The sequence below is a fragment of the Paenibacillus sp. FSL K6-1558 genome (assembly GCF_038002565.1).
GTDB classification, from domain to species: domain Bacteria; phylum Bacillota; class Bacilli; order Paenibacillales; family Paenibacillaceae; genus Paenibacillus; species Paenibacillus polysaccharolyticus.
The window spans coordinates 3,229,603-3,287,273 of record NZ_JBBOCV010000001.1 but is presented as its reverse complement, the minus strand read 5'-3'; the positions used below and the strand labels follow the sequence as shown (position 1 = coordinate 3,287,273).

44 protein-coding genes (2 of these 44 only partly in view) are annotated in these 57,671 nt (G+C 47.6%); 26 read left to right on the top strand and 18 right to left on the bottom strand.

Annotation, left to right across the window (positions count from 1 at the left end):
* On the top strand, nucleotides 1-2,042 hold the 3' portion of the coding sequence (locus MHI38_RS14120) for an FTR1 family iron permease (RefSeq protein WP_261769309.1). The gene continues 73 nt to the left of window position 1, outside the view; 2,042 of the gene's 2,115 nt are visible here — the last part of the coding sequence; its start codon lies beyond the left edge, outside the window; the stop codon is at nucleotides 2,040-2,042.
* Nucleotides 2,043-2,286: 244 nt separating this feature from the next.
* Here the strand turns inward: MHI38_RS14120 and MHI38_RS14115 are convergent, their stop codons facing one another.
* Nucleotides 2,287-3,348 (bottom strand): LacI family DNA-binding transcriptional regulator, encoded by a 1,062-nt coding sequence (locus MHI38_RS14115; RefSeq protein ID WP_154890222.1) that lies wholly within the window; start codon nucleotides 3,346-3,348, stop codon nucleotides 2,287-2,289.
* A 505-nt stretch (nucleotides 3,349-3,853) separates the two neighbouring features.
* Here MHI38_RS14115 and MHI38_RS14110 point away from each other — a divergent pair.
* From MHI38_RS14110 to MHI38_RS14070, 9 genes are all read left to right on the top strand, one after another.
* Nucleotides 3,854-4,747, top strand: a complete 894-nt coding sequence (locus MHI38_RS14110) for an ABC transporter permease (RefSeq protein WP_260510993.1) — start codon at nucleotides 3,854-3,856, stop codon at nucleotides 4,745-4,747.
* 17 nt (nucleotides 4,748-4,764) lie between these two features.
* Nucleotides 4,765-5,646: a carbohydrate ABC transporter permease gene (locus MHI38_RS14105; protein WP_154890226.1), complete on the top strand. Its 882-nt coding sequence runs from the start codon at nucleotides 4,765-4,767 to the stop codon at nucleotides 5,644-5,646.
* A gap of 50 nt (nucleotides 5,647-5,696) precedes the next feature.
* The gene (locus tag MHI38_RS14100; protein ID WP_154890228.1) at nucleotides 5,697-7,304 is read left to right on the top strand and encodes an ABC transporter substrate-binding protein; all 1,608 of its coding nucleotides are present in this window, start codon (nucleotides 5,697-5,699) and stop codon (nucleotides 7,302-7,304) included.
* A gap of 95 nt (nucleotides 7,305-7,399) precedes the next feature.
* Entirely contained in the window at nucleotides 7,400-8,881 is a 1,482-nt protein-coding gene (locus MHI38_RS14095; RefSeq protein WP_154890230.1) for a glycoside hydrolase family 32 protein, read from the top strand.
* Nucleotides 8,882-8,901: 20 nt separating this feature from the next.
* Nucleotides 8,902-9,786, top strand: coding sequence for an ROK family protein (locus MHI38_RS14090; protein WP_154890232.1), 885 nt, complete (start codon nucleotides 8,902-8,904; stop codon nucleotides 9,784-9,786).
* 182 nt (nucleotides 9,787-9,968) lie between these two features.
* The gene (locus MHI38_RS14085) at nucleotides 9,969-13,811 is read left to right on the top strand and encodes a GH32 C-terminal domain-containing protein (RefSeq protein ID WP_154890235.1); all 3,843 of its coding nucleotides are present in this window, start codon (nucleotides 9,969-9,971) and stop codon (nucleotides 13,809-13,811) included.
* A gap of 892 nt (nucleotides 13,812-14,703) precedes the next feature.
* Nucleotides 14,704-15,444 (top strand): HAD family hydrolase, encoded by a 741-nt coding sequence (locus MHI38_RS14080; protein WP_336121704.1) that lies wholly within the window; start codon nucleotides 14,704-14,706, stop codon nucleotides 15,442-15,444.
* A 405-nt stretch (nucleotides 15,445-15,849) separates the two neighbouring features.
* Nucleotides 15,850-16,329 (top strand): ferritin-like domain-containing protein, encoded by a 480-nt coding sequence (locus MHI38_RS14075; protein WP_154890237.1) that lies wholly within the window; start codon nucleotides 15,850-15,852, stop codon nucleotides 16,327-16,329.
* Between the two features lie 127 nt (nucleotides 16,330-16,456).
* The gene (locus tag MHI38_RS14070; protein WP_336121705.1) at nucleotides 16,457-17,710 is read left to right on the top strand and encodes a nitric oxide synthase oxygenase; all 1,254 of its coding nucleotides are present in this window, start codon (nucleotides 16,457-16,459) and stop codon (nucleotides 17,708-17,710) included.
* A gap of 38 nt (nucleotides 17,711-17,748) precedes the next feature.
* Here the strand turns inward: MHI38_RS14070 and MHI38_RS14065 are convergent, their stop codons facing one another.
* The 3 genes from MHI38_RS14065 to MHI38_RS14055 form a co-directional block, all read right to left on the bottom strand.
* Complete coding sequence (locus MHI38_RS14065; protein ID WP_341181330.1) at nucleotides 17,749-18,990, bottom strand: MFS transporter; 1,242 nt, start codon at nucleotides 18,988-18,990, stop codon at nucleotides 17,749-17,751.
* A 200-nt stretch (nucleotides 18,991-19,190) separates the two neighbouring features.
* The gene (locus MHI38_RS14060) at nucleotides 19,191-19,385 is read right to left on the bottom strand and encodes a hypothetical protein (RefSeq protein ID WP_090924107.1); all 195 of its coding nucleotides are present in this window, start codon (nucleotides 19,383-19,385) and stop codon (nucleotides 19,191-19,193) included.
* An 85-nt stretch (nucleotides 19,386-19,470) separates the two neighbouring features.
* Nucleotides 19,471-19,722, bottom strand: a complete 252-nt coding sequence (locus MHI38_RS14055; RefSeq protein ID WP_090924108.1) for a hypothetical protein — start codon at nucleotides 19,720-19,722, stop codon at nucleotides 19,471-19,473.
* Nucleotides 19,723-19,973: 251 nt separating this feature from the next.
* Here MHI38_RS14055 and MHI38_RS14050 point away from each other — a divergent pair, with 251 nt between their 5' ends.
* The 5 genes from MHI38_RS14050 to MHI38_RS14030 all read left to right on the top strand — a co-directional run bounded on the left by MHI38_RS14050 (nucleotide 19,974) and on the right by MHI38_RS14030 (nucleotide 24,872).
* The gene (locus MHI38_RS14050; protein ID WP_090924109.1) at nucleotides 19,974-21,083 is read left to right on the top strand and encodes an ABC transporter ATP-binding protein; all 1,110 of its coding nucleotides are present in this window, start codon (nucleotides 19,974-19,976) and stop codon (nucleotides 21,081-21,083) included.
* Nucleotides 21,073-21,906, top strand: coding sequence for an ABC transporter permease (locus tag MHI38_RS14045; protein ID WP_341181329.1), 834 nt, complete (start codon nucleotides 21,073-21,075; stop codon nucleotides 21,904-21,906). The genes MHI38_RS14050 and MHI38_RS14045 overlap by 11 nt, the downstream gene beginning before the upstream one ends.
* Nucleotides 21,881-22,690: an ABC transporter permease gene (locus MHI38_RS14040; RefSeq protein ID WP_090924111.1), complete on the top strand. Its 810-nt coding sequence runs from the start codon at nucleotides 21,881-21,883 to the stop codon at nucleotides 22,688-22,690. Before MHI38_RS14045 ends, MHI38_RS14040 begins: the two co-directional genes overlap by 26 nt.
* A complete protein-coding gene (locus tag MHI38_RS14035; protein WP_341181328.1) occupies nucleotides 22,687-23,760 on the top strand; it encodes an ABC transporter substrate-binding protein in 1,074 nt (357 codons plus the stop codon). Before MHI38_RS14040 ends, MHI38_RS14035 begins: the two co-directional genes overlap by 4 nt.
* A gap of 392 nt (nucleotides 23,761-24,152) precedes the next feature.
* Nucleotides 24,153-24,872, top strand: a complete 720-nt coding sequence (locus tag MHI38_RS14030; protein ID WP_253499457.1) for a CPBP family intramembrane glutamic endopeptidase — start codon at nucleotides 24,153-24,155, stop codon at nucleotides 24,870-24,872.
* Between the two features lie 295 nt (nucleotides 24,873-25,167).
* Here the strand turns inward: MHI38_RS14030 and MHI38_RS14025 are convergent, their stop codons facing one another.
* Both MHI38_RS14025 and MHI38_RS14020 read right to left on the bottom strand, forming a co-directional pair.
* Nucleotides 25,168-25,668, bottom strand: a complete 501-nt coding sequence (locus MHI38_RS14025; protein WP_154959449.1) for a hypothetical protein — start codon at nucleotides 25,666-25,668, stop codon at nucleotides 25,168-25,170.
* 152 nt (nucleotides 25,669-25,820) lie between these two features.
* Nucleotides 25,821-26,855, bottom strand: coding sequence for an AraC family transcriptional regulator (locus tag MHI38_RS14020; protein WP_341181327.1), 1,035 nt, complete (start codon nucleotides 26,853-26,855; stop codon nucleotides 25,821-25,823).
* Nucleotides 26,856-26,990: 135 nt separating this feature from the next.
* Between MHI38_RS14020 and MHI38_RS14015 the strand changes: the two genes are divergently transcribed.
* Nucleotides 26,991-27,578 carry an NAD(P)H-dependent oxidoreductase gene (locus MHI38_RS14015; protein WP_090924117.1) on the top strand — a complete coding sequence of 196 codons (588 nt, stop codon included), beginning with the start codon at nucleotides 26,991-26,993 and terminating at the stop codon, nucleotides 27,576-27,578.
* A 173-nt stretch (nucleotides 27,579-27,751) separates the two neighbouring features.
* On the opposite strand, the gene MHI38_RS14010 is transcribed toward MHI38_RS14015, so the two are convergent.
* The 4 genes from MHI38_RS14010 to MHI38_RS13995 all read right to left on the bottom strand — a co-directional run bounded on the left by MHI38_RS14010 (nucleotide 27,752) and on the right by MHI38_RS13995 (nucleotide 31,291).
* A complete protein-coding gene (locus MHI38_RS14010; protein WP_090924118.1) occupies nucleotides 27,752-28,756 on the bottom strand; it encodes a cation diffusion facilitator family transporter in 1,005 nt (334 codons plus the stop codon).
* Between the two features lie 182 nt (nucleotides 28,757-28,938).
* Complete coding sequence (locus tag MHI38_RS14005; RefSeq protein ID WP_341181326.1) at nucleotides 28,939-29,550, bottom strand: SMI1/KNR4 family protein; 612 nt, start codon at nucleotides 29,548-29,550, stop codon at nucleotides 28,939-28,941.
* Nucleotides 29,551-29,843: 293 nt separating this feature from the next.
* Complete coding sequence (locus tag MHI38_RS14000) at nucleotides 29,844-30,617, bottom strand: DODA-type extradiol aromatic ring-opening family dioxygenase (protein ID WP_341181325.1); 774 nt, start codon at nucleotides 30,615-30,617, stop codon at nucleotides 29,844-29,846.
* Nucleotides 30,614-31,291, bottom strand: coding sequence for an alpha/beta hydrolase (locus tag MHI38_RS13995; RefSeq protein WP_154890257.1), 678 nt, complete (start codon nucleotides 31,289-31,291; stop codon nucleotides 30,614-30,616). The genes MHI38_RS14000 and MHI38_RS13995 overlap by 4 nt, the downstream gene beginning before the upstream one ends.
* 312 nt (nucleotides 31,292-31,603) lie before the next feature.
* Between MHI38_RS13995 and MHI38_RS13990 the strand changes: the two genes are divergently transcribed.
* Together MHI38_RS13990 and MHI38_RS13985 are read left to right on the top strand one after the other, a co-directional pair.
* A complete protein-coding gene (locus MHI38_RS13990) occupies nucleotides 31,604-31,969 on the top strand; it encodes a glyoxalase superfamily protein (RefSeq protein ID WP_222592180.1) in 366 nt (121 codons plus the stop codon).
* A gap of 41 nt (nucleotides 31,970-32,010) precedes the next feature.
* Nucleotides 32,011-32,559, top strand: coding sequence for a helix-turn-helix domain-containing protein (locus MHI38_RS13985; protein ID WP_145333555.1), 549 nt, complete (start codon nucleotides 32,011-32,013; stop codon nucleotides 32,557-32,559).
* A 205-nt stretch (nucleotides 32,560-32,764) separates the two neighbouring features.
* On the opposite strand, the gene MHI38_RS13980 is transcribed toward MHI38_RS13985, so the two are convergent.
* From MHI38_RS13980 to MHI38_RS13960, 5 genes are all read right to left on the bottom strand, one after another.
* Complete coding sequence (locus MHI38_RS13980) at nucleotides 32,765-38,449, bottom strand: S-layer homology domain-containing protein (RefSeq protein WP_341181324.1); 5,685 nt, start codon at nucleotides 38,447-38,449, stop codon at nucleotides 32,765-32,767.
* Nucleotides 38,450-38,914: 465 nt separating this feature from the next.
* On the bottom strand, nucleotides 38,915-39,634 hold the full coding sequence (locus MHI38_RS13975; RefSeq protein ID WP_154890263.1) for a 3-ketoacyl-ACP reductase: 720 nt from the start codon (nucleotides 39,632-39,634) through the stop codon (nucleotides 38,915-38,917).
* Nucleotides 39,635-39,717: 83 nt separating this feature from the next.
* Nucleotides 39,718-40,641, bottom strand: coding sequence for a DUF4097 family beta strand repeat-containing protein (locus tag MHI38_RS13970; RefSeq protein ID WP_341181323.1), 924 nt, complete (start codon nucleotides 40,639-40,641; stop codon nucleotides 39,718-39,720).
* Nucleotides 40,638-41,243: an HAAS domain-containing protein gene (locus MHI38_RS13965; RefSeq protein WP_341181322.1), complete on the bottom strand. Its 606-nt coding sequence runs from the start codon at nucleotides 41,241-41,243 to the stop codon at nucleotides 40,638-40,640. Before MHI38_RS13965 ends, MHI38_RS13970 begins: the two co-directional genes overlap by 4 nt.
* Before the next feature lie 289 nt (nucleotides 41,244-41,532).
* Nucleotides 41,533-43,077: an FAD-dependent oxidoreductase gene (locus MHI38_RS13960; RefSeq protein WP_154890269.1), complete on the bottom strand. Its 1,545-nt coding sequence runs from the start codon at nucleotides 43,075-43,077 to the stop codon at nucleotides 41,533-41,535.
* A 371-nt stretch (nucleotides 43,078-43,448) separates the two neighbouring features.
* Here MHI38_RS13960 and MHI38_RS13955 point away from each other — a divergent pair, with 371 nt between their 5' ends.
* The gene (locus MHI38_RS13955) at nucleotides 43,449-46,280 is read left to right on the top strand and encodes a glycoside hydrolase family 3 C-terminal domain-containing protein (RefSeq protein WP_341181321.1); all 2,832 of its coding nucleotides are present in this window, start codon (nucleotides 43,449-43,451) and stop codon (nucleotides 46,278-46,280) included.
* Between the two features lie 276 nt (nucleotides 46,281-46,556).
* Entirely contained in the window at nucleotides 46,557-48,305 is a 1,749-nt protein-coding gene (locus MHI38_RS13950) for a methyl-accepting chemotaxis protein (protein ID WP_154890273.1), read from the top strand.
* A 17-nt stretch (nucleotides 48,306-48,322) separates the two neighbouring features.
* Here the strand turns inward: MHI38_RS13950 and nrdG are convergent, their stop codons facing one another.
* The gene (gene nrdG, locus MHI38_RS13945) at nucleotides 48,323-48,832 is read right to left on the bottom strand and encodes an anaerobic ribonucleoside-triphosphate reductase activating protein (RefSeq protein ID WP_090924131.1); all 510 of its coding nucleotides are present in this window, start codon (nucleotides 48,830-48,832) and stop codon (nucleotides 48,323-48,325) included.
* Nucleotides 48,829-50,790, bottom strand: a complete 1,962-nt coding sequence (locus MHI38_RS13940; RefSeq protein ID WP_154890275.1) for an anaerobic ribonucleoside triphosphate reductase — start codon at nucleotides 50,788-50,790, stop codon at nucleotides 48,829-48,831. The genes nrdG and MHI38_RS13940 overlap by 4 nt, the downstream gene beginning before the upstream one ends.
* Before the next feature lie 454 nt (nucleotides 50,791-51,244).
* Here MHI38_RS13940 and MHI38_RS13935 point away from each other — a divergent pair, with 454 nt between their 5' ends.
* Nucleotides 51,245-52,882, top strand: coding sequence for a hybrid sensor histidine kinase/response regulator (locus tag MHI38_RS13935; protein WP_154890277.1), 1,638 nt, complete (start codon nucleotides 51,245-51,247; stop codon nucleotides 52,880-52,882).
* Nucleotides 52,883-53,058: 176 nt separating this feature from the next.
* Nucleotides 53,059-53,997, top strand: coding sequence for an aldo/keto reductase family protein (locus tag MHI38_RS13930; protein ID WP_154890279.1), 939 nt, complete (start codon nucleotides 53,059-53,061; stop codon nucleotides 53,995-53,997).
* A gap of 129 nt (nucleotides 53,998-54,126) precedes the next feature.
* Here the strand turns inward: MHI38_RS13930 and MHI38_RS13925 are convergent, their stop codons facing one another.
* Nucleotides 54,127-55,251: a GGDEF domain-containing protein gene (locus MHI38_RS13925; RefSeq protein ID WP_154890281.1), complete on the bottom strand. Its 1,125-nt coding sequence runs from the start codon at nucleotides 55,249-55,251 to the stop codon at nucleotides 54,127-54,129.
* 268 nt (nucleotides 55,252-55,519) lie between these two features.
* On the opposite strand from MHI38_RS13925, the gene MHI38_RS13920 reads away from it, so the two are divergent.
* The 4 genes from MHI38_RS13920 to MHI38_RS13905 form a co-directional block, all read left to right on the top strand.
* Nucleotides 55,520-55,915 (top strand): Fur family transcriptional regulator, encoded by a 396-nt coding sequence (locus MHI38_RS13920; protein ID WP_090924136.1) that lies wholly within the window; start codon nucleotides 55,520-55,522, stop codon nucleotides 55,913-55,915.
* Nucleotides 55,891-56,703 carry a winged helix-turn-helix transcriptional regulator gene (locus tag MHI38_RS13915; RefSeq protein ID WP_154890284.1) on the top strand — a complete coding sequence of 271 codons (813 nt, stop codon included), beginning with the start codon at nucleotides 55,891-55,893 and terminating at the stop codon, nucleotides 56,701-56,703. The genes MHI38_RS13920 and MHI38_RS13915 overlap by 25 nt, the downstream gene beginning before the upstream one ends.
* A gap of 5 nt (nucleotides 56,704-56,708) precedes the next feature.
* Nucleotides 56,709-57,065 (top strand): hypothetical protein, encoded by a 357-nt coding sequence (locus MHI38_RS13910; RefSeq protein ID WP_154890286.1) that lies wholly within the window; start codon nucleotides 56,709-56,711, stop codon nucleotides 57,063-57,065.
* A 348-nt stretch (nucleotides 57,066-57,413) separates the two neighbouring features.
* Nucleotides 57,414-57,671, top strand: partial view of a catalase gene (locus MHI38_RS13905; RefSeq protein WP_154890288.1) — the beginning only. 1,194 nt of this gene lie beyond the right edge of the window; 258 of the gene's 1,452 nt are visible here — the first part of the coding sequence; the start codon lies at nucleotides 57,414-57,416; its stop codon lies off the right edge, out of view.

The window sequence follows — 57,671 nt, the reverse complement described above, 5'->3', positions numbered from 1 at the left end:
GAGAGGAGCATGGCCAACATTCAGGCAGCGAGCAGAGGGGGAGCGAACCACGGATGAAGACCAACGGCACATCTACCACAGCCACATTTTCATCCGTTAGGGAGCACAGCAGAAGATGTCTGCTGCGTGTTTCATTATCTATACTCGTATGCCTCGTCCTTCCTTTTGCATGGGCGGGAGGAGGTTTTTTTGCAGCAGCTGGAGATGCTTCTGACAGCAGTACCTATACCTTAGGAGCGATTACTTCTGCTATTTTCGGTGATGTTGCTCATGCGTCCGGTGCTCAAGCTTCTACTGTACAAAAGGAAAGGGCTAAGCTGGATCAGCTTAATGCCCTGCTTCCTCCTGTAGGCAGTGCACTGGTAGAGGCGGGTCAGGGCAAGCTGGACGAAGCCAATCGGGATGTAACGGAGTTTCAGACGTTATGGCAACAGGCGGCACAATTGGAGCCGGAGCAAAATGCAGAGAAGGTGACTGCATTAGCGGCGTCCGTAAATGATGCACTTGTCAAGGTTCAAGGAGCGCTGCAAGACAAAGACACGGATACAGCCAAGAGCGCACTGGCTGACCTTGCAAGGGCAGTTAATGCCTACGTAGAAGCATTCCAAAGTGCGCAAGGCAGTAGTGACGCAGGCCGAAAGGCGGCAGCACATTTACTTCCGGATTCCCGCAGTAGTCTTGTCGCAATGCAAAAAGGAGACTGGCCACTGGCAGAGCGTACGTATAAACGAATCGTTACTTCCTGGAAAGGCACGGAAGCTCCGATTCGTAAGGATCACTTTGGTGTATACAGCCAGCTTGAGAAACAGATGAGCCTGATTCGGATTGCAATGCAAGCTGAACCGCGCAAGGAAACACAGGCCATCCAGCAAATGAACGAAATGGTGACGCTTCTGACGGATTACAGTATGGGTACACTCAAGGATGGAGAACTGGATAAAGAAGCAGTCAACGCTGGTTCTGCATCGCTAGCTGATCTGTTGCAATTGCTGGAACAGGTGCAGCAACAGATTCAGGCCGGGGACAGCTCAGGAGCGGCTACAGGCATGGAAGAGTTTATTATTGCTTGGCCGTCCGTGGAAGGACAGGTGCAGATATCATCCCCTGCTTCGTATACCGCAACCGAGAATGATATGACGGAAGCATCGGGATATCTGGTATCTAATCCGCCGAATACCGCCAAAGCCCCCGACGTTGTAATGCGTATGATCGAACGGCTGCGGCCACTTACGGCTTCCACCTCTTACACAGCATGGGATGCGGCGCTGATTCTTTTGCGAGAAGGACTGGAGGCGATTCTGGTCTTGGCCGCTTTGCTAGCTTATGCCAAGAAGAGCGGCCAGCCTGCTGCACATCGCTGGATCTGGGCTGGTGCGGGCAGTGGCTTGCTGCTTAGTGCAATTATGGCTATAGTGTTAACACTGGTGCTGGCTGCGGCGTCTTCAGGCAGTACACGCGAAATGATTGAAGGTTACACCGGACTTGCGGCGGTTGTGCTGATGTTGACCGTTGGACAGTGGATGCATAGCAAGTCTAACGCACGCTCATGGAACAGCTATGTAGAACGTCAGGTTGGAGGGGCGCTTGCCCGAGGAAGCCTATGGTCGCTTTTTGCGGTAGCCGGGCTTGCCATATTAAGAGAGGGTGCGGAAACGACCAGCTTCTACATCGGAATGGCTCCTGCTATTCAGCTATCCCAGCTGCTTATCGGAATCGGTATAGCCCTGGTCATTCTTATTGTTCTCGCAGTAGCTATCATTCAGTTCAGTGTGCGTCTGCCCGTGCGTTGGTTTTTCCTTACAGCAACGCTGCTAATCTATTATCTGGTGTTTCGTTTTCTGGGTGAGAGCATACATGCCCTGCAGGTGTCGGCAACACTCCCTGCACATGTGGCCCCTGATCTGCCTGCTCTCAGTTGGCTTGGGTTGTATCCAACGTGGGAAACCTTTGTTCCGCAGATGGCGGTATTGCTCTATATAATTTTTAGTCTGATTCGCACCGAGAAACGTTCGATCAAGGGAGCTTCGAAAGCTTCTGTGTAAAACAGAGCTGCAAGAGCTGCAAATCAATGGAGAGATAAAATGGGTGAATTTCCCTGCCGCAACGGACAAGGACATGGGGAATAGTCACTGTTTAGCGGACATGATCAGTCATACAGAAAGCCGTATCCTTCACGATTCATTAGATGTGAGAGATACGGCTTTTTGTTTTTAGGAGAACAGATTCTTAGAAGGAAAGCAAGGTTAAGGTTGAAATGAATCCTCTGGATAGCCCTATATAGACAGATTAGACAGTCTGTGGATCGGCTTTCATTAATGCAGGAGTGGACTCTCTGATAATTGGTTTGGTCACAATATGTGAAATTTGATATGGCTGGGAAGGATTATGGATGCGGGATAACAGCATCTCCGCAGCCTTGATGCCCATTTCGTTGCTATAGATATGAACTGTTGTTAATTGTGGCTCAATAATTCGTGATTCAGGTGCGTTATCGAATCCACATACAACGATATCCTCCGGAACGGTAATTTTCCTCGCTCGCAGTGCCCGAATCATATCGACTGCAATAAAGTCGTTGGCACAGATATAAGCCTCAGGTAGTGACTTCAGTTCGGCCACTCGCTTGTTCAACCAGCCGGGCTTGGAGAAGCACAGACGGTCATTATCCACAATGCAATGGGATAGATCGACTTGTAGCCCTGCTTCCAGCATGGCTCGGTGATAACCGACCCATCGTTCGTTAAAGCTTTTGCAATGATTATAATCCCCGGCAAAACCAATCGTGTTGCATCCGCCCTCAATGAGTTGTTTCGTCATCTGATATATGCTGTGCTCGTTCTCCATCAGTAGCAAATCTGCCTTAAACTCCGGGTAACATATGTTGGAAGCGCAATCGATAAAGATCGTGGGGATGCCCAGATCGGTAATCAGTTGTGTATATTTCAAGTCAAACAATTCGATGCATATGATACCGTCCACATTGGCAATATCGAAATTATTAGGTAGTGCAAGTGCATCCTGATCCATCTCACGAACGATATGAATCGAAAGATTGTACCCTTCAGCGCTGATTCTTTTTTCCAGACCACTAATCAACAACGAGCCAAAATGAGATGTGTTAGGCAGATTTTCCGTTAACAAGGCAATGTTGCGTGGTACTTTGGTTACAATATGCTCGCTTTCCATATAGGCGAATTGTTTATATTTAAGTTCGATTGCTTTCTTAATCACACGATTACGTGTCTCTTCCGGGATATTCCCGCTGTCATTCAGGGCTTTGGAAGCTGTATTTCTGGAGAGGCCCAGAGCATCCGCGATGTCCTGAATCGTAACTTTTTCTTTTGCCATCTCGTCCTTCACCTCGAATTAATCAAATGATCGTCCATAGTATGATCTAAGTCAAATGTATAATAGATCGGATTAAATAGCAATCTTAATTTTACATATGCACAATTTAGTTTACATTTTAGGTTCGTATAGTTCGCTTGTTTTTTCCTTTATAGTCCACTCTTGTTTACACTGCTAAGTTCTTTTTTCTTGTTTTCACAGGGAAAAGAAGCGTTTTTAAATATGTGAACTAGCGTTATTTATGCGTTTCTAAAACGTATAGTTTAGAAAAGAACACAAAAATGTGTTCGCATGCACAATTTATTTTTACATAATGTATTGACTAATGCCTATATTTACTGCTAAATTGTAAATCAATAAATAAACAATTGTAAATTTGAAAGCCCTTACTACAAACAATTGTAAACTTCAGGATGGAATGGAGGTCAAAGTGTTGGATAACACGATGGATACCCGAAAGGGTACAGGGAGGGCATTGAAAGATAGGACATCAGTCAGCCACAGGATGCAGCAATTCAAGAAGCATTATTTTTTGTATATGTTGCTTGCACCAGCTCTGATCCTGACCCTTATCTTCAAATACATCCCGATGTACGGAGCCGTTATTGCATTTAAAGATTTTAGTCCGATCAAAGGTATCATGGGCAGTGAGTGGGTAGGGTTAAAGCATTTCGAGAAGTTTTTGGCTTCGCCCAATTTTGATGTCATTTTTATGAATACGCTTAAACTCAGCTTTTTTGGGTTGATATTCAGCTTTCCGGTTCCCATTATACTTGCGCTCATGCTGAATCAGGTACGGAAAGCCGGCGTGAAGAAAAATATTCAATTGTTTCTGTATGCACCCAACTTCATATCGGTGGTTGTCGTTGTTGGTATGCTGTTTATTTTTCTGTCACCGACAGGGCCGATCAATCAAATTGCTACATGGATTACGGGTCAGCCGATCATGTTCATGTCTGAGCCGGAATATTTCCGCTGGATCTACATTTTGTCGGACATTTGGACCGGAGCAGGCTGGGCTTCCATCATCTATGTTGCTGCCTTGGCTAATGTTGATCCTGAACTTCACAATGCGGCCAATCTGGACGGAGCAAACCTTATTCAGCGTATTCGCCACATCGATCTTCCAACGATTCGTCCGATTATGGCTATCGTCTTTATTCTTGCTGCTGGTGGGATCATGTCCATTGGATTCGAGAAGGCCTACCTGATGCAAACGTCCATGAACCTTCCTTCCTCCGAGATTATCGCCACGTATGTCTACAAGGTGGGCTTGCAGTCCGGGGATTACGCTTATTCTGCCGCAGTGGGATTGTTCAACTCGGTCATCAATGTCATATTGCTGGTTACTGTGAATCTGATCGTAAAAAAATTGAATGAAGGCGAAGGTCTTTATTAAGGAAAGGAAGGTTATCCATGGTCGTCAAACATACGGGACTCGATCGTCTGATCCTCGCACTAAACGCGATTTTTCTTACCTGTGCTGTACTGGTTGTGGTCGTCCCCCTGGTTTACATCGTTGTGGCCTCATTTATGGACCCGACGGTGCTGCTGAACCGGGGGTTATCCTTTAATGTATCCGACTGGAGCCTGGATGGGTATCAGATGATTTTGTCCAATCCAGCCATGATCCGAGGTTTTGCGAATGCGGTGCTGTACTCGGTTTCCTTTGCATTGCTGACCGTAACCGTCTCCATATTTGCAGGCTATGCCTTGTCGGATGAAAGGCTGGCCGGACGCGGTTTTTTCATGATTATATTCATCATTACGATGTTCTTCGGAGGCGGATTGATTCCAACGTATCTACTTGTCCGTAATCTAGGCATGCTGGATACCGTGTGGGCGATTATCCTACCTGGTGCCGTCAATGTCTGGAACATCATTCTGTCCAGAACCTTCTTCAAAGGCGTACCACGGGAGCTGAAAGAAGCCGCTAATGTCGATGGTGCTTCTGAGATGAAGATTTTTTTTCAGATCGTCATTCCTTTATCCAAACCCATTATTTTTGTCCTCGCGTTGTACGCGTTTGTAGGTCAGTGGAATTCCTATTTCGACGCTATGATCTATCTGGATAATCCGAACCTGCATCCATTACAGCTCGTACTGCGTTCCATTCTGATTCAGAATCAGGCTGCACCGGGCATGATTAGTGATCAACTGGCCATGGCGGAACTGAAACGTCTCTCTGAAATGATCAAATATTCAGCGATTGTCATTTCGAGTCTGCCACTCATCATCATGTATCCGTTCTTTCAGAAATATTTCGAGAAGGGTGTCATGGTAGGTTCGCTCAAATAATGAACAGCTAGAATTATTGTTACCCAACACAACCCAAGGAGGTCATTATCATGAAAAAAGTAAGCAAGTCCCCAAAAGCCGTTACTACCGCATCTATTGCCATGCTGTCTACGATGCTTCTGCTTTCAGCCTGTGGCGGGGGTGGAGGCGGTGCTGCGAGTGAAGCCCAGTCACCTGATGGCAAAGTGACATTGAATTTTATAACCCAGAGCTCTCCGCTGGCCCCCGCTGATCCAAACGATAAGCTGATTAACAAAAGACTCGAAGAGAAAACCAATGTGCATATCAACTGGAAAAACTATACGAGTGATGTGTTTGCAGAAAAAAGAAACCTGGCGGTAGCCAGCGGTGATTTACCAGATGCCATTTTTGATGCAGGTTATGGGGATTATGATCTTCTGAAGCTGGCGAAGGACGGGGCCATCATTCCACTGGAAGATTTGATTGAGCAACATATGCCCAACTTTAAGAAAGTGCTGGAGGAAGCACCCGAGTACAAGAGCATGATCACAGCTCCGGACGGACATATCTATTCGTTCCCCTGGATTGAGGAACTTGGCAGTGGCAAACAACGGATTCAGGCGGTGGATAACTTACCCTGGATCAACGTGGAATGGCTGAACAAGCTCGGACTGAAGATGCCGACAACAACCGAAGAACTGAAAGATGTGTTGATCGCATTCAAAACCCAGGACCCGAACGGCAATGGCAAAGCAGACGAAATTCCGTTGTCTTTCATTAACAAGCCGGGTGGAGAAGACCTGACCTTTCTCTTTGCGGCATTTGGTCTTGGGGAGAACTGGGACCATACCGTGGTGACCAATGAAGGCAAAGTGGTTTTCACAGCAGCTGATAAAGGTTACAAGGAAGCGGTCCAATACATTCACGAACTGGTTAAAGAGGGTCTTGTGGATGTGGAAGCATATCAGCAGGATTGGAATACGTATCTGGCCAAGGGCAAAGACAACAAGTATGGGATGTATTTCACTTGGGATAAGGCCAACATCACAGGCATGAATGATACCTATGATGTGCTTCCCCCCGTTGCTGGACCAGGTGGCGAGGCCAATGTGACAAGAACGAACGGAATCGGCCTGGATCGGGGACGCATGGTCATTACGAGCAGCAACAAAAATCTGGAATCAACAGCGAAATGGGTGGACCAATTGTACGATCCGCTACAATCGGTACAGAACAACTGGGGAACGTACGGCGATGAGACACAGCAGAATATTTTTGAATTCGATGAAGCCAAGGGGATGCTGAAGCATCTTCCGCTGGAAGGCGCTGCTCCTGTTGAGCTTAGACAAAAAACAAGTATTGCAGGACCGCTGGCGATTCTCGACAGTTACTACGGTAAATACACAACCAAACCGGAAGATGCCGCATGGCGTATGGAGCTTCTCGATAAAGTTATGGTTCCACACATGAAAGCGGAAAACGTCTATCCAAGCGTGTTCTTTTCCATTGATGAACTCGACCGCCTATCTACCATTGAGACGGATTTGTTCGCTTACGTACTTCGTATGCGCACGGAGTGGTATCAGAATGGAAAGGTCGATCAGGAGTGGGACGCTTATCTGAAAGAACTGGATCGTCTTGGATTGCAAGAATGGCTTCAGATTAAACAAGCGGGATATGACCGCAACAACAAATAAAACAAACTGAATGGGGGACTCTGCCCTACATAGCAGCTATTGTGCGAGTGAAGCAGGGTCCCCAACCACGGGTTTGTCCAAAGGAGTTAACCAACATGTCTACAATTTCAACTTCTGATTACCGGAGCGTCTATCATTTCTCACCCAAGGAGAAATGGATGAACGATCCGAACGGAATGGTATTTTTCAAAGGCGAGTATCACTTGTTCTATCAGCATCATCCGTTTGGCACCACATGGGGACCGATGCATTGGGGACACGCGGTAACTAAAGATTTTCTTAACTGGGAAGAGCTTTCTGTGGCTTTGGCCCCGGATGAACATGGCATGATATTCTCTGGCAGTGCAGTGGTGGATTGGAACAATACTTCTGGATTCTTTGATGGTGAGCCAGGATTGGTAGCGATTTTCACTCATCATTTAGAAGTGCCGAACGATCACCCAATTCAGCGGCAGAGCCTCGCCTATAGCAAGGATAGCGGCAGAACATGGGTGAAATACGAGGGTAATCCAGTGCTGGAGCATGAGTCGTTCGTGGATTTCCGTGATCCCAAAGTATTCTGGCATGAGCAGACTGAGGAATGGATCATGATTATCGCTTGTGGTCAAACGGTATGTCTGTACCATTCTCCTAATCTAAAGGATTGGACATTTGGCAGTGAGTTCGGTGCAGGAATTGGTTCGCATGACGGCGTATGGGAGTGTCCTGACCTGTTCCCGCTAGCAGTAGATGGGGATTCAGGGAAGGAAAAATGGGTGATGCTTGTTAGCATTGGTGCAGATCCTGCCTTCAAGGAAGGCTCCAGAACCCAGTACTTCACTGGAGAATTTGATGGAATGGTATTTGTTCCAGACGAAGCTTCGCATACCGTTCGCTGGCTAGATCATGGCCGGGATAATTATGCAGGAGTCAGTTGGTCGGACATTCCGGCAGAAGATGGCAGACGTTTGTTTATGGGCTGGATGAGCAACTGGATGTACGCCAATCAGACGCCAACCGAAGATTACCGCGGCGCAATGACGATTGCGAGGGAGTTGACATTGGAGACAAGGGACGGAGAAGTCATGCTGGTTCAGTATCCTGCACGTGAGCTGGAGCAGGCCCGCAAGCCCGTATTGTCGCTACAGAATGTGTCGATCAGACAAGTAAGCGAGCAGTTGAATGCATTGCAGCTTGTGAACTATGAGATTGATGCGGAATGGCCTTCAGCATCCTCCGTTCAATTTGTACTACGAAGTGGTGCGGATCATGAAACGCTTGTAGGTCTGGACGCCGCGCAGGGTGAAGTATATGTCGATCGCAGTCGATCCGGTATTATCAATTTCCATGAGCATTTCCTGGGTCGGCATACGGCCGGGTTAAAAGCGGTGAGTGGCAATCAACGTTTGCGTATCTTTGTGGATCATTCCTCCGTAGAGGTATTTGCCAATGACGGTGAGGCAGTGATTACCGATCTGATCTATCCGGATGCGGATTCCATAGGAATCGCTGTTCATGCCGAACAGAATGATATGATATTTAATTCGCTTCATATCTATGAAATATCCCCTATCCAAGCCAAAGGTCAGTCGAAATGAGCGCAAGGGGGGACAGGGAAATGCGGATAGGAGCTATTGAAGCGGGCGGAACAAAGTTTGTCTGCGGAATAGGTAACGAACAAGGGGAAATTGAAGATTGGTGCAGCTTTCCAACGGAACCTCCGGATACCACACTTGCGAAGGTTATCGACTATTTCAGGAATAAAGACATTGCAGCTATCGGTATTGGCTCCTTTGGTCCTATTGATCTGCAACCGGGCAGTCCCACCTATGGCTACATTACAACGACTCCGAAGCCGGGCTGGGAAAACTGTAATGTTGTCGGAACCTTGAACAGTGAATTCGCGATTCCATTCGGATGGGATACGGATGTGAATGCAGCTGCCCTAGGGGAAGTCACCTGGGGAGCAGCGCAAGGCATGGACAACTGTGTGTATTACACCATCGGTACAGGTGTTGGGGTCGGACTTGTGGCGGGTGGCAAGCGCGTGCATGGATTATTGCATCCTGAGGGCGGCCACATCCGGACGAGAAGGCACCCAGAGGATCATTTTGCCGGATTATGCCCGTATCATGGAGACTGTTTGGAGGGGATGGCTGCAGGCCCGGCCATTCAGGCCCGCTGGCAGCGTCCAGGTAGTGAACTTCCAGCAGACCACTCGGCATGGGAGATAGAATCCTTTTACATTGCAGAGTCTGTTACGACCGCGATACTGCTTCATTCGCCGCAAAAGGTCATCTTGGGCGGTGGAGTGATGCAGCAACATCATCTGCTTCCCATGATCCGGGAGCGGGTTGTACAGAACCTGAATGGATATTTGAATGCAGCTCAGATCACGCAACATATCGACCAATATATTGTCCAACCCGGATTGGGACAGCACGCCGGACTATGCGGTGCTCTTGCATTGGGGTTGGAAGCGTTCAGCAACAAGCCATGTTGAATCCATAGTATTTGATCCTTTGTATCCCATAGGAGATGGTTGCAGGTTTACTTTTGCTTCAGCGTTTTGCATGGGAAGTCGCAAGGCTGAATGTATGCGAAATGTTCGCTTGAAGAGACTGCTGCGCCATCCCTTATGGGATTTTTGTGTCATCCACTACAACAGGAAAAGAGGGAATGCTCATGAAATGGATCTTCCGATCCATCAGTTGTGTTCTATTATCATGTGTCCTTGGTTCATCTTCTGCAGGAGTATATTCGACCGCCGTTCTAACGGATACCGATAGGGATACTCAGCAAGGAGGAAAGCAGACATCTGAGGGATTAGCGAAACAACAGGGAAAGGGGAGTGCCGTGTTGACTGATGGGTCCAAAGCAGATACCAATCTATCGGATTGGACATTACGAGGTAGAGGCAGTCTGGAAGATACGGATGAAGGACTCCATCTGACTTCGGATGAAGGGGAGAACGTAATGGCTGTATCAGCCACAAGAGCCGATAATTTTATTTATGAAGCTGATGTGAAGATTCAGAATATGAAGGCTGATGCCAGTCTTATTTTTCGATCCAATGATACAGGCTGGTCTTCCTATATGCTTCAAGTCGTTCCAGAGGCTGGTGTGATACGTCTAAGAGATGCAAGCGGGCAGCCGGGAACATTAAATGTAGAACATAAGACGAGTCTGCAATTGGGAGGTATCTATCATCTGAAGGTAAAAGCGGACGGGGGGAGCCTTCTGGTATATTGGGATAATCGGTATGACCCGGTAATGGATGTAAAGGACAGTACCTATTCTTCAGGACATCTGGGGCTCCATGTATGGGATGGATCGGCTTTATTCCAGAATGTGCAGGTGAGTACCATGAATAACAACATAGGCAAAATAATTAACAGTACAGGCGATTGGCAGCCGGATGTGAAAGGTTATCGAGGGACGGGAGACGCTCCGGGAAAAGGAAGGGTTATTTACGAGAAGATGGCATCTGATTTTGTATATGAGGGAAATATATCCATGGCACATACGAATGCAAGTTCCTCGGCGGCATTGTTAATCAGGGCAAATACAGACGGAACGAAAGGATATGAAGCACTTTTGATGAAGGAAGGAGAAGAAGTTCAGGTACAACTTCGAAAAGCAGATGGTACTGTACTCGCCACTTCGAATCTGAAGTACCCAAGTGAGCCGGGAGCGAGGCATCACATCGAAATTATAGCTTCGGGTAGCTCGATTCAGGTGTATGTGGATGGTTACAGCCCTCCGGCTGTTGAGGTCACAGACACGAGTTATGCCAAGGGGAATGTCGGACTTGTGGTTCAACAAGGTATGGCTTATTTTCAGGATATCTTTGTGACGGAAGAGTCCAATTACTACAAGGAGAACTATCGACCGCAGTACCATTATTCTCCGATTCGGGGATCGGTCAGTGATCCGAATGGACTGGTCTATTACGAAGGGGAGTATCATCTGTTTCATCAGGATGGAGGCACCTGGGCTCATGCGGTGAGTACTGATCTTATAAAATGGAAGCGCTTACCTATTGCCTTGCCTTGGAATGATCAGGGTCATGTGTGGTCGGGATCAGCGGTTGCTGATCTAAGCAATACATCGGGTCTGTTCACGAATTCAGGTGGGAAAGGTCTGATTGCGTACTATACTTCCTATCATCCGGATAAACCTGGCGGCAATCAGCGTATCGGTCTCGCGTACAGCACCGATCAAGGTCGGAATTGGCAGTATGCTTCAGATCGTCCAATCGTGATTGATAATCCTGGCCAGAATGGCGATGATCCGGGAAGCTGGGATTTCCGTGATCCCAAGGTTGTACGGGATGAGGAGCATAACCGCTGGATGATGGTTGTGTCTGGCGGAGATCACATCCGGTTCTTTACATCTACGAATCTGCTCGATTGGACGTTAACCGATAACTTCGGATACGGCAAATACGTTCGTGGTGGTGTATGGGAGTGTCCCGATCTCATTCAGCTACCTGTAGATGGAACGGGGCAGCAGAAGTGGGTGCTGATGATCAGTACAGGTGCGAATCCCCAAACTCAGGGATCTGATGCAGAATATTTTGTGGGCGAGCTGACAGCGGAAGGGAAATTTCTGAATGATCTTCCGGCAGGTCAGGTGCTAAGGACGGACTTCGGCAAGGAGTTCTACGCATCGATGTCCTTTGCAAATATGCCTGATCAGCGGAAAGTCATGCTTGCATGGATGACGAATTGGGATTATCCGTTTGCCTTTCCAACCTCTACCTGGAAAGGGCAACTAACCATACCGAGAGAAGTATCACTTCGAACCACGAACGAAGGAGTTCGTTTGGTACAAACACCAATCCATGAGCTTCAGACACTGCGGCAAAACCTGTACAGCACGGAACAGTTGAGGGTAGCACCTGAATCTCAAAATCCGCTTGATGGCCTTACCGCAGGAGCATATGAAATTGAAGTCGAAGTGGAAATTCCGGCTAACCGTGCTGTAACCGAGTTCGGTTTTCATCTGCGTCAAGGGGAGGGGCAGAAAACCACAGTAGGATACAGGGTGGATCAGCAAAATATGTTTGTGGACCGTACTGCCTCGGGGGACGTGAGCTTTTCCGACTTGTTCACCAAAGTTCATGAGGCTCCGTTACCACTGGAGAACCAGAAGGTTAAACTACACTTATTTGTGGATGAGTCCTCCGTTGAGGTCTTTGGCAATGATGGCAAGGTTGTTTTCTCGGATGTCATTTTTCCAGACCCGGCGGGAAGAACAATGGCTTTCTATAGCCTTGGCGGGGAAGTGAAGGTGAGTTCCATGAAGGTGTACGCCTTGGACAATATGTGGAAAGAGGGCACATCTCCCGGGATTCAAGTCTTTGCAGATACTCATAGAAGAACAGCGAGTATAGGGCAGACCCATACGTTGTACGCGACGGTGGAGGGCGGACCGGGAAAAGGTGTTCAACCGTTGAAATGGAAAGTAAGTGATCCTAAAGTGGTGAAGATCGTTCATTCTGACCAAGCAAAAGCGCTGGTTCGTGCTGTAGGCAAAGGAAAAGTCTGGGTGACGGCCTCGACGGCTAATGGTAAAGCTTCTGCCATAATCCCTATTGTGGTATCCAGTGGCACATTTCATACCAACCTATCTGGCTGGAAGTCGGATATATCATCTGCCGATTGGTTTGTTACTGACCAAGGTATGCAGGGCAATTCAAGCGGTGATGCACAGTATATTGCTCAGGAAACGGCAGGAGATTTCCAATATGATGTGGACCTGAAGCTGGGTGCACAGGGGGGAGCAGGCTCTGTTATATTCCGTGCAAGCGAGGATGGACGAAGCGGTTATTACTTGAATGTGGACCCCAACATGAAGGCCGTCCGACTTTTTTATAAAGTAAACGGGAGATTCGAAAATCGGCAGGTACTTGCCCAAGTTCCGAGATTCATTCGTAAGGATCAACCGTATCATATTCGAATTCAGGCAGATGGTCCCCGGATTCGGGTTGATGTTGATGGAGAGCGAATGATGGACATTCAGGATGGGACGTTTGCGGAAGGACATTTCGGTGTTCATGTATTTGGAGGAAGTGCCTCCTTTCAGCATGTGAATGCAACCCATAGGAAGAAAGCCGAGTTGGAGCAGGTGATCATTCGTAACGCAGGACGTTCTGCTGTGATTCAAGCTGTTCTAACTGATGAAGGAGAAGGTATAAAGGTTACTAGTGAGGCAGAGAATGTAAGTGGAGGTTTCAAATGGGTGCTGGTACCAACTGGGGATGAGTCTGGCTCTTACTCTATTCGAACTTTGAACGGAATGGCGCTGGATTGGGATGTAGGACAGAATCGCATTCAGCTCTATTCGTATCTCGGGTATGCGAATCAACGTTGGCACATTTCCAAGAACGAGGATGGGACGATACGCATTACCAGTGCTCATAATGGGAACGTACTCGGCATAACTGAGGACGGGTCAAAATTGGTGATGGGTGAACTCCTTGAAGATAACGAGCATCAAAAGTGGGTGCTGAAGCAACAGTAATGGTTATAACGAAATCTCGAAGGAGCTATTCGGATTTGGTACAACTCTCCTGAGAGTGACCATTGATCAGAACATAGTCTTATATAAGAAGAAATTCCGGGAGAAGCTCGAGCAACACATGGGTTTGCCTATTTAAGCTATATTGCGGAAATATGATGCGTCCACCCAGTGAGCGATCACGAATGTGATTCTGGAACAGGCCTAGGATGGATCAGCAGAATTCATTTTTGCGGTGACATCCAGCGGCGTAATCCGATTCACGCTCTATCTCCGTAAAAATTCATATTCTGGTGTCTGCCTTCGGATTGATTCTGAAGCAGAAACCGATGATGTATCGGCAGCGGGTGTCGCTTTCCTCTGTTTAGGAAGAAGAGTGTTCTTGTTTATACAAGAATGCTTTTCTTTTTGTATTTTAAGTCGAAATAGCCCTTCGTAACACAGTCAATTCTTCGCAAATCAGGAAGACCATTGGATTGCTGTTATCCCCAAAAATTTTTTTGCCTTTAATTAAGGTGGAAATCTGTGGATAAAGGCGAACCCTTCGTTACTCCAGGTTCATTCTGTCTTCTACGCAAGATGTGTTATCCATGTCGTTCAACTTAATGGTTGGGTTGTTCTTGCCTTGATGAGCGGTGCAGCAAAGGATCATTGTCTGTGTAGCCGATATCATCTCGCCAGTGAGGTTTTAATTTGAGGAATTGTTAAGTTGCTCTTTTAAACTTGTTGGAGCAATTCTCGATTCGGTAATCATCTTGAATCCCCCTCATTCTTAAACTACACTGATTACATATGAATTGATAATTAGTAGTTTAGAATACGTGTTAAATAGATACTACGAATAGATTAGAACTTGAATTAGATTAGAGAGAGCAGATCAGGAGGACAAGCACAGATGATGGACACCGCACGTACAGCCAAAGCCATATTTTTCGATGTAGATGATACCTTATATGATCACTTACAGCCGCTTCGGGGAGCATTGAAGGAGGTGCTCGGATTGCCGGAATCGTTTGATTATGCATTGGCATATCATCGTTTTCGGTACTACAGTGACTGGTTATCTGCACAGGAAGACCTATCAGCAGTTCCTGAACCGGATGCAGTAGAGCGTATGAGATGCCGTAGATTCGAGCTAACGATGGCTGATTTTGGGATTGAACTGCAGCTTGGACAAGCGCAAGAACTGCAACGAAGGTATTTGAGCAGACAGTTTCAGATTACTCCCTTCCAAGGAGCATATGATCTTATTCGCAGACTTCAAGCGGAGGGACATACGGTGGGGCTAATTACGAATGGAGAAGGTCAGCATCAACGGCGTAAGTTAGAAGCGCTAGATGTGTTCGGTCTGGTGGATGAGCAACTGGTCTTTATTTCCGGTGAAGTCGGTTATGCGAAACCGGACGGCAGACTGTTTGAGCATGTGAACAAGCAGACAGGAACAACAGCAGATCATAGCTACTATATTGGAGATTCGTGGCGCAACGATGTTGCCGGAGCGGTGGATGCAGGCTGGAAGATCATCTGGTTTAATCACCGTGAGGCATCGCCCGAATCGGATCATCAACCTCATTTTACGGCACGGAACTACGAGGAAATCAGTCATCTTCTTACGTTTGAACAGGTTCGTTCATAGGCGGGAACTCGGAGAATCGAAGCACTTCTAAGAATTAACTAAATAATGATCATATTCTAACAAGACATTCAGTCCGGTCATCTGTGATTGCAGATGAAGGGCTGTTTTTTTGTTTTCACTCAGACGTGTGAGAATGTTCACTGAAGGTCGGTAAGGTTGGCGGTATAACTACATGAGCAGCCTTGTTCATAGTGGAAGCAGCCAAAAGTTCATCATGAAGCCCGGCTTCATGGAATCTTCATTTGGAAGAGGGGCCAAAGCTCTTTTCAAAGTATATAGTCAGTGCTATAATTAAAACAAGATTTAGATTAAGTCTAAATTAAAAGAAAAGAATAACGAAGCGATTCCAAACAAATCATATGACAAACAAAACTAAAATGAGATATTCGAAAGGGGATAAATTCCATGAGTACAATCCAAACTAACCCAAACACTTCTGTAACAAACACAGCTAAACTTCAAGAGGTATTGAACCGTCAGATCGCAGGTTGGTCTGTCCTCTACACGAAGTTGCACAACTTCCATTGGTATGTCAAAGGACCACACTTCTTCACACTTCACGCCAAATTTGAAGAACTGTACAACCTGGCTACAGCGAATATGGACGAGGTTGCTGAGCGTCTTCTGACCATTGGTGGTCGTCCTGTAGCAACGATTGCAGAACAACTTCGCCTTTCACCAATTGCAGAGGCACAAGGACAACTGTCTGCTGAAGAGATGGTTGAACATGTTGTTGCTGATCTGAATGCAATGCTTGATGTGATTCGCCAAGGCATTCATGAAGCTGGAGAAGTTGAAGACAATGCGACTGAAGACATGATGATCGGATTCACTGCTGCGCTGGATAAAGAGATCTGGATGTTAAACGCATTTTTGGGCAAATAATCTAGGCTAACCTGTGTCCTGACAACGATATGTAGAGTCCGTGAACAAACGTCCCGTTCGCTTACAAATCCGGTGTGCTTCCCGTATAATAATGGCATCCAAGATGTACAGAATGGTGGAATGAGAAATGCGGACAGACCTGGATCGATTGCAGGAAGAAGCTGAACGGTTTATATATACTAGTTATGAAGAGCTGGGCCATACGCGTAAAGACGCAGAGGCCCGGCTTATTGCCATTAAGCAAGAGATGGACAAAACGGGAACCTATACCCATACTGCAGAGGAACTGGAACATGGCTGCAAAATGGCATGGCGGAACAGCAACCGCTGTATCGGACGGCTGTTTTGGGACAAGCTGCGCATTGTGGATGCACGTCATGCTGATACCGCAGGAGTGGCTGCGCAGGCCGTACTGGATCATATCCATAACGCTTCAAACGGAGGCAAGATCATCCCGACGATTACCCTCTTGCCGCCAGAAGGCCCAGTTGGAGCCCCCATCCGTATCTGGAATCATCAGTTGATCCGTTATGCTGGATATGAGACAGCGCAAGGCATTGTGGGTGATCCTGCTTCCATTGAACTGACCAAAGCGGCCAATTCCCTCGGCTGGCAGGGAGCTGGAGGCGATTATGATGTGTTGCCGATCATTATTCAAGCTCAAGGACAGGCCCCAGAGTGGTATGTAATACCAGAGCAGGAGATCATCGAAGTGCAGATTGAGCACCCGGAGCGAGTGGAGATTGCTGAACTCGGCCTGCGTTGGTACGGTGTGCCAATGATTGCGGATATGCGGGTCGAGATCGGAGGCATTAACTACCCGGCTGCGCCGTTTAACGGTTGGTATATGGAAACGGAGATCGGAGCGCGAAACTTTGCCGATACATTCCGATATAACAAGTTGCCAGATGTAGCTGCTGCACTAGGGTTAAACACGTCGAGTGAAACGACACTGTGGAGAGATCGGGCACTGGTGGAGCTTAATGTGGCTGTGCTACATTCATTTAAGAAGGCCGGTGTGAGTATCGTGGACCACCATACAGCTGCATCACAGTTTGCTCTGTTTGAACAGCGGGAAGAAAAGGCTGGACGCGAGCTGACCGGAGACTGGGTGTGGCTGATTCCACCAGTGTCCCCAGCCACTACTCATATTTTTCACAGTTCCTATCGGAATGAGATTGTGAAGCCGAACTTTTTTCACCAGGACCCTGCATACAGGTTTCAAGATGGGATGGCTGTTGCCGCAGATGTCGGTATCAGTGAGCAACACCATAAGCACCATGAGAACATGGATCATCAAAACGACCGAGAGCATGCGTCCGATGAAGCCAAACAGTCACAGGCAGGGAATACACCAATGAAATGCCCGTTTGCACATTAATTTGTGTGAGCGGGTTTTATTTTTTTGAAGCAGTCCTCTCAGCTCTCTTTCGTCCGATACCTGCTTCGCATGATGGCTTGAACGGCAATGGCTGCCGCGATTAGAACAAGATTAAAGACAAATACAGCATATAGAGACAAGGTCTCCATCAGAAGTGCTGCGAGTAGAGGAGATACCATAGAGCCGATCTCCGCAGACGAGACAATTTTACCAATGACAGAGCTTCGATTCACTTCAGGAGTGTGATCCCCAATATGTGCAAAAAAGGAATCCATGTAACAAGCCCCGCCAATGCCACCGACGAACATGCCAATGTACACCCAGAGGTGGACAGAAGTACTTAGAAAAACAATGACTTCAACCCCGATCAGGAACATGCCCAGCATGCACATCAGAAGCCGATCACCCAAGCGGTCGGAGAGAAAACCGACAAAAGGGGCAGCGGCAAGCGTAGAAATTCCGGCTATGGTAAAGGCCAGACTGGCAGAGAAGGTATCCCACTGCATGATTTGAGTTGCATAGAGTGCAAAATACGTCAAGAAAACGGCATAGGCACTCATCTCCAGGACATGCACCGTTATGTATCCTGTAAGTGGGACAGAAATAGGACCTGTGCCATTACTTGGGCGAGACTGTGTATTATTGGAGGCATACTCCTGAGCAATCTTTTCTTGACGTGAAGTTTGATCTGCAGGAGCCGAAGAGAGAACTTCACTATCCTTCGACTCTAGAATGGGTATTGAGCCAGATGATCCATACGTTGTTTTGTTTTGCATACCCATAACAACAACCATGGCGATCAGACAACAGCATGCAACCAGCCAGAACGGAACGGACAGCGGTACGTGGAGCGTAAGCCAGCCGCTGATGACCGGCCCCAGGATCATGCCCCCACCCTCACTACTACTGATGTATCCGTTGTATAGTCCCCGGTTATCGCTATTTCCTCCGTCACTGATGATGGAGCGTACGATGACGGTCAGCCCGGTTGAAGCCATTCCTTGCAATAGCCGCAACAGGCCAAGGAACAGGGGCGTAGAGGCAATGGCAAAACCGGCTGTACATATAGCGAGCATCAGCAGCATAAGGACGAGAGATATTTTGACCCCTACATGGCGATAGAGAGCAGAGGCAGGGAGCCCGCCGACTACTTTACCTAAATAGAACAATCCGAAAATGAACCCCATCTCCCAGCCAGATAGGCCAAGTTGGTCGATATATATCGGAAAGAGGGGCAGAATCATAAATCCCCCCATCTGGCTAAGAAAACAGACACTCATCAAAAGGGGTAAATTACGACGCATTTCCATGGTCTTTCTCACCTCAACTCCATGATATGGAGTCCCGGCGTCATTCATTCTTTTTGAATCACTTCGAAAAACTAAAATAACTCAAAAAGGAACGTAGCAGATGTAACTGCTACGTCTTCTTGTGAGACTTATGCTGCGAAATTTACATCAATGCTGAACAGGGTTTCCCATCAGTGATGATGGTGAGGGTGTTTATTTTCGTGGTCAGGTATAACAACGTTAACAACGGTTTTTTGAATATGTGTTGCATGGTTTGTGTTTTCTGCATTGTTTTTAGATTTGTTTTTCGCACGATTTTTAGAAATGAGTTTGCTTTTGTTGGCAGCTTTGCTTTTTGGAGAGAGCGGTGAGAAGAAGTTAGTCATGGTAAAGCCTCCTTCATTAATATACGTTTTATTTTTTTGAATCTATCAATTCACATGGACAGGCTAAGATAATGAAATAGATAGATTACCAGTAAGGATTGCAGCCGGGATTGCAGTGATGGTGATGATGATTGTGTGGATGATGGTGGTGGTGATGTGTATCTTTCTCTTTAGATTCAGGCAGAATGACGTTAACGACAGTTTCCTGAATATGCTCTGACTTGCTTGTGTTACCTGCGTTGTTTTTAGATTTGTTTTTTGCGCGGTTTTTGGATACCAGTTTGCTTTTGTTGGCAGCTTTACTTTTTGGAGAGTGTGGGGACAGGTAGTTAGCCATGAAGAATACCTCCTTGTGATGGATATACGTTATACTATTCTGAATCTATTAATTCGTTTGTATAGAAGACTAATTAATAAGAAAATAGATTTATTGCCATATTATTAATATCTGTAACGTACGCGCTTGACCTTTCAAAACAAAAGAAAATGGGGTAAATTATTCATATTCGAGATATGGCTTAATTAAAGTCGTGTATAATAGGTAAGGTTTCTTAGGATAAACCCAAGGATAAGGGGGCGACGTGAAGCATGTCAGAACAACAACCGATCATCCGGTTCGAGCGGGTGACACAGCAATATGACCAGGATGAGGCTGTATTAAAAGCTGTCAGCTTTGAGATTGAACGTGGAAAATTTTATACGCTTCTCGGCCCGTCCGGTTGCGGTAAAACAACGATATTAAGGCTGATTGCCGGCTTTGCGGAGCCGACGGAGGGCAGCATTTATTTTAACGGCGCATTGATTAACAAGGTTCCTGCGCATCAGCGTCAGGTGAATACGGTATTTCAGGACTATGCGTTATTTCCACATTTGAATGTATTCGAGAACGTAGCCTTTGGCTTGCGGATTAAAAAAATGAAAACATCCGAGATTCGCAGCAAAGTGCTCGAAGCTCTCAAATTTGTCAATCTGTCCGGTTACGAGAACCGTGAGATTGGCGAGATGTCCGGCGGACAGCGCCAGCGTGTGGCGATTGCCCGCGCCATTGTGAACGAGCCTGAGATTCTGCTGCTGGACGAGCCTTTGTCGGCACTCGACCTGAAGCTTCGTACCGAGATGCAGTACGAGTTGCGAGAGCTGCAGCAGCGGCTGGGCATTACGTTTATTTTTGTCACGCATGACCAGGAAGAAGCACTTGCGATGTCTGATGAAATTTTTGTCCTGAACGGCGGTGTCATTCAGCAGAGTGGTACACCGAATGATATATATGATGAGCCGATTAACCGTTTTGTCGCGGACTTTATTGGAGAGTCGAATATCGTGGCAGGCAAAATGAAGCAGGACTTTGTCGTTGAGTTTGCAGGTGCACAGTATGAATGTGTCGATCAGGGTTTGCAGCCTGACGAGCCTGTTGAGATCGTCATCCGCCCAGAGGACTTCGAGATCACAACCGAGGAGCAGGGCAAGCTCAAGGTTAAGGTGGACTCGCAGTTGTTCCGCGGCGTACACTACGAAATCTCGACCTACGATGACGCAGGCAACGAATGGCTGATTCATTCGACGAAGAAAGCGGCCGTCGGATCGCGCATCGGGCTTTATTTTGACCCGGAAGCCATTCATGTTATGCGTTTCAACGAAACCGAGGAAGAGTTCGACAGACGACTCGAAGCTTACCAAGAGGCCGCTCATGCAGACTAAAGCCAGCACGCGCAATGCGTATCTGATTCCCTATGTGTTATGGATGGTGTTGTTCGTTGTAGCGCCGGTGCTGCTGGTCATCTATTATTCGTTCTTTGATGTGGAGGGTAACTTCACACTTGGCAACTATGCGCGGTTCTTTACGCCAGTGTATATGCAGATGACGCTCAGTTCATTCTGGTATGCATTTCTGATTACGGCGTTCTCGCTACTTATCTCGTATCCAACGGCGTATATGCTGACCCGGACGAAGCATAAGCAGCTGTGGTTGCTGCTGATCATTTTGCCAAGCTGGATCAATCTGTTGTTAAAAGCGTACGCCTTTATTGGCCTTTTCGGCACATACGGTCTGACCAACTCTCTGCTGGAAGTGATGGGCATTGGGACACAACAGATTTTGTTCACTGATTTCAGCTTTATCTTTGTTTCGGTGTACATCTTCATTCCCTTTATGATTCTGCCGATCTTTAACGCGCTGGAGGAGATGAATCCGTCCCTGATCTATGCTGCACGGGATCTCGGCGCTTCATCGTGGCTGACGTTCCGCCGTGTGATCTTCCCGCTGACGATCAGCGGAGTAAAATCAGGCTGTCAGGCCGTATTTATCCCGGCGCTATCATTGTTTATGATTACCCGCCTCATTGCGGGGAACCGTGTTATTACGCTGGGTACAGCGATTGAGCAACATTTTCTCGTTACCCAGGACTGGGGCATGGGTTCGACGATTGCCGTCTTTTTGATTATCGCGATGGCAGTCATTATGTTTCTAACCGGATCAGGCAAGAAGGAGGTGCGAAATGGGAAGAAACGGAAAGCTGTCTAACGTCTATCTGGCGGTTGTGTTCGCCATTTTGTACGCGCCGATTGCCTATCTGATTTTCTATTCATTCAATAGTGGTGGCCATATGCGGGGGTTCGAAGGCTTCACACTGGAATGGTACAGAGAAGTTTTTGCGGACACCCGGCTGCTCATTATTGTCTTGAATACGTTTATTATTGCGTTGTTGTCCTCAGCGATCTCAACCATTCTGGGTGTGGCAGGGGCACTGGCGATTTATCATGTACGTCGCAAACGGACCAAAAACACACTGTTATCTCTAAACAACGTGTTGATTGTTAGCCCCGATGTCATTATCGGTGCATCATTCCTGATTTTGTTTACGATGATTGGCATCAAACTCGGCTTTACGTCGGTATTGCTGTCTCATATCGCATTCAGTGTGCCGATTGTGGTCATCATGGTGCTACCGAAGCTGCAGGAGATGAGCCCAACCTTGATGGATGCGGCTCGCGATTTGGGCGCGGGCTCATGGCAAATTCTAACGCGTGTGGTACTGCCTTACGTGAAACCCGGTATTTTTGCTGGATTTTTCATGGCTTTGACGTACTCGCTCGACGACTTTGCCGTAACCTTCTTTGTGACAGGGAACGGTTACTCCACGCTTTCGGTGGAGATTTACTCCAGAGCAAGGCAAGGGGTGTCGCTGTCGATTAATGCGTTGTCTACCCTATTGTTCCTGCTCACGGTGTTGCTGGTGGTCGGATATTACTTCATTAACCGCCGTGCATCACGCATTCCAGCCGGAGGAAAGGGGCTGCGTCCATGAAGCAGTTGGTACGGACATTCGCGCTTGTGTTTGTGGCTGCATTCGCCCTGATGATTCTGGCTTCGTATCTGAACAAAAGTCAGGGATATTCCGGTGGTAACACGTTGACCATCTACAACTGGGGCGATTATATCGACCCGGACCTCTTGAAGGAATTCGAAGAAGAATCCGGAATGAAGGTCATTTATCAGACGTTTGATTCCAATGAAGCGATGTTGACCAAGATTGAGCAGGGCGGCACAACGTTTGACGTGGCGATTCCTTCCGAATATGCGATTAGCAAAATGAAAGAAGAAAACCTGCTCGTTTCGATTGACCATAACAAGCTACCCAACCTGAAAAACATCGATTCCCGGTTCCTGAACTTGAACTACGATCCGGATAACCAATTCTCTATCCCGTATTTCTGGGGAACCGTTGGTATTGTGTATAACCCGGAACTAGTGGGTGGCCTGACATTTGACAGCTGGAATGACCTATGGGACCCGCGTCTGAAAAATCAGATCCTGTTGCTCGATGGTGCTCGTGAGGTCATCGGTATGGGGCTGAATAGCCTGGGGTACTCACTTAATGATACGAATGAAGATCATCTTCAGGCTGCACTCAAAAAGCTGTCTACCCTGACTCCTAACGTAAGAGCCATCGTTGGAGACGAGATCAAAATGTTGCTTGCGAACGAAGAAGCCGCGGTTGGACTCGTATGGTCTGGGGACGCATCGGAGATTATGGATCAGAACGACAAGCTGGATTACAAGGTACCGGAGGAAGGTTCAAATCTCTGGTTCGACAGCATGGTCATCCCGAAAACAGCTAAAAACGTAGACGGCGCGCACCAGTTTATCAACTTTATGCTGGACCCGGATCATGCTGCACGCAACGCAGAGTACGTGGGATACTCGACACCGAATGCGGAGGCACTTAAGCTGTTGCCAGAAGATATCTCGCAGGATGAACGCTTCTATCCAGACGAGACACTGACAAGCAAGCTGGAGGTTTACAACAATCTGGGCAAAAAAATGCTATCGCATTATAACGACCTGTTTCTGGAGTTTAAGATGCATAGTAAATAATTGTCCTCCAGTCTACGCAAACTGCGCGAACTGCAACGAACACAACAAGTGCAACTCAAATACCCCTGAGCCTATTGGTGGCTTCAGGGGATATTTGACGTTGGATTTATTTCGAGCTGTGATGAACGAAACGAAGGGGGATGAGACAAAACGGTGCATGTAACAAAGAAACATGTAATAAAGCTGGGACGGCGCGGGCTCTGAGAATTCGGATTGCCGGGAACTTTATTTACACCCGTGCGTACTAAAGCCCATAACCCCGAATATGAAAAGTATATCGGGATAGAGGGAACGGAACGGGATGAAAGAGAACGGAACGGAAACTCTGACGGTGTAGATGTGATGTTTGAATTCAATTGTTTTACTACAATGAAGTGGGAAGGAGGTTCGTGATGTTAGGCATGATCGTGCTTGTTTTGTTATCTTGGCTCTTGCTTCGTTTCACGATCAAGCAACCGTTGTCTGTGCTCGGGTATCGTCCGGCAGGTCTACGTCTCCAGCAATTTGCGATAGCCTTACTTTTGGGTATCCTCGTTTCCTCGGCAGTTCACTGGACAGAATCTCTGGTCACCATGTCAAACTGGAAGCTAAACCCCGAATATTCCTGGGCTGATTTTTTGATAGCCAGTTGGTGGAACTTCAAGTCGGTCTGGTTTGAGGAATTGCTTTTCCGTGGTGCACTGCTTGTACTTATGATTCACGGGTTAGGAGTCCGATGGGGAATCGTACTTTCTTCCATGGCGTTTGGGATGTATCACTGGTTCACGGACGGTGTGTTCGGAAACATCCCGGTTATGCTCATTGTATTTATAACGACCTTTATTATGGGCTTGGTTTGGGCATATGCGTATGCCAAAACCGGTTCTATGGCTCTTGCAGTAGGTAGCCATCTGGGCTGGAACGGAGCATCATCCATCCTGTTCTCTGACGGCCCGAACGGCGAGCAGTTATTCGTTCAAGTGACAGGCATAAGCTACATGCCACTTGCCGGAATACCTTCACTGATTTTCTTTATCGCGTCCAACGCGGCCCTGCCTCTGATCCTCTTTTTCTGGATTAAATACAATATAGCTATGCAATCGAAACCCAATGAACAGGCAGTCTCACCCTAATAAGAACAACAAAAATAAATAAAAACATCCCTTGATCACGTATGGATCAGGGATGTTCCCTTTCTTTTACCTGCTCTAAAGCAATAGCTTTGAAGTGCGATATCCGATGAATATGAGATTACACGTTAACGGAGGGGACAGGACAAACGAAGGAAGCGAAGCGCTCGCCTTTACAACTGGATTTTCTCATCAGATAAGAGATTTCAAAAAAATCCGGGGGTAACAGCGATCCGCAGTTGTTCTGTCCCCGGAGTGGCTTAGTGTAATCTAGTCCAATTCATCGGATATCATGCCACTACATATGCTTTTTGCGCCCCATGATGATATACGCCCCGCCCACAATCAGCACTATCGCTACGAACGGTTGAACGTAGCTCATATTGCTCAATACGGAACCGATCGACATGACAGTGAAGAACAATAGGGAAAGAACCGTCAGAATATTAATCGGAATCAGCAACCATTTATTTTTGCCGCCAAACCAGTAGAGTTCAAACAAACCGACCGCTGGCGCCAGAATGAAGCCCGGCCACATCGTACCCCAGTTACCAAACAGCATCGCGATCTGGCATACAATACCGACGGTCAGCAGCAAGCCGCCTGGAACGAGCAATCCAACGCCACGGCCAATCATGGAGAAGTATAACCAGTGGAAGAACAGTCCGAGCGGAATCACAAATAACGTAGGCCAGAAAGTACCAAAGATTGTGCCTGGGCCCATTGTGCCGCCTTGATTCAGAATCAGGTATACACCGAGCAAAATCAGGACAGGTGCAAGAATCGTACGTTTAGCCATAATTTCTCTCCTTTTGAATATGGAATCTTTCATCCGTGCAATATGTAACATCACTTTCGTTATATACAGCATACCACGAACTGGAAAAGGGGAACCTCCGTCTTTGGCGTTAAACTTATCCTAGACTAAAGTCTAGGTATGGGGTTACGATCCTATCCCTGCCGAGTCCCCAGATTAGCCCGGTATTGACCCGGGGTCTGTCCCGTCCACTTTTTGAACGCATTCTGGAAGGCACTTTGTTCCGAAAAATGAAGGGCATAGGCGATATCGACGACAGCATAGTTGCCTCTTTGTAAGTAACGTAGTGCCATTTCCTTCCGTACCTGAACGGAGATTTCGTTAAACGTTGTACCTTCTTCACGCAATCTGCTCTGGAGTGTGCGAATGCTCACGCCGAGATGTGCTGCCGTGTGTTGTAATGTGGGGAAGAAGGAAGGCAGACTCTCCGTGATCCATCGGCTTACTTTGCTGGAGAAGGGCTGAGAGGCATACAGGTCTGCCCGGGTCTCCTCCGCCATCGACTCGAAAACCTTCAACATCCTGGCATCCGAATATAAAACGGGCAACGTCAGGACCTCTTTGGATAGACGCAGCAGGGTTTGGGTAGCACCGAACTCGGGAGTGACCCCAAGGGAGTTCACGTAAACAGACAGATCACCTGCCTCGACAGGGGCTTCGTGACTGAATTGGACTTCTCGTACCACGGCCCGGTGATTCGCCAGCTTGTTGATCAGATGTAATACCGATACAGTCATATCCTCTACGCAATGGCGAGACATGGGGATTTCTTCATTTTGCACAGACAACTGAATGATCACATCCGGTCCATCGACCTTCCACTCCAGTTGAAATCCACTATACAGAATATCGTTATACCGCTGGTACGCGCTAAGTGCGTCACCAATCGTTTTGGAGTGCATCATGACATATCCGGGCAGACTTAAATCCGCAAAATCCAACCGTCCACCCTGGTTTAATCCAAAGTATGGATCGTTTGCATAATCAGCAGCACGCCGCATGATCCGTTCCAATTCAGTGACGGGAATCCGGGCATCCGGGTTCTCCAAGATGGAGGGATCTACATCGATGTCTTTGAAAAAGGATTCCGTGTCAAAACCTTTGTGTACCAGTGTTTTTAAAATAGGATATACCATGGATATCGGGACACTCTGGTTAAGATGTTTCATAAGTCCTCCCGTTTGCACGAATCCGCAATGATTTGGCGTCGTTGATCATTTGTTTATACCTACCTTCACTATATGCTTGTGATATGTCCGTTTCATCGGCCTTCATGAACTATATTATACAGGAGGAATATACGTATGAATGCAAATAAAATTCTTATCATTAACGGTCATCCCGATCCACAGAGTTATTGCAAGGCACTGTCAGAGTCCTACGCAGAGGGCGCACGAAAATCAGGTGGGACGGTGGAGATGATCGATCTGAGTGAGATCGAGTTCAATCTTAATCTCCGATACGGCTATCGTCAGCGGACAGAGCTCGAGCCTGATCTGCTGAAGGCACAGGAACTCATTCGCTGGGCAGATCATTTGGTATTTGTTTATCCGACGTGGTGGGGAACGATGCCTGCTGTGCTGAAAGGGTTTATTGATCGGATTTTCCTGCCCGGGTTTGCTATGAGGTATCGGGACAACTCACCGCTCTGGGACAAATTGTTGAAAGGTAAGTCTGCACAGCTTATTGTGACGATGGACACCCCTTGGTTCTACAATGCATTGGTATACAGAAGGGCAGGTCACCGGGTCATGAAATCCAACGTCCTTCAATTCAGTGGGGTATCCCCTGTACGTGTAACCGAGATTAGTCCAATCCGCAAGTCCACGGAAGCGTTTCGTCAGAAATGGCTGGGTAAGGTGATGGAAATGGGGATGAGGCAGGCACGATGATCTAATAGGGATAGGAATATCAAATGAGAATCGTTCATAAAGAGTGAGGAACAAAGGAACAGAGCAAAGAAAAGGATCAAATAACACAAAGAAACGAGGCAGAGCACTTCCTGCTTCGTTTCTTTGTTGTGAAGATGAAGCAGCGATAAGTCAGTTGTTAACCTGCTTTTTCACTACTTTTTCAACACATCCGAATGTTTCTTGCCCCAGCTGTTCACGCCGTCGTCTTCAATGATCGAGATCGCCGCGTCAGCAATATCCGGGTTTGTCATCAGTTTTTCCTGAATCCGGAACTTGATATCATCCGCATCCGCTAGACTGAGTCCCTTAGTCAGCTCAATCAGACCCTCAACATGGTAATACCGGCCTTCCTGAATGATACGCATCATTTGGATATCAGCCACATGGCTGTCTGCCAGAATCGTCTGGGACACCTTGTCCTCGATATCCTGCGGTGCGGCGACACCGATCAGACCAATCATGTTGTCATAGCCGACACGGAAAGCAACGGCGATCATCAGACATCCGATGATAGTGGTGACAATACCGTCAAGCAAAGCGAAGTTTGTCAGTGCAATGACGACAACAGATATAAGCGCAAGCGTCGCTCCAAGCACGGCTACAACGTCCTCGTAGAATACCAGGCGGGTTGGTGGTGCGGCACGTCCTACATTTTTGATTGCTGCAGGCACCAGGGCGAACCCTGTCGCTTTGGGCGCACGAGCTTCTTTCAAAATTTCCTTCATGGCTTTGATGAGGATGGCTCCATCGATCACAATATTAAGCACAAGCACACCAATGTTGATCCACAGTCCCCCTGAGTGACCAGCAGGATGCTGGAGCAGGTGAATGCCTTCGTGAATGGTTTCGTAGGCCATAATCGTCACCACAATTACGGCAATCATACAGAAAATGTTGATGACCCGTCCGAATCCGGTCGGGAAGCGGCGTGTAGGTTTTTTCTCGGATAATACACTTCCGACAAATACAAACCCTTGGTTAATGGCATCGGCCAGTGAATGCATCGCTGATGCGAACATGGCGCCGCTGCCACTGAATATAAAGGCTCCTCCTTTACATAGTGCAAGTATGGCGTTGCCCGCCATGGCTACAGCAGAGGATGTGTTGCCTTTTTTGACGAGAGACATAAAGCTCTCTGACTTCGGTTGTTCAGCCACTTCGGTAGTTCCTCCCAGATATGTAGTTGGTGTAGAAAGACAGTCCTTCTTCCGGTAGCTTGTGCATTTCCACTAAATGTTATTATAACCGCCTTTACAACTCCCAGCATTATGAAACAATGGTCATATCATTATCCAGACGATAACGGCTGTTAATATAATTGTTTGTCATTCAATTTGACTTAGTATTCGATCACATCGATCTCACGCAAATTACGATTGGATTGCTCCAGCAATTCGGTGAAGGTTTCAGCCACGTAATAGACAAAGTCAGGATCATGTTTGAATATAATAATCTGTCCATATGTTCCTTGCTCTGTTGGGTCAAAATCCAACATCAAATACAGCGAACCGCCTCCCAGCTTGCCAAAGGTAATCCAAGATTTCTGATGCAAATAAGGCTTGATTCGCGGGTCCAGTTCAAGCATTTCTTCTTCGGAAAAGTAGTCTTCCATCCGAATCTCTACAGTACCGTCATGTTCTCTCTTCATTTGTTCCAGCGATAACATGTAGAAGACCATATCTTCATTTTGTGCGGCATCACCTGGAAAAAGGATGTGAAAGGCATATCCGCTGCCATTTTTACGTTTGTAGAATGATCGGAAATCTGCCGGTAGACGAATACTGTAATATTGTTCGAATGCGTCAAGCTCCTCATCGGTTGCTCCTACCTGTTCGCGGTAGGCCTCCAGCAACTCCTGGTTTTCCTCATCCTGCACCTTTTCTTCCAGCAGTTCCATCAACTCTTGCATGAGTTCATCGATCCGTTGTTCTGACTTTGGTTCTGACATCATGTTTCGCCTCCTTATGAGCGTTCGCATGTCATACTCATCTAATAAATCTGTTGATGAGATGCTTTCCCACTAGTATAGATTTACTCAGGAAACTCTTACAAGAAACCATAGACCCAAGCGGAAGTCCTACATAACGAATGAATATGGAAGTGTAAAAGTGCACTTGTGGTCTATGTAGTTGCATTCAACCACCTAACAATATCTCAAAAAAAAGCGTGAGCAGCAGGGTTACCCTGTGACTCACGCTTTGGTCTCTATGTGGTCTATTGGTTTTAAATCGATCTCATGTTTTGTTATTCAAATCTCCAGCAGGATAAACTCAGGTTACCCAGCTGATACGCGCGGAATAAGAGAGAGGCTTGTTTCTTCTCATCTCCTGCACCCATGGCGATCAGGATTGGCACAAAATGCTCTGGCGTAGGAACTGCTTCCTGTGCAGACGGAGCAAGCTTGTCATATGCGAAGAGGGCATCCGTATCCCAGTGCTCAAGCTTATCTTGGAGCCAGTTGTCGAATTCCATAGCCCAGGAATCTACACCTTGACTTTCCCAGTTCAGACGGCGCAGGTTATGCACGGTTCCGCCACTGCCAATGACAAGAACGTCTTGCTCACGCAAAGAAGCGAGTGCTTGACCGATCTGATACTGTTGCTCACCCGTCAGATAACGGTTCACAGAGAGAGCAATTACAGGAACATCTGCTTCGGGATAGAGCAGGCGTAGCACAACCCACGCTCCATGATCCAGGCCGCGTACCTCATCCGTCTGCACTGATATTCCCGCTTCGGTGAACAACTTGACGATCTCAGCGGTTGTTTCGGCATGTCCTTGGGCTGGATATTTGATCTGGTACAGTTCGGGTTGAAAACCACCGAAATCATAGATCGTGTCATATGAGCCGGTTACAGCAGATACGAGCTGTGTCGTCGATTCCCAGTGAGCGGAGAACAGGACGATCGCTTTAGGTTTGGGCAGATCCTGCCCAAGTTTTTGCAAAAATTCAGTGTACGCATTCTCCTCCAATGCAAGTGAAGGAGCGCCATGGGCGATAAACAAAGATGGCATCATGATTCAGTCATTCCTTTCGTGTCTTCTGTAGATACCCCAGCATCCGTCCGAAGGAAGTGTTGGAGTTTGGCATATAACTCAGGAGTTACATGGTGGCCCCCGCTGTATGGTACATAAGTAACTTGATTCGTATGATTCCGGAAAAACGAAGCATTATCTTCACCCAGCTGTAACGGGAAAAGGTGATCCTGATCGCCGTGTGAGATAAATGCAGACAGATTGGATGAAGGCTGCAAAGCATATTCCTCTTTTACAAACTGCGGAATGTATCCGCTCATAGCCACGATGCCTTTGATGGCATCACCCATCACCAAGGCAAGCGTCATCGCCATGATGCCGCCCTGACTGAATCCGGCGATATAACGCCGTGCAGGATCAATGGCATATTGAGCCGACAGCTCGATGATAAGTTGTTGCAGTCCTTGAACCGAGGCATCGTATAACTCGCGAACGGGATTGCCTATACTTTTGATCTGAAAATAAGCATAACCTCCGCCCTGTACAATAGGCCCACGAATGGCAACAATGATGAAATCGGTAGACAGCGGCTCCATTAATCGAAGCATGTCCTGCTCATCTGATCCCATGCCGTGCAAGGCAAAAATAACAGGATATTGCTGGGTTTTATCGTAATGTGGAGGCAACTTCACCTCATGAATATAAGTAGAATTCAAACCAATACACCTCCAGGTGAAAGATGAGTTGTGATAAATCGAATGTATAAAATGAATGCAAATATCAAACAAATGCATAGGTCAAACCAATGAAGCAAAAGAGTTGGAATGAATTAATGACAGGGATTAAACTAAAAATAAAAAGTTCACCTATGTGAAAATAATATTCTTATTTATGAACAAAATCTATCATGCTTTCATTGTAGGGTCAACACTTTTTTTGTATGATGAAAATATGTTTTGTATAAGGGAACTTGGAATAAGAATTGTTGTTGTGCTTTTATCTCTTTAGAGGAGGACGTGAAGAAGATGATGAAACATATCGTACCTATTCTTAGAATTTTTGATGAAGCGAAGGCCAAGGAATTTTACACGGATTACTTGGGGTTCAAAGTGGACTGGGAGCATCGATTCGAGGCCGATATGCCGCTGTACATGCAGGTGTCGCAGGATGAGATTGTCATTCATCTGTCCGAACATCACGGAGACTGTACTCCTGGTGCGGCATTACGGATTGAGACAGAGCATCTGGAGGAGCTGCATAAGCGGATTTCTTTGCAAAAATATAAATATGCGAGACCGGGTATCGAGAAGACCCCTTGGGATTCACGGGAAATGACCATTACCGATCCATTTGGCAATCGCCTTGTATTTGTAGAGTCAACGGTTGAATCTTGATTTCAATGAAACGGTAGTTAGAGAGAAGAGAGGGCGGTCACATGGATATTGGCTTGGCCATTCGAACGATACGCAAACAGAAACAGATTACGATCATGCAGCTCTGTGAGGGTACAGGGTTGTCCAAAGGGTTTATCAGCAATGTGGAAAATAACAAAACGTCACCGTCCATCGCTACATTGGAAAGCATCGCGGACTATCTCGGCGTACCGTTGCCTTACCTGTTGTTAACGTCGGAGCAACGTATGAATGTGGTACGCAAACATGAACGCAAGGAGACCACAGCAGGTAGCGGACAGATCAAAGTACAGCAGTTAACCGCCAAAGGTGCGATGCGTATGTCCATAGTAGAACTGCCAGCGGGAGCTTCGACCGGGATCAGCAAACATGCTGGGGAAGAAAGCCATCTGGTACTGCAAGGTGTCATCCAGGCAAAGCAGGGGGAAGACGTGGAGACGCTGGAAGCTGGAGATTCGTTCACATGGAACGCGATTGTACCGCATGAAGTGACCAATATCGGCGAGGAACCCGCCGTTGTGCTGATTGCGGTGTCCAAGGAATTGGAGCTGGATCATCTGTTGAACAAGTAAGGTAAGTGAGGCGAGTGAAGAAGGGGACGGAATGTAAAATATGATGTATACCGTCTGCTTTTGTTAGTCGAGAACTGATTCAGGTGTATTACAAAAGCATAAACAGGTGAGGGACACGTGTCCCTCACCTTGTTTTAGTTAATCGTGTTCATCTTTGCGAGCCTTAGTTGTGCAAAATCACAATTCAGTACCGTTAGCCCCTTGCTTAAATCAAGCCGGATTTTTGCAATAGTCCCTGAATAATTTTGGCAACCTCAGCTCTAGTAATGTAATCCTTTGGTGCAAGCTCATTGCCGCTTCTTCCTGATACAATGCCAGCTTCTACAGTATCAGCGACACTGCTCAGCGCCCATGCAGACACAGCTGCCGTATCTCCATAAGGACGAAGTATTACGTCTGTCGATTGAACAGCGAGATTGCCTTTCAGACTAGTAATCGCCATTGCTTTGGAGAGGATCACCATTGCCTGTTCCCGTGTAATCGTGTCCATCGGACGGAAGGCACCATCTTCAAAACCGCCGATCAAGTGGTAGGCATAAGCAGTATTGACAGCACTGCTGTACCAATCTGTTGATTGTACGTCTGAGAATGAGGTTGCTCCATTCTCCGTCTTGAGTCCCAATGCGCGAACAATGATAGCTGCAAACTCAGCACGGGTAATATTCCGGTCGGGACTGAACATACCATTGCCCGTACCATCGATAATCATCCGTGATCCCATGTCGCTCACTGCTTGTTTTGCCCAATGTTTGGCCACATCTTCAAATTCGAGCGGATGGTAGACAAGAGAATACGTGCTATTCGTCAAGCTATTGATCTGCGCGTAATATTTGCCGTCAATCACGACAATCTTGGTCGGAACATGACGTATGGTTCCGTCTGTCTCAACAACAATTCCTGTGGTAATCTTACCGGGATCAACACCATTCGGAATCACAATATTTCGTTTGACATAGGCATTAAACTTCGATACTTCGACAGTCTTATCTCCGTAGATACCCTTCACCGTAAAGTTTAACGGCGATGCGACAAGCGTGAACGTTCCCTTGGCTGCCGTATTCTCAACAACTTTCACCATATCTGTTGTTGGTTCGGAGATTTCGATTTGTACCTGGATATCTTGTAAGGCTACCGACTTGCCGACCTGCTCGGATATCGTATTAATATTGATTTGTTGCGCTGGAATCGTATAGGTCGCACGATCGGTTTTGATCTCAAGAACAGCTTGCTTGTCCTCCATGTTTTTCACCATCTGACCGTTCAATGAGCCGACGGTCACATGGGATTTGTCATTTACAAGTATCGCCACCACAGCATTTTGGCCTTCCGCAGCGAGCTTGTCCTCTAACTTTTCCTGATCCACAAACACGGTTGTAACGGTTTGACCGTTTCGTTGGGTTCTCGCTACGGTCCCCGCATTTTCCGCTTTACCATTCACAAGTATATCCATTCCCGTATTCGTTTTCTCCGGGATGGTTGGAGTACTAGGCACGGATGGCGTATCGATCGGGACCGTGCTACCGCCGGATGACTTTTGCGGAATGACCGCATTTGAATTAGCGGATGCTGTACTTTTTCCTAGACCATTGATCGCTTTCACCGTAAATGTATAGCTCGTTCCATTCGTTAAACCTGTAATTACAATCGGACTTGCCGCTCCTGTTGTGACTGCATTCCCTGATGAATCGGTTACTTCATACCCCGTAATCGGGCTTCCACCGTTCTCGGTTGGAGCTGTAAAGGTTACGGTGGCTTCTCCGTTTCCAGCTACTGCCAAAACATTTGTTGGGGCTGCCGGTACAGTTGCAGGAGTGGCGTTTGCCTGATTCGATTCCCCACTCAAGCCTCCCGAGTTACCTGCTCTTACTGTAAAGAAATAGGTCGTGCCGTTTAGCAGGTTTTGTGCATTGTAGGTAGAGGAATTGATGATAACAACCGAAGCGGTACTAAGCTGACTTGGATCAGTCGCCATATAAAGGTTGTAATACGTCGCTCCCGTTACCGTACTCCAATTTAGTGTGACCTCACCGTTTCTACCGACAGCCACAAGGTTTTGCGGATTTTCCGGTGCGTTCGGCATGTTCACAACTTGCATCACTGTAAACGTCACATCCGTCATTTGGGTTGCTGATAACGTTATTGTTGCGGTATATGTTCCCGCTGGTAAGCCATCTTTCGCTTTCACCGTTAAGGTTGACGTGGTTGCTCCGTTCACTAACGTTGTACTTGGTTGCGTAATCACAAAATCGCTAGCATGAATGCCGCTAACCGTCGCCGACAGATTCGACAAATCGCTCGTGCCAGTATTCGTTACATCGATAGTTTTTGTCTCTTGGGTACCCAGAGCATAACCTTGAGTAAGTGCAGCTAACGTTTGATCCGCAATAGGAGCAATCGTATGGGTAGGCGCGATGTTTACGTTGACTGTAGCGATGTTGCTCGTTGCCGTTGCGGTCTTGGTGCCGCTGACGCTGTTGTTCGTGTTCGTCACGACAACATAATAGTAGGTCGTGCCTGTCGATGTCGTCGGCGCGGCATAGGTTGCGCTGGTTGCACCCGCAATTGCATTGCCGCCGACCGTGCTGTTCACCGAATTGCTGTACCATTGGTAGGACAGCGTTCCGCCGTCACTTACACTGGCCGCTACGCTCAAGTTCGGGCTGCTGTCACCTTCATTAACCGTGGCGCCCGTCGGCTGTGTATCAATGCTTGGTGATGCCGCGTTGGTCAGAGTATTCACGTTGACCACAGCGATGTTGCTCGTTGCCGTTGCGGTCTTGGTGCCGCTGACGCTGTTGTTCGTGTTCGTCACGACAACATAATAGTAGGTCGTGCCTGTCGATGTCGTCGGCGCGGCATAGGTTGCGCTGGTTGCACCCGCAATTGCATTGCCGCCGTTCGTGCTGTTCACCGAATTGCTGTACCACTGGTAGGACAGCGTTCCGCCGTCACTTACGCTGGCCGCTACGCTTAAGTTCGGGCTGCTGTCACCTTCGTTAACCGTGGCGCCCGTCGGTTGCGTATCAATGCTTGGCGTTGCCGCGTTGGTCAGAGCGTTCACCGTCAGAGTTGCCGCGTTGCTTGACGCATTCCCCGCTGCATTGGTGACCACGACGGTATAACTGCCCGCATCGCCCGATTGCGTGTTACTGATGCTTAGGGTCGCCGCCGTTGCTCCGCTGATGTTTTCGTCGTCTGTCAGCGCATTGCCGTCTTTCTTCCACTGGTAGCTAAGCGGCGCGTCGCCGCTGGCGGTTATACTGAACGTTGCCGTTTGTCCCGCTGTCACTGTCTTGTTGCCCGGCTGACTTGTGATAGACGGTGCCACGGGTGCCGGAATCACCGTCTGTGTAACCGCAAATGTCACGTTCGTCATGTTGTCCGCATATACCGTGACCGCTGCGGTGTACGTGCCTGCTGCCAGGCCGTCCTTTGCTTTCACCGTAAACGTCGTCGATGTCGTTCCGCTGTTTAGTGTCGTCGTTCCCGGCTGCGTAATTACAAAGTCGGTCGCATTGGTTCCGCTTAACGCCGTCGCTACGTTCGTCAAATCTCCGGTGCCGGTTTTCGTAATCGTGATCGTTTTCGTGTCCTGAGTGCCCGAACTGTAGCCTGCCGTCAGTTCCGTTGCCGTTTGATCCGCTATCTCTGCTATCGTGTACGTTGGTACATTATCGGTCGTGACACTCACCGTGTTCGAGTTGCCTGCGTTCGCCCCGCCGCTGACCACTAACCGGAAATCATATGCGGTGGCCGCGCTGAGCCCTGTTACCGTCGCAGTCGTCGAATTGGTTGCGATCGCGCCAATCGTGGTCGTTGTCCATGTATTCGCTCCGGCTGGCGACTGCTCGATGAGGATTCCCGTCGCTCCGCTGGCTGCAGTCCAACTGAACGATGCCGTTGTGCTCGTCTTCGCTGTGCTTGCAAAGTCAATGATCGCAGATGAAGGTATATCCAGCTTCTGCATGCGATGGTTGGACGAATCGGCCACGTACACATTCCCGCTGCTGTCTACCGCCACTCCATAAGGAGTATTAAACTCGCCCAAGCCGTTTCCTGAACCGCCGCCGCTCTTTAACCACTCGCTCCATGTACCGCTTCCTGCGTTCAGCTTCTGAATGCGATGGTTGCCAGTATCGGCCACATAGATGTTCCCGCTGCCGTCTACCGCCACTGCTCTTGGAGTATTAAACTCACCCAAGCCGGCTCCTGCGCCGCCGCCGACCTTTTTCCACTCGCTCCATGTATTCGCCGATAGGGTCAGCTTCTGAATGCGATGGTTACCAGAATCGGCCACGTACACATTCCCGTTAAGGTCCACCGCCACTGCACCTGGAACGCTAAACTCTCCCAAACCGCTTCCATTGCCGCCGCCGACCTTTTTCCACTCGCTCCATGTATTCGTCGATAGGGTCAGCTTCTGAATGCGATGGTTGCCAGAATCGGCCACGTACACATTCCCGTTAAGGTCTACCGCCACTCCATAAGGAGTATTAAACTCGCCCAAGCTGGTTCCAGTGCCACCGCCGTCCTTTTTCCACTCGCTCCATGTATTCGTCGATAGGGTCAGCTTCTGTATGCGATGGTTGCCGGAATCGGCCACATACACGTTCCCGCTGCTGTCTACCGCCACTCCAAATGGATTGTAAAACTCCCCCAAGCCGCTTCCATTGCCGCCACCGACCTTTTTCCACTCGCTCCATGTATTCGTGGATTTGTTCAGCTTCTGTATGCGATGGTTGGAAGTATCAGCCACGTACACATTCCCGCTGCTGTCTACCGCCACTCCTCTTGGAAAAGTAAACTCGCCCGGACTAATCCCGTTAACCGGCCCTAATACAGACCACTCGCTCCATGTATTGTTGGCTGCGGTCAGCTTCTGAATGCGATTACTGTCATCGGCCACATATACATTCCCACTGTTGTCTACCGCCACTCCATTTGGATTAATAAATTCGCCCAAGCTGTTTCCTGAACCACCGCCGTTCTTCACCCACTCGCTCCATGTACCGGTGGCTGCGTTCAGCTTCTGAATGCGATGGTTGCCAGTATCGGCCACATAGATGTTCCCGCTGCCGTCTACCGCCACTGCTCTTGGAGTATTAAACTCACCCAAGCCGGCTCCTGCGCCGCCGCCGAGCTTTTTCCACTCGCTCCATGTATTCGTCGACAGGGTCAGCTTCTGAATGCGATGGTTGTTACTATCACCCACATACACGTTCCCACTGCTGTCTACCGCCACTCCATTAGGAAAATTAAACTCGCCCAAGCCGTTTCCTGCGACTGCGCCGGCACTGGGCTTTTTCCACACGCTCCATGTATTCGTCGATAGGGTCAGCTTCTGAATGCGATGGTTGCTACTATCGGCCACGTACACATTCCCGCTGCTGTCTACCGCCACTCCTCTTGGATTGTTAAACTCGCCCAAACCGAGTCCATTGCCGCCGCCGACCTTTTTCCACTCGCTCCATGTATTCGTCGATAGGGTCAGCTTCTGAATGCGATGGTTGCCAGAATCGGCCACGTACACATTCCCGCTGCTATCTACCGCCACTGCGGTTGGATTGTTAAACTCCCCCAAGCCGCTTCCTGTACCGCCGCCGACCTTTTTCCACTCACTCCATGTATTCGTCGATAGGGTCAGCTTCTGAATGCGATGGTTGCCGGAATCGGCCACATACACATTCCCGCTGCTGTCTACCGTCACTCCTTTGGGAGCGGCAAAACCTCCGGGGTTTGAACTGAAGACCGGCCCCATCCGGCCAAATTGACTCCAGGTCTCAGCTGCATAAGCCGGGATTTCTAATATGCTTGAACATGCAATAATCAAAGCCATGCTCAATATATACAACTTCCTCAACCATTGTTTGGCTTTTCTTTGATGACTCACAGCTCTCGTCCCCCATTTCGACAAAAATCAGGTTTATTATACAAAAACACAATAAACAAAAAATAAACAAGAAATAAACATGAAAGAGCCTTGGAATCTCGATCAATTCCGAAGGCTCTTTCATTCTGCTTGTTTCTATTGTGTCAAAGCTACGACAAAATCCCGGGCTCGGGCTAGAACGTATACCTGAAAGTCGTATCTACGAATGAGTAAACGAACAAAAGCTACGCAGACCATTGTCCAAATCATAAAACTATAAATAGTACGGGATAAAACATCAATTCATTTTCCTAAAAACAAAATTAAAACTCCAAGGGATGCCGTGTTTAGTTTTAAAAGGTTCCTTAATGATTACGATAGAGAAGTGTTCTGCATCATGACTGCATCCTTACGAATACGTTAGATATCCTTTATATCATAAACACAAAAACCACCAACCAGCATTCTGGTTGGTGGAGTCGCATCTTACTGTGGATTGGTTGTCCAGATGCCTGCGGCTTTGACGAATACGCGGTCAGACAGCTTGAGGGTAGCCAGCGCCAGTTCGGCTACATCTTCGGCTTGCATCATGCGATCCTCGTCTCCGATTTTGAGTCCGGCATTCACAGCCAGTTCCGTATTTACGGTGCTTGGTGTCAGCGCGGTTACACGAATGTTGGATTTGCGAACTTCCTGCATCAAGGATTCCGTCATGCCAAGCAATGCGAATTTGGACGCACAATACGCTGAACCTGTAGCGAATCCGCGCTCACCTGCCGTTGAAGCGATATTAATGATGCTGCCGCTGCTTTCCTTAATCATGCTAGGAAGAATGGCGCGAGTTACATAGTATGTACCCATGACATTCACATGCAGGATGCGTTCCCACTCTTCAGGGTCCATCTCTAGCAGTGTGCCGAAACTTCCGATCCCTGCATTGTTAATGAGGATATCGACTGCTCCCAGCTCCATCTCGATAGCTGCAACCGCTGCTTCAGCTTGAGAGCGATCTGAGATGTCTGCTGCAGCACTCGTTACTTTCACGCCATATTGCTGGCTTAAAGACACTTGAAGGGCTTGCAGATCGGAAGCGGTGCGGGCGATCAGTCCAAGATGTACGCCTTCTTTGGCAAGGGCTTCCGCGATGGCGCGGCCAATACCTTTACCGGCGCCAGTAATGATGGCTGTTTTATTTTTAAGTTCCATAGGAATATTCCTCCTCAGCATTTGGGTTAGCACTTGATTATACTATACTTTACCCAATGATCGGAAATATGCTTCATCACACGTTAGCGCGGTTGGGTGATTCGAATGCTGCCAGAAGTCGTACGTGCCTGGATCACATCCTGACTTATGCCTGGTGACTCCGGTATATTAACGTCGCCCGAAGTGGCCTTGGCCTCATAAATTCCATCAAAATCAGGCGCAGCCTGAATGGATATATCCCCCGATGTCCCTGATACCTGAATAGGCGCTGCGTGAGATTGCTGGATATCAATACTGCCGGATGTGAACTCAACATTAGCCTCACCATTCAATTGTGCAATTTCCACATCTCCTGATTGAATCACGCTATTTACTTTTCCATCCACTTGTTTTGCGGTGAAGCTTCCTGATGTCTGTTCCACGGCTAAATCCCCTTGAATAGCAGAAGCAGCAATGTCCCCTGAGGTCAAAGACAATTCCATGCGAGGAGCTTGAATATCACGCAAAACAATGGAGCCTGAGGTGCTTTTCATCTCCAGAGATTCAGCATGTAGCCCGGTTATATCCCAATCCGCTGAGCTAGAGTGTAGTGTGACATCATTCAAGGGATATCCTTTTGGCAAAGCCACGGTTATTCTTGAATCTTGTTCCCCCCAGTTCCAATTAAAAGAGAACAACTTCAGACGGTTGTGTTTTTGCAGCGTCAGCTGGAATGTGCCATCGGTAAAACTTGCCTCCTCGAAGCTTTGAATAACCTCCGGTTCCCACTTTCCATCCACTTCGATATACGCGGTGTTGTCTGGACTAACGATGAATTCGATATCCGCATTAAAATTGCCATCCAGCTGAATATTTTGCAGATCATCTTGTAGTCCCCCGGTGTTGAGTTCCCACCGCTTGCTGTATGCTTCCCTATCATCCTTGAACTGAAAACCATAGACCGATGTTCCAAGTAAACCTATGCCAATGCAGATGAGAGCCAGTGCTAGCCATTTTTTGGTGCTCATGCAGAAACATCCCCTTTCATCACGTTGATATTCCACCGAATATAGTGAAGTGTCACATTTTTAAATGCGATAAAGACAAATTTGGAGGCAAGGGCAAACAAAATGCCAATACCGAACAGCCCAATAGCAACGAAAATTTCTGTTGTTTCAAGGTGATTCAGATACAGGTAGTCGAAGGCAGCTGCGACAGGAGCCAGCCCAAGCAAGGACAGACTTGCAATTGTAAGCCATACAGACCAGAGGCTAAGACCAATAGGAATCATGAGTGTAAGATTAAGGAAGATCAAGCCTATGCCCACAAAAAAGTTCCGCGTAGCCCGATTGTGATTAACAGGTGGTTTCATCTCTCTGAACGTTGGCCCATCAAAGGGATCTCTATCGGATGTGTGAGAGTATGCGTTAGCGGTATACCGTTCGCCGAGTACTTTACGTGCAATTTCCTCCGGGTGGCCGAGCTCAAGTGTAATGTCTTCCTCCGATTTGCCTTCACGTAGCCCTAGCGTAAACTTGTGGGCATAATCTGCAAGGAGTTCCGCACGTTCCAACCGGTCCATCGGACGTAAAACGACTTCCATAGCTTGCATAAATTGTTTTCTATTCATTTTGTTTTCCTTTCGCACCCTATGTTCAGTGCAGTGGTAGTGGATTCATCAACGCATTCCGTATTTATGTAATGTCAGATCGTATGATAACTTCCTTCTATACCAGCATACAGAAAAACCGGGTCGGCTGCTTCCGTCTGGAGGCGGATACCGATCCGGTCTATGAGATGAAATGTATGTCAGCGAACTCCACGTATATTCACACATGGAGTTCAGAAATACAACTTTTGTGCATTTGGTGGGGAAGGGGTTATTCGTTGTATGGATATATAGTTTACTTCTATTGTATTTACTGCCCCTGCACATCCAAGATGGGCAGGTCTTCGACCGCAGGCCCTTCAATGACATGTCCTTCATAATTAAAGCGTGAGCCGTGGCATGGGCAGTCCCAGGAACGTTCCCCATTATTCCACTCCACTTCGCATCCCAAGTGGGTGCAAGTTGTATCAACCAGGAACAACTTACCGCTGGTGTCCTTATAGGCTCCGGCCCTTTTACCGTTATGACGCACGACTGCGCCTTCGTCGTTGCCGAGCTCGTTTATATTTTTGTGCACAATGCCGACTTTGCCTGCAATTAACTCCTTCGCAACATTGACATTCTCTACGATAAAGTGTTTGAAACCCGGGTCTGCCTTGAATCTTGCCGGATCAAATACTTCTGCGTGCGGGTTATCTCTGCCGGTAATTCGGTCTGCCAGCAGATGTCCAGCCATCGTACCAGTAGTCATGCCCCATTTGGCAAAGCCTGTAGCGACATAGACCCGTTCATGTCTTCCGGTAATCGGTCCGATGTAGGGCACTTTATCGATGGAGATCAGGTCCTGAGCCGACCAGCGAAACGGGATGTTACGAATCCCAAACGTCTCGGCTGCATATTTCTCCAGGCGCTCGTAGTGACCGAAGGTACAGATGCCTTGTCCGGTTTTATGATTTTCTCCGCCGAACAGAATATGCTCTTTACCATTATGAACGACAGCACGGAGTGAACGGGCCGGATCATCATCGGAGATGTACATGCCACCTGCATAGGGCTTCTCAGGCTCAACCATCACCGCATAGGAGCGTTCAGCATGCAGGCGGGTAAAGTAAAATCCCGGATCATATACGGGAAAATGGGAAGCAACCACGATGTGCTCTGCCGTGACGAATGAACCATTATAGGTTCTTACTTTCAGAGAGGCTTCTTCTTCCACATCGGTTACCGTTGTTTGTTCATAGACACGTACTCCTTGTTTCACGGCTGAAGCAAGCAGGTGATGCAAGTAAGCTAATGGGTCGAAACGTGCTTGTCCAGGCATACGAATGCCTGCTCTCGAGGGGACAGGAATCGGAAGGGGGTCTACCCATTCACCAGGGATGTTGAGTTTGCCATAAGCGGTCAGCTCAATCTCCAGCTTTTTGATATGGTCATCGGACTGAATATAGACGTAGGCATCCTCATCGACCCACTGACATTCGATCTGCTTTTCCTTGACCAGACTACGCATCCAGCTCGCTGCATTTGCATTCCCTTCATAGTACATCCGTGCCTGCTCATGTCCGAAGTGATGCATAATTTCATCATAGATGACCCCGTGCTGTGCAGATACTTTGGCGGTTGTATGGCCTGTTGTGCCGTCCAGTACTTTTCCAGCTTCAAGCAGAACGACACTCAGTCCAGACTGGGCAAGCAAATAGGCTGTGGTGATGCCTGCAATCCCGGCTCCGATAATCGCTACATCCGTTGTAGTATCTTCTGTTAACTTCGGATAAGATTCGAATGTATTCGCGGCACGCCACAAAGATTCGGGAACCGGTGGTAAACTTGTGTTCAACTGCTCATTGTTATTCATTGGATTGGTTTCCTCCTAATCATGATCACAGCATAATAGGGGACGTTCAGAAGCAGAAGTCCCTGTACTTCTAATCAGGATTGCCAGAGTATGCCAGAAAAAAACGAGTAGCTAGATATTTTTAAGAAAGGAAGAGGAACATTTTCTTGAAACGTCCCTCTGTTTTTTTATATCAGAATGTTTTATAGTAAGATTACCGAAATCGTTTTAGGTTTTTGGTTAATATCCCCTAAAATAAAAATAAATCATGTTTTATAAAGGTATTTTGCCTAATTTAGAGAGGTAATCCGAAAGATATGGTCCGTTTTCGTGAATTAAAATGTATTCGCTATCATAATTAATCTATACTATACATTAAAGGGAGAATAGATATGACAACTCATCAAACGAAATATCCGTTTCAAGATACAACAATGGCACTTAATGATCGAGTGAAGGACCTTGTGTCCCGTCTCACGGACGATGAAAAAATTGAATCCATGCTGCAATACCAGCCAGCCGTAGAACGCCTGGGTGTTGCTGCTTACAAACATGGAACGGAAGCCGCTCACGGCCTGGCTTGGCTTGGTGAAGCTACCTCATTCCCGCAGCCTGTAGGACTCGCATGTACGTGGGATACCGACCTGATGAAAGAGATCGGCTCCGTCATCGGAGACGAGGCACGTGTATTTTACAAACGGAATCCTGCCGTCAACGGTCTTACGCTGTGGGCACCCACGGTGGATATGGAACGTGACCCGCGCTGGGGACGAAACGAAGAGGCGTATGGCGAGGACCCGGAACTGACCGCAGAGCTGACAACCGCATTGGTCAAAGGTATGCAGGGCGACCATCCCAAGTATTACAAAGCTGTGGCAACGCTCAAACACTTCCTCGGCAACAACAACGAAGTGGATCGTGGTAGCGGCTCATCCAGCATTGATCCACGCAATATGCGTGAATATTATTTGAAAGCGTTCGAAAAGCCATTCAAGCAAGGCGGAGCACAGTCGATGATGACAGCGTACAACTCGATTAATGGCACGCCGGCTTTGTTGCATCCTTTTGTGAACGAGATTGTCAAAGGCGAATGGGGCATGGATGGATTCATCGTCAGTGACGCGGGCGACGTGATGGGCATCAAGAATGATCATAAATATTATGAATCCCACACACCGGGTACGGTTGAATCGGTCAAAGCGGGGATCGACAGTATCACCGACGATGCCGAACTGTCCAAGCAAGCGCTTCGTGAAGGATTGGAGCAGGGGCTGCTGACTATGGAAGATATCGACACAGCCTTGTTTAATACATTCCGTGTGCGATTCCGTCTAGGTGAATTTGATCCGGAAGAAGGCAATCCCTACGCTGCAATTGGTGAGGAATCCATGATGACGGAGAAGGCCAAAGCGCTGTCTCTCCGGGCGGCAAGAGAGCAGGTGGTTTTGCTCAAAAACGAAAATGGTACCCTTCCGTTGGACAAAACCAAAACAGGCAAAGTAGCTGTGATTGGCCAGCTTGGCGGAACGGTCTATCGGGATTGGTATGCTGGTACGCTACCCTACAGCGTCACGCCACTGGAAGCGATTCGCGGCAAAGTGGGCAGTGATAACGTAACCTACCAGGACGGTGACCATCGCATCACGCTGACATCGGCAGCAAGCGGCAAAAAGCTGGGCCTTGTCAGAGTGGAGGGCTCATCTGAGATGGCAGTGGGAGCCTTTGAAGAAGCCGAGACATTCCGAGTGACGGATTGGGGGTTCGGCAGTTACACGTTGCAGGCAGAGAGTAACCGCAAATACCTGACCACAGATGAAGAGTCGGTCACTGCCTCGGCTAATGAAGTGTACGGCTGGTTTGTCAAAGAAGTGTTTCATCTGTTGCCACAGGCGGAGGGTCGTGTGGGGCTCACCACATGGAATGGTAGAGTCGTGACGACATCGAACGATGGCCATGATGCACTCAAGGTGGCCGAAGAGTTGACAACATTCGGTGATGCAGAGCTATTCGAGCAAAATGTCGTAACGAATGGGATCGACGAAGCTGTTGCTGTAGCCAAAGAAGCCGAGACAGCGATTGTATTTGTCGGTAACAACCCGCTTGTTAACGGTAAAGAAGAAGTGGACCGCCCAAGTCTGGAGCTGGCTGAATCACAGCTTCAGCTGGTAAAGGCTGTGCATGAAGCTAACCCGAACACCGTAGTGGTGATTGTAGGGAGTTATCCTTTTACCTGCAACTGGGTTCAAGAGAATATTCCGGCAATCCTCTATACGTCACATGCCGGACAGGAACTGGGGAACGCAGTCGCTGACGTATTGTACGGAGATTACGCACCTGCAGGCCGTCTGAACATGACTTGGGTACAATCGGAAGATCAACTGCCTGATATCCGGGATTATGATATTATCCAAGCGGGCCGCACGTATCAATATTTTGAAGGAAATGTGTTATATCCGTTCGGACATGGTTTGACCTATGCTTCATTTAAATACAGCAATCTGGAGATTAGCCCTGCGCAAGCAGGAAAAGACGACCGCGTGACCATTCGAGTGGATGTGACGAATACCAGTTCAATCGCCAGCGACGAGGTCGTGCAGTTGTATGTGCGTGCAGGAAAGTCACGAGTGAAACGTCCACTCAAAACGCTAAAAGCTTTCCGACGTCTGCATATTGAAGCTGGAGCGACAGCGACTGTTCATTTTGATCTGCCTGTTCAGGAATTGGCCATCTGGGATGTTACTCGTGATCGTTATGTGGTCGAGGATGGCATCTATTCGATTATGGCAGCCAAATCTTCCTCCGATGTGCAGTTGGTCGCAGATCTAAAAATAGATGGAGAGATCATACCTGCACGTGACTTGAGCGTGACTACACGTGCCGAGAATTATGATGCTTATCGGGGTGTGGAACTGGATGAGTGCAAAGAGGGTGGTACAGCAGTTCGTGTCATAGGAGAACAAGGGTGGATTGCCTTTAGGGATGCTGACCTTGGCAACGGGGCCACCACATTTGAAGCTCGCCTATCTGCAGAACAGCAAGGGGGTCTGCTGGAAGTGAGATTGGGTACCCCGGACGGTGCCCTTGCAGGACGTGTAGAGCTGGCACAAAGCGGTGCCCAGCAGTGGTCTACGGTAGAGGTTGAACTGACAGGCGCATCAGGAGTGCAGGATATCTATCTAATATTACCTGCGGGCGTCCGTGTTCGTCATTTTGAGGTGCGTTAACATATAGAAAATGTAAACGATAGAGAGCGGAATAGAAGAGATCGCTGACCATCTTTTTCCTATTCTCTATTATGCGAGGTCAACCTGTTTTTAACGGTTGGCCTTTTTTATTTTTACATGATCCCCATTCAAAAAAAGCAATTATATCACGATATATATTATATAGTGTCATATCATTTGCTGAAGGCAAAGGTGGAGAAAGGAGTCGGATCCGAACTCATTCTTTATCAGGACGGATATGTAAGCTAGAAAAGTAAAGGAAAAGGGGAATCTGCAATGTTACGCTACTTCCGCAATCGAAGTTTGGTTTTCACCAGTTCTGTCCTGATTGCCATCATTTTGTTTGTAATGATCATCCTGATGAGTGTGTTGAATTTCAAACAAAGTCAGCAGGCTTACTACGAAGAAATTAATCAGGTAGGTAAGGCGCTGTCCAATCAGCTTCAGCTCAACCATAAGTGGGTAGAACAGGCGAATCAGCAACTGGGGGCTTCACCTAAGCCAACATCTCCCGAACTCACGTCATTGAAAGAACAACTCGATGCAATGACCGGTGTTGCCTCTATTGCAAATGCTTATATATTCAAATCGGATATTATCGAACGGGATGGGAAACAGATCTTAACGGGGGTGCAAGTCAATCAGGCACTCTATGATCTGGAGATGGTCCCCGGTGTCGAATACGAAATTCCAGAAGTAGTTCAAGATACATATGATCATGTATTCCAGAACGGAACCGCTTTTACAGAATCATACACGGATACTGCAGGGACGTGGGTGACCTATCTAAGCACGATCAAAGATGATACGGGTAAGACGATTGCTATTTTTGGTCTGGATTTGGACGCAGCCCAAGTGAAGCAGGATCAGATGTGGATGTTTTTGTATAGTCTGGGGAGTGGATTTGTCATTGCGGTCATTATGATTATAGTTATGGTCATTCTGGCTCGAATTGTACTTCGACCATTACAGAAACTCGCAGACGTATCGAAGCAGGCAGCAGGCGGCAATCTGACAGTCAGTCTGGATGTACGCAATAACAATGAGATCGGCCAAACGGCCAACGCATTTAATCATATGCTGGGGGGGCTACAGCAACTGATTACAGGCATTCAGTCCACTTCTGCGAGTGTGACCCGCTCAGCTGCGGATCTGCAGATGAGTTCGGAACGTACCACTGAAGCTTCACAAGAGATTACCGAATCGATGTTGCAGGTGTCCTCCGGGGCAGAACAGCAACGACAATCCACGAATGAATGCCAGGAGTCCATCGGCGAGATGGTCATTGGCATCAAACGAATTGCTGACTCGTCTCAGGTGGTTGCTGAACTGGCTTCGGATACAACCGATCTCGCTAGCCGAGGTGAGGCAGATATTACAACGATGGTCGATCAGATGCAGAAGATTGAACTTAACATGTCAGGCACGGTTGTAGTTCTCCATGATCTTCAACAATTGAACAGCAGCATCGGTGGAATCATGTCCATGATTCGGGATATTGCGGATCAGACTAGCCTGCTTGCGCTGAATGCTTCCATTGAGGCAGCTAGAGCAGGTGAAACGGGAAGAGGCTTTGCTGTGGTTGCACAGGAGATTCAGAAGCTTTCGAATCGCTCCAAAGAGTCTTCTGATCAGATCGACCAGATTCTTCAAGGTATCCTTAATCATACGGAGAAGGCCGTAACTTCCATTGAAGAGTCAGTGGATGTCGCTAAACGAGGAGCAGAGACATCCGTAGTAACGGCAGAAACATTCCGCCAGATTGTCGAATCTATTCAGAAGGTATCGGGACAAGTCTACGAAGTATCCGCCGCCTCTGAGCAAATGTCAGCCAGCAGTGATCAGATTGCTGCTTCTTTGGAGCAATTGGGTGTTGTGGCTTCGGATTCATCCGGTAACGCGAACAAGGCTCGTGCTTCTTCGGAAGAACAACTGGCGCTGATGGAAGAAGTATCAAGTCTTTCTCACGAGCTGAGAAGTTTGGCTTACGAACTGAATCAGGTCATCCAAAGGTTTCAGGTGTAAAAGGAGAAAAAACATCGTTACACTGCACCAAGATGCAATGTAACGATGTTTCCAGATGCTTGCGTTGCGCGCACGTCAATCAAGCGCTGATTACGACTTCCACGGAAGGGCAGAGATACATCACGCTCTGCTGCAAGGTAACGCCCGTCGATAATCACGTCACATAGCTGTGCAAGCTCTGCTCTTTCCGGGTCGGCGATGAGTTCCTCATACTCGAATCCGGTGTAGGCCCATACCGTCAGATCTGGCCTTGCATCCCGAAACTGACGTACCCAACGAGTACATGCTGCTGCTGAGAAAAAGGGGTCACCCCCGCATAACGTCACGCCATCCAGTAACGGATGGTTCGTGACCTCATGCAAAATCTGTTGCTGCCGCTCTTCTGTAAAGGGTTCACCTGCGCGAAAACTCCACGAATCCGGGCTGAAGCAGCCCGGACATGCATGGCGGCATCCGCTGATAAACAGCACAGCACGAAGGCCGGTTCCTTCATTGACCGATTCGGGAATGTAACCAAACAAATTCACCGGTGTTTCACCCGATCCCGTACTTCGGCCTGCTTCGCAGCATTGAAGCGTACCTTGTAATCTCCTGTCAGATAACCGGTTACACGGCGCAAGCGCTGGAAGTGAACCTCATTTTCGTGAACTTCACATCCCGGACAGGTATCACCGATGACCCCCTCATACCCGCATTCAGGGCAACGATCAATCGGATGATTGATTGAGAAGTAACCGATATCCTGTGCCAGCGCGTACTGTACGATGCGCATAAAGGCTGATGTATTTGCCCGCACATTGCCGTCAAGTTCAACATAAGAGATGGCTCCGGCATTGCACAGAGCGTGGAATGGAGCTTCCAGTTCAATCTTACGGTAGGCAGGAAGGTTATGATAGACCGGAATATGGAACGAGTTCGTATAGTATTCACGTTCATTCACACCGGAGATCGGGCCGTAACAGGCTCGGTCTATTTTGGTGAATTTGCCGGATAAACCTTCAGCAGGTGTAGCAAAGAGCGTAACGTTCAGGTTATGCAGCTCACTCATCCGATCACAGAACTCTCTCATCGTACGGATGACATTCAGCGCCTCGCGATGCACATGCATATCTTGTCCGTGATGGCGTCCATACATAGCAGTCATACATTCGGCGAGTCCGATAAATCCAAGAGACAACGTGCCGTGTTTCAACAGATCGGCAACCGGCTCATCCGGTTCCAATTTCTCTCCGCCTTCCCATACCCCTTCACGCATCATGAAGTCCGATGATTTGGCAGGCTGTTTTTTCTGAATGGCATACCGATGAAGTAAACCCTCCACGGCATTGTGCATGATTTTATCCAAGGCCACATAGAATCCTTCCCGATCCGCAACAGCCCGATTGTTTTGGCAGATGCCAAACCGAATCCCGAGTTTCACCAGATTGACCGTATTGAAAGACAGGTTTCCTTTACCACTTTGCCGATTTCGTCCAAACCGATCCGCAAGGGTGCGTGTGCGGCAGCCCATCGTTGCAATGATCGTGTCCGGGTCTTCCGGATGATAGAAAGGTAAATTAAACGTTGCATCCACATTGACAAAGTTAGGGTACATGCGCCGTGAAGAACAGGTTACCGCGAGGCGGAACAAGTCATAGTTCGGGTCGCCCTGAGCTTGGTTAACCCCTTGCTTACACTGGAAAATATGCTGTGGAAATACAGGCGTTTCCCCATGTCCGAGGCCACGAATCGTTGCTTCGAGCAGGGAGCGGGACACCAGACGACCCTCCGCTGATGTACACATACCATAGTTTAGCGATGTAAAAGGAATCTGTCCGCCCGCTCGGCTACTCATCGTATTGAGGTTATGTATAAGAGATTCGGCGGCTTGTCCTGTCTCCAGTTCTGTTTCCTCACTTGCAAAAGCAAATGCCCGCGGGCACTGTTGCTTCGCTTCAGCACTGTTCAGATGAAGCTTCTCGTCCGTCAGCAAGGCTTGTTCATCAAAAAGCCGTTGACCTTTGCGGAAATGCTTGATGAAAGAGCGTTGTACGTAAGGCGCCAGATCCCAGTCGATTTTGTTGGCGGATACGCCGCCGTACTGACTGTTTTGCTGTGACTGGAAGATGATCGCGACCAGAGCCATCGCAGACATGATGGTCTGTGGTGTGCGAACCGATCCGTTCCCTGTATTGAAGCCAGAAGCAAGCAATCGATCGAATGGAATAAAAATGCAGTTCGTTGTTCCAAGGGCATACTGATCCAGATCGTGCACATACAGATCGCCATTCTCCACCGCATCTGCAAGCACCTCTGGCAATACATGGCGCATGGCATGCCATTTGGCTGTCTCCGATCCAAGCCTGCTCATCTTGCCGCTGAAGGAATCTCCATTCAGATTTGCATTCTCCCTCAGCGTATCAGCGTCTTCTGCGCCAATAATACGTCTTCCCAGGTCAGATAACAGATCGGTTGCCGGTGGTGCGGCATGCTCAAGCATAGTCATGTAACGTGCCTCCTAAATGATTTTTGAATAGATTATAATTTGATTAATATACGAGTTATATACTACATGTAGATTTGTATTATCCATTTATAAACTATATGTGGTTTTTTGGGTGTGATTATGATCACACCCCTTGTGAGGTGGAAGAGCACCTTCCGGGATTTAGCGCGGGTTTGAGGTTCCCAAATTTCAAACAGAGGCGTATAATTTCTACTTACCCTGCAAGTATAAACTTACAAGTCAGATATCGTGGATCGAAGTATTTTTTCAGATCTGTTCGGTGAGAAAAGAGGTTACAGGCACCAGTATGATTCTCTAGTACTTCTGTGGTGTTAAACATATAAGTATAGTTTGTGACAATCGTTCGGATTCCCCGGCAGACCCTGCATGTGAATCAACATTCTGATCGGTGAACTTAATATAGCAGCCAAGACAAACAAAGAGGGGTTGGATCATGGGGACGGTAGAAGGCGTTAACCAAGGCTTCTATGAAAATATTGAAGAAGCAGCGGCCCATATTGTGGACGTATTAAGTGGCATATTAAGAGTGAATACCATCTTCGTAGCCACGAATGACGGAGTGACTAATGTCATTCTGGAAGCCTTCAACCGCAAGGAAGAATTAATAGTCAAAGGGACTGCGCTTCCTTTTATGGAATCTTACTGTAGTCTGGTCTTAAGAGACAATAACAGTGTCGTTACCATTTCGGATACCACCGAACATTCTGTAACACGATCAATGAATGTCACGGGTGGATTGGGTAATCGATTTTTCGTGGGAGTACCTATTGTACGTAGAACAGGTGAAGCTTTCGGAACGATATGCATAATGGATGATCCAGGGTATAACATCAGTGAAACCGATATGAAGACGCTGAAAGCTATGGCTGTTTTTCTAGGATACGTTGTTGACCTGGAGAGTGCGCTGCACGTTCAGGAGCAGAGACTCAGCCATTCAGAACAATTGCAAGAGAAATTACAGGCAGAGAAGGAACGTGCCGAATCCGAGGCCATGACCAAGACACAAATGCTCAAACTGATGAGTCATGAGATCCGTAATCCGCTGAACGGCATTTTGGGATTGACAGATCTGATGCGGACACCCGACATGTCGGAGGAACAAGCTGAGTATGTGAACATGATTGAAACGAGCGGTAATATTCTGCTTTCACTGCTCAACAATATGATGAATTTTAATATCAATGAGGCAGGGAAAACGGTTATTCATGATGATCCCTTTGATTTGGTCAGCACCATTGAGAACACTGTCTATCTCTATGCCGGAACAGCTGCGAGCAAAAAGATAGAACTGGGGTTAAACCTGAATCTGAACGTATCGCAGGTTTTCATTGGTGATGAGATCAAGATTGGCCAGATGTTGGGCCATGTGATGCAATACGCCATGGATTCCACTCGGGAAGGTGCTGTACTGGTAACAGCAGAGATGAGGGGAGATGAAGTAGAGGATACAAGCCTGCTTTTGCTACGGGTTAGATACACAGGACAAATGTTATCCGACAACCGTTTGCGAGTTTCGACTGCCAAACCGGAAGCGATCAGTACGGAAAAACTGATTGGTAGCAATCTGGGACTGGCAGTCAGCCAGAATCTGGCCATTCTGATGCATGGTCGTATCCAGGTGAACAGCCTGCAAGGTGACGAAACCGAGTTCCGGATTTCATTGCCATTACGCAGATATTGGGATTTGCCGCAAATCACAAGTGTGCAGCAACGTTTGAAAGCTAAAAAAGTGCTACTCGCCAAAGATCCTGATATTTTGCAGGGCGTATCCTCCCTGATGCGGAATTGGGAGATGGATGTGCGCATGACTTCGGGTTCAGCCTCTGCATATGAATGGATCAAGGAAGGTTATAAGCCGGATGTGGCTGTTGTAGATCTGGGCTTGCGTGAGGGCATTACAGTCGATTTCGTCATTGCGCTGAAACAGCAGATTGAAGGCCTGCCTGTCATTGTGCTCGTTCCATATGGGATGCATATGAATATTCAGCAGACGGAGGTTTTTGATGCCGTGCTGACAAAGCCAGTTAGACAGACTGAGCTTTTAAATGCACTGAGTATTATTTTGCCATAAAAAGAGAAGATGAATTTCTCTACCAAGGTTACAGAAGGCACATCACTCGCGGTGTGCTTTTTTTGCTGTTTTTCCTGAGTTTCTACTTATATGTTTTTCCATTTGTTCAGGTTGGGTTACAATAGGATATGGAACTTAACTTCATCATTTCTACATTCTGAGGAGGACATGTATTCATGGATTATCGCAGGTTAGGTGGAAGCGGACTGAAAGTAAGCGAAATCAGCTTAGGTAGCTGGTTGACGTACGGAGGATATGTGGAACGTGAAAATGCGGTGAAATCAATTGAAACGGCATTTGATGAAGGGATCAACTTTTTCGATACAGCCAACGCCTATGAGCGGGGAGCCGCAGAAGTATTGCTGGGTCAAACATTGAAAGCGTATTCACGAAGCTCTTATGTTCTCGCAACCAAGGTGTTTAACAAAATGGGTGATGGCCCTAACGATCACGGCTTGTCCCGCAAACATATTATGGAGCAGTGCGAGGCCAGCTTGAGACGCCTTGGCACCGATTATGTCGATATCTACTATTGCCATCGTTATCATCAGGAGACACCGATAGAGGAGACCCTTCGTGCACTGGACGATCTGGTGCGTCATGGTAAAGTGCTGTATGTAGGTGTGAGCCAGTGGACAGCGGCTCAGATGGAAGCTGCGCTCGGTACAGCAGATCGCCTGTTGCTGGATCATATTGTCGTGAATCAACCGGTATATAATATGTTTGATCGGTATATAGAGAGCGAGATCATTCCTTTGGGTGAACGTAAAGGTATCGGACAGGTTGTTTATTCACCACTTGCACAAGGTTTGCTGACAGGGAAATATACATCTGTCTCCGATATCCCGGAGAATAGCCGGGCAGCCAAGCTTGGCTGGGACGAAGGGAAAATTAACGCAGATCGCATCGGCAAAGTACGTCAATTAGTTGAAGTTGCAGACAAGCTGAACCTCAAGGTGGGACAACTGGCACTGGCCTGGATTTTGCGGCAAAATAATGTTTCCAGCGCTCTGGTCGGAGCGAGCCGTCCGGAACAGGTTAAGGAAAATGCTGCAGCTTCTGGAGTTAAGCTGGATGCTGCTGTTATTGCAGAGATTGAAAAAATTCTGGCCTGACTCCAACTGGTTTTCTATAGAAACTGAAGAACATTATTGGTTTAATGAATGCGAAAGGGATGTCCCGCTTGCCTTGGTTGAGGCAGGTGAGACATCCCTTTCGTTTCGTCGTTAAGACTAATCATCTTCTCAAAATGAATCATTATCTACAACCGTGATATTGCGGGGCGGCAGTGAGCATACCCTGTTGCGTCCCGTATTTTTAGCTTCATATAGCGCACGGTCAGCTTGATCAAACAGGTCGTTGTCATCGTGGTCATCACAGTGATCAGGATAAACGGCTACACCAATGGAGATCGTGAGCTTTACGGTCTGCCCGTCTGGCAGGATGAAAAGAGATCGGGCCACAGCTTTCCGCACGGATTCTGCAATAGCCATAGATTGATGATATCCACAATCGAGCAATAGAATTGCAAATTCTTCTCCACCGTTACGGGATACAAGATCCGTGGAACGCGCATGTTCTACAAGCGATTGTCCAAGTTGCTTCAATACGGAATCTCCGGCAGAGTGACCAAACGTATCGTTTACCTTTTTGAATCGATCAATATCAATAACCAGCAAGGAAAGCTTCTGATGATACTGCCTAGCATGCTGAAGCTCAGACTGGAGAGACTGCTCGAATTGCCGCCGATTGCTCAGATCCGTCAGATGGTCTGTAGAGGCTCGTCGTTCCAGCAGAAATAACATCTCGTTAGATCTATTAATAAATTCAGCGATGAAATATATGAAAAGGCCACCAGCAAAGGCTATGGTCATCTGTATGGGATATACTTTCATCAATGTATTCATGCTGGGCGTGTTCATTAGCAGTACGATAAATATCATGGTCATGCCTAAGAGATTCATAGTAATAATCTTGGTTAATCTGGACCACGAAGCGTAGGCAAAATACACACCAGCCAGCCCGAGTAGGATCATAATAAATGCTGCATCAATGGCTGCTGAGGTGACACCAAACATAACGATACGAAGGATCGCAATGATGATTCCGGTGATGACAGAAGCGAGCCCACCCAGATATACGGCTGCAGTTACGACAGCCAAATGCCGCAGATCCACAATGGTAGTGTCATTAATATGGAAAGAATAATTCATAAGCACTGTACCGTATAGACCGAATAAAAAGCCACCGACCAGCTGCACGCGAAGCGAGGGAAAAGGCAAACGAATGCTGTAGTATTTGGCGATGATTCCTGACAGGTACAGAAAGGAAATGATCACACAGAGATTGACAAAAAACGTGCTTAACAACCAGCATCCCCCCCTTTTACGCACATCCCTCTATTTTATCTGAAAATCAGTGTGGGGGCGAACCATATAATCCCAAATGTTTGAAGGGTTTGGTTTTAATGCGCTATAAAATTCTAAAACGTAGCCGTACGGGACAATATTGACTTCCATATGCATTAAGATTTATACTTAATCTAAATCAAAATTCTTTTGATATGTAAAAGCTAAAGCGAACAAATATGTTCGAGAGGTATATACATTTGAAAAATAGAAAAAAGGGGACTTGGTTGTGAAAACGTTAAATCTGACAATACAACGGCAAGCCGTGTATGATGTCGTACGTAAATCAGAAGACCATCCAACGGCTGCGGATGTAATGAATCGCTTGGTGGAACAGGGGTACAATCTGGCTTATGGCACTGTATACAATTCTCTTCGCTATTTAACAGACAAAGAGTTGATCAGGGAGCTTAAACTTGGCGAAACAGCAAGCCGATATGACGCCCGGATGGATGATCACCAGCATATTATGTGTGAAGTATGCGGTAAAGTGGACGAGGTGATGACAGAAGTTCCTCCACAATGGATGAAGCAGGTAGCGGCAGAGACCGGTTATTCAATAGATCATGCACATGTGGTATTTGGAGGTGTCTGCGGGGAATGCAAAACCAAACGGGTCAAGTAAAAGTGAAATGGTCAGGCCGCCGTTTGCCACTTCGGGTCAAACCTGCGCTGGCAGATTCAGGAACGGCACCTCTCGTGGACAACTGCCCGATTACCAGACGTGTCATTCTGATCAGCCCGATGCCGGGTCAGGTGCATGAGCTGGTGAAGGCTCTGACAGATAGTTGCTTTGACGTACTTGTGTTCCATCGTTGGGAACCGGATCTCCATGAACGCCTTGTTTTTGATCTACTGATCTATGACCTCTCGGTTGCCGGAACGATTGATGCATTTACGGGAATCCACAGCCGGTTGAACCGCGAGGCGGAACAAACGACACCATGTCTCTACCTGGTGGGGGAGAAGATGATTGGCAGTGCAAGCGGACCGATGCTTCAGGAGGAGTTGCTTGTATGGCCTGCACGTCCGCAGGAGGCACTTTACCGTGTACAGCGCATGATTGGAAGTAGTCCTGTAATGCCTAAGCGAGCTTTTTTACCTGAAGAGGGACAGCGAATCGGATTCAAAGACTTGGTGCTGGATCGGGAGCGCATGAGCGTGCAACGTGATCAGGATCGCATTCACTTGACCAAAACGGAGTATGATCTGCTACTCAAGCTGATTGATGCCAAAGGTGCAGTCATCTCGCGTGAAGAGATGCTTAGTGATATTTGGGAGACTGATTTTACAGGTGGAAGCAATGTGGTGGATGTGCATATCAAAAGCTTGCGCAAAAAATTGGGCGATAATGCCTCTTCGCCGCAATATATCGTTACGGTAAGAGGCGTGGGCTATCGATTGGCGGATTAGATAATATGAGAAAAATAGTGGTCGATGGGAGCACTTATTGGTGGAGCTACAGAACGGCTAGAGACATCTACTGCAGATCCAAACTGACGATTATTACGGAAAATAAAGACAAAAAATATATCATTATATTTGTAACCAGAGATACACCCATTTCCGGCAGTCCTTTAAATGAAGGATTACGGATGAAGAAAGAGGGTGGAACATACGCTGTTAATTTGAACCAGCCCAAGTTTGTCGCCGAAGTTCTGCAGTGCATACTTGAGATGGAATTAAATAAGAGCGGGAAGAACGTTCAGGAGTTAGATGGTAATGGCTTATTATCCCGCATGGGGTATGAGGATCTTACAGGACTGATGATCTAAAGACATAATGAGTTCAGTAAAATGAGCTAGATGAGCGGTCATCACTGAGATGCTGATTATGCTAATTAAGATGAAATATGGCGTGGATCGTTGAATAAACGGTCTGCGCTTTTTTATGTTTCGTTGATATATGAAGCCTGTTTCGCTCTCTTCATAATTGGTTCATCTTTAGCGTAACAACCTCATCTGAACCTCATACGAACCTCATGCAGTAGATAGATGGGACATGTTAGAATGATTTTAACAGTTAGATCAAGTCTAAATGTATATTTGAGCGAACAACGAATATGAATGGAATTAGTAGATAGATACAGCAGACATGAGACCCATTATAAGGAGGACGACAGGATGACAGATCGTTTGACAACTAACCAGGGAGCACCGGTAGGAGATAACCAGAATTCACGCACAGCAGGTAGAAGAGGGCCAACCTTGTTGGAGGATTACCACCTGATCGAGAAAATCGCTCATTTTGACCGTGAGCGCATTCCTGAACGGGTTGTGCATGCAAGAGGCGCAGGAGCCCATGGGGTGTTCAAGCTGGAGCAGAGCATGAAGGCATATACGTCAGCCGATTTCCTGCAAGAGCCGGGCACAGAAACGGAT

Excerpts from the sequence above, each read along its gene's own strand:
- MHI38_RS14115 (WP_154890222.1), bottom strand. The coding sequence starts at position 3,348 with ATGGCAAAAGAAAAAGTTACGATTCAGGACATCGCGGATGCTCTGGGC.
- MHI38_RS14110 (WP_260510993.1), top strand. The coding sequence starts at position 3,854 with ATGCAGCAATTCAAGAAGCATTATTTTTTGTATATGTTGCTTGCACCA.
- MHI38_RS14105 (WP_154890226.1), top strand. The coding sequence starts at position 4,765 with ATGGTCGTCAAACATACGGGACTCGATCGTCTGATCCTCGCACTAAAC.
- MHI38_RS14100 (WP_154890228.1), top strand. The coding sequence starts at position 5,697 with ATGAAAAAAGTAAGCAAGTCCCCAAAAGCCGTTACTACCGCATCTATT.
- MHI38_RS14095 (WP_154890230.1), top strand. The coding sequence starts at position 7,400 with ATGTCTACAATTTCAACTTCTGATTACCGGAGCGTCTATCATTTCTCA.
- MHI38_RS14090 (WP_154890232.1), top strand. The coding sequence starts at position 8,902 with ATGCGGATAGGAGCTATTGAAGCGGGCGGAACAAAGTTTGTCTGCGGA.
- MHI38_RS14085 (WP_154890235.1), top strand. The coding sequence starts at position 9,969 with ATGAAATGGATCTTCCGATCCATCAGTTGTGTTCTATTATCATGTGTC.
- MHI38_RS14080 (WP_336121704.1), top strand. The coding sequence starts at position 14,704 with ATGATGGACACCGCACGTACAGCCAAAGCCATATTTTTCGATGTAGAT.
- MHI38_RS14075 (WP_154890237.1), top strand. The coding sequence starts at position 15,850 with ATGAGTACAATCCAAACTAACCCAAACACTTCTGTAACAAACACAGCT.
- MHI38_RS14070 (WP_336121705.1), top strand. The coding sequence starts at position 16,457 with ATGCGGACAGACCTGGATCGATTGCAGGAAGAAGCTGAACGGTTTATA.
- MHI38_RS14065 (WP_341181330.1), bottom strand. The coding sequence starts at position 18,990 with ATGAGTGTCTGTTTTCTTAGCCAGATGGGGGGATTTATGATTCTGCCC.
- MHI38_RS14060 (WP_090924107.1), bottom strand. The coding sequence starts at position 19,385 with ATGACTAACTTCTTCTCACCGCTCTCTCCAAAAAGCAAAGCTGCCAAC.
- MHI38_RS14055 (WP_090924108.1), bottom strand. The coding sequence starts at position 19,722 with ATGGCTAACTACCTGTCCCCACACTCTCCAAAAAGTAAAGCTGCCAAC.
- MHI38_RS14050 (WP_090924109.1), top strand. The coding sequence starts at position 19,974 with ATGTCAGAACAACAACCGATCATCCGGTTCGAGCGGGTGACACAGCAA.
- MHI38_RS14045 (WP_341181329.1), top strand. The coding sequence starts at position 21,073 with ATGCAGACTAAAGCCAGCACGCGCAATGCGTATCTGATTCCCTATGTG.
- MHI38_RS14040 (WP_090924111.1), top strand. The coding sequence starts at position 21,881 with ATGGGAAGAAACGGAAAGCTGTCTAACGTCTATCTGGCGGTTGTGTTC.
- MHI38_RS14035 (WP_341181328.1), top strand. The coding sequence starts at position 22,687 with ATGAAGCAGTTGGTACGGACATTCGCGCTTGTGTTTGTGGCTGCATTC.
- MHI38_RS14030 (WP_253499457.1), top strand. The coding sequence starts at position 24,153 with ATGTTAGGCATGATCGTGCTTGTTTTGTTATCTTGGCTCTTGCTTCGT.
- MHI38_RS14025 (WP_154959449.1), bottom strand. The coding sequence starts at position 25,668 with ATGGCTAAACGTACGATTCTTGCACCTGTCCTGATTTTGCTCGGTGTA.
- MHI38_RS14020 (WP_341181327.1), bottom strand. The coding sequence starts at position 26,855 with ATGAAACATCTTAACCAGAGTGTCCCGATATCCATGGTATATCCTATT.
- MHI38_RS14015 (WP_090924117.1), top strand. The coding sequence starts at position 26,991 with ATGAATGCAAATAAAATTCTTATCATTAACGGTCATCCCGATCCACAG.
- MHI38_RS14005 (WP_341181326.1), bottom strand. The coding sequence starts at position 29,550 with ATGATGTCAGAACCAAAGTCAGAACAACGGATCGATGAACTCATGCAA.
- MHI38_RS14000 (WP_341181325.1), bottom strand. The coding sequence starts at position 30,617 with ATGATGCCATCTTTGTTTATCGCCCATGGCGCTCCTTCACTTGCATTG.
- MHI38_RS13990 (WP_222592180.1), top strand. The coding sequence starts at position 31,604 with ATGAAACATATCGTACCTATTCTTAGAATTTTTGATGAAGCGAAGGCC.
- MHI38_RS13985 (WP_145333555.1), top strand. The coding sequence starts at position 32,011 with ATGGATATTGGCTTGGCCATTCGAACGATACGCAAACAGAAACAGATT.
- MHI38_RS13975 (WP_154890263.1), bottom strand. The coding sequence starts at position 39,634 with ATGGAACTTAAAAATAAAACAGCCATCATTACTGGCGCCGGTAAAGGT.
- MHI38_RS13970 (WP_341181323.1), bottom strand. The coding sequence starts at position 40,641 with ATGAGCACCAAAAAATGGCTAGCACTGGCTCTCATCTGCATTGGCATA.
- MHI38_RS13965 (WP_341181322.1), bottom strand. The coding sequence starts at position 41,243 with ATGAATAGAAAACAATTTATGCAAGCTATGGAAGTCGTTTTACGTCCG.
- MHI38_RS13960 (WP_154890269.1), bottom strand. The coding sequence starts at position 43,077 with ATGAATAACAATGAGCAGTTGAACACAAGTTTACCACCGGTTCCCGAA.
- MHI38_RS13955 (WP_341181321.1), top strand. The coding sequence starts at position 43,449 with ATGACAACTCATCAAACGAAATATCCGTTTCAAGATACAACAATGGCA.
- MHI38_RS13950 (WP_154890273.1), top strand. The coding sequence starts at position 46,557 with ATGTTACGCTACTTCCGCAATCGAAGTTTGGTTTTCACCAGTTCTGTC.
- MHI38_RS13940 (WP_154890275.1), bottom strand. The coding sequence starts at position 50,790 with ATGACTATGCTTGAGCATGCCGCACCACCGGCAACCGATCTGTTATCT.
- MHI38_RS13935 (WP_154890277.1), top strand. The coding sequence starts at position 51,245 with ATGGGGACGGTAGAAGGCGTTAACCAAGGCTTCTATGAAAATATTGAA.
- MHI38_RS13930 (WP_154890279.1), top strand. The coding sequence starts at position 53,059 with ATGGATTATCGCAGGTTAGGTGGAAGCGGACTGAAAGTAAGCGAAATC.
- MHI38_RS13915 (WP_154890284.1), top strand. The coding sequence starts at position 55,891 with ATGCAAAACCAAACGGGTCAAGTAAAAGTGAAATGGTCAGGCCGCCGT.
- MHI38_RS13910 (WP_154890286.1), top strand. The coding sequence starts at position 56,709 with ATGAGAAAAATAGTGGTCGATGGGAGCACTTATTGGTGGAGCTACAGA.